The sequence below is a fragment of the Providencia sp. PROV080 genome, assembly GCF_033688105.1.
Classification (GTDB): domain Bacteria; phylum Pseudomonadota; class Gammaproteobacteria; order Enterobacterales; family Enterobacteriaceae; genus Providencia; species Providencia zhejiangensis.
In genome coordinates, this window is sequence record NZ_CP096346.1 from 3,517,963 (window position 1) to 3,575,633 (window position 57,671).

The window sequence follows — 57,671 nt, forward strand, 5'->3', positions numbered from 1 at the left end:
GTAATGTGTTCGCCGCGCTGATAAATCACAGACTCATTATAAGTCCCCTGTTCATCTTCAATATTCACGTCAAACATATGAATTTTGTCATAACGCGCCTGAATTTTTCCTTGGGAGTCGATTAAAATACTGCTGCTCGTAATCCGCTCAGGATCTTCACGGCTAATCAATGGCATTGAACCAATGAGGATCCATACCTTATAGCGTTTTGCCATCGTCGCGATAGCTTCTTGCAGAGGACCTTGTCCTTCTATTTCAGCTTGCTTACGGTAAGTCGCCGCATCCGCAAACAACAATGCATTTTCAGGTGTCAATACTAGCTCAACAGTCTCTGGCAACTGCTTAATTTGCTGCTCAATCTGTGCCAAATTATGTTTAGTATTTTTACCGCTGCATAACTGCAAAAGTGCAACATTGCCATTTTTCATTACTCTTGAGTCTCCTTTAGCTGACGCAATACTTCATCAATTTTTGGTTCATCCAAGCTTCCTGTTACACGATAACGTATTACAGAAATTTTGCTCCATAACGGACCAAGGACTTTTGATGCAGCAAATACTGCTGCTCCTGCAAATGGGTTAACTGCAAATGCTGTTGCTACTCCTACTGTAGCAGATATTTCGGGAGTCACTACTGCTTCACCATTAATTTGGCGTTTCACCAAATCAATTTCCCCACTTAACGCAATATCTGCCACTAACCCATCAATGTATACATCTTTTGTTGATAGGATACCATTATGGATCTTGGCGCTGCCTTTAATTGAATCAAAGTCGAAGTCATTACTGAAGGTATCGCGAAAATCAAATTGAAGCTTGCGCAATAGTGCATCAAAGCTCACAAGGCGTAACAACTGCCCAGCTCTTCCCCCGCCCATTTTAGCAATCGCACCTTTACCTAGCTTGGTCGACAATTTGCCATCAAGGGTGGCAATATCTGGAGACCATGGAACATCTTGCCAGTTTAATTGAAAGTCAATGGTATAAGGTGCATCAATAATTGGCACTAAAACACCATAGTAGGCTGCCGTATTATCAAATTGCTCGCCGCTTAGTGAGCCTGCAATCTGTGTCCGATTTTGTTGGCCACTTTGCCAAACTGCATCTAATTTTAATTGATTGACGCTATTGGTTAATGTTCCACCACTCAGTTGCAAGGTATTACCTTGAGGCAGCAAGTGAGCGTTGATCTTGCCTAACTTTTGTCCACCTGCCCAACAATCTTGGCAATGAATCGTCATTTCAGGCCAATAGCTAAAATCAAATGAAGCGCTATCATTACTGCTCGTGGTTTGTTGTCCCGGAAATGCGGTTGGATTGTAATACAGATAATCGATATTTAGTGCCCATGGTTGATTAGCAAAGATCTGGAGTTCACCTTTCAGGTTTTCGCTTGAAACCTTTATCAGTTGCTCTTCAGCTAACAAGCTAAATGAAAGATCTATGTTTTTCCATGCCTGACCACCTAAAGACAGGGAAGGTGTTTTCACCGTCACCGTCTCAGGTAAGCGAATATCGAATGGCTGACTTTTTTGTTTTGGTGAAAATAGGGTATCAAGGGTTTTAAACCAATTTGGGTTAGTGATAGGCGGTAAATCTGCCAATAACGTCGATGACTTAGGTAATTCGGGGGCTTTTCCCTGCCATTGAGCAACTGTCGCTTTATCTAACCCTAATTTCGTTCCACTCAAATCCCATTGGCTATTAAAACCAACACGTTGACCAATATCACCGCCAATCACAAGGTGGTCCGTTGAGCCTTGAGCCGTCGCATTCATTGAACCTAACTCTTTTAATAAATGGTCATCCAAAGCAGGTAAACGACTTTTTAATTTATCTAGCCCTGCCTTGAAAGCGACTTTCAGTGCCATTTTTTCGCTTGCCGCATTCGGTAATAATATTTCAATTTGGCTGCTCCAATCACTGCTGCCAGCAAGCTTTTGTTTTATGGAGTCAGGTAATTGCGTAATCTTTGCGAGATCCCAATTTCCTTTCAAATCCACATTTACTTGATAATTTTTGGGGTTATCCTGAGTGGAAAAGTCTATTGCTACCGGTTGACCAAACCAATGCCCTGCTAACCTGTTGCCAACTAAGTTGCCATTATTGAATTGGAAACTTCCACTTAGGGCCGTCAGTTTGCTCGCAATTGGCTTAATAAATAGGTCATTTTTATCTAAATAAACCTGCCCTTTGGCAACCACCTTTTTACCTGCCGATAGTGGAATGGATAATCCAAGCTCCCCTTTCACACTACCGCCAATTTGTAATTCGTCTAGTGTGTCACCAATCGAGTGTTTCATTGGTGTTGTGGTGAAATATTGTTGAATTTGAGAACCTGTTCCCGCGAGATCCGCATTAATAAACAGCATCTCATCTTGATATTCAGGAATGTCTGCCGTTAAATTTGTCGCAATCGCATCGCCCAATTTAACTTTTTCGGCACGCATCGCCAAACTGGAACGTTGGAAATCAAGATTAATATCAAGGTCAAATAGCGCAGGCCAGCCTTCATCATATTCAAACGTGGCATTATGTAATGGTACGAATACCTGAAACTGTCCATCGTTACCATAAAATGGAAAATGTGCAGGATCCCCTTTAAACACCAGAGTAGCTTCATCGACTTTCCCTGCAATGATGGCTTTGGATAAGTAATCCGCTAGCTCTTGCCCCATCAGTTTTTGAGGGAAATAGCGCCATGCATCACCAGCATCAGTCACACTAATGCCAGCTAATATGCTCAGGTCACTCTCATCACGCTTTTTCGAGGTTAAAAAGTTAAATTGGCCGTTAGCCCAGACTGAGATAGCTTGGACATCAATGCTATCGCTCCATAGTCTGAACTGGCTGTCATCATTTTGCCAATAAAAACGCCCAACCGCCTTGCTCACTTTAAACGGCGCTTTAAATTCTGGCTCATAGTCAACTTCACTATTTTCTAGTGAGGCATCCAAAACACCTCGTTGCATATTGCCCACTAAAACCCCGGTAAAGTGGTCAACTGAAGGCAATTGCTTCCATTTTTTCCAGCTAACATTCTGCCAGTCCATATCGATTTGTGTATGGTCGAGTTGTTCTGGCGTGATATCCAAAGAAAAAGCAGATAATACCCCTTTAGGTTGGCGGTGCTGCCAATCTTGTACCGTTTCAGGAGTTACAAATGAGAACGTGGGTAATACTTCACTTAAGCGTTCTAGCTCAATATTTTTAGCTCGGATACGCCAATGGTCTTGTTGGTTATATTTCATCGATGAGGGAAGATACAGCACCGAAACACTGCCATTTGGCCAAATATATTCGTTTGTTTTTAATGTATTTAGCTCAGGAATGTTAAATAACCATCCTTCACCCTGTCTTCTCATTCGAATCAATAAATCATTAACTTGTAGGTTCTGGGCTAAAGGCGCCTCTCCCCAGTTGGCTTCACCTTGGCGTAACTGTAGTAACCCGCTATCAATACGATTATTTTTAATACTCACCCAAGAAGATAAGCTGAAATTAGCGTCGCGTAGTCCTGTATTTTCGCGTAACCACCGGCTAAGCCATGGTTGCATATCAATGTTATCGGCTTGCAGATAGACAGTGCCGTCACTCAAGATGCCATTTTTATCTTTCACATCCAGTTTGACCTGCAAAAAACCATGCTGCTTATTAATCGTCTCTAGGCTAACAAAGCCTTGAGCACGATGACGCTCTTGTTCATTAAGCCATGTTAACTCAGGTAAAATAAGCGTCGTTTTTTGTTCTGAAGGAGTGAGAAATGTGAGTTGGCTATTTTTCAGCGTAAAATGATTAAACTGTTTTAAAAATAGCCCTTCAATGCCGTCGCTATCGATCGGTTCAGCGCTGCCTTCGAAACTAAAAGGCACCTTATAATCCACATCAAGTTGATAAAAGGTAATATCTCGAAAACGCCATGTTAAAGAAAGAATAGAGCGCCAAATATCCAGTTCAATCGCAATTTTGCTGGCTGTTGCATCAACCTCAGGGTTATGAACAACCACATCCCTCAAGGTAAAAACAGGTCCAAAAGATTGCCAAGCACCTTCTATCTCACCAATTTGTAGTGAGATATCCGTATTTTTTTCAATATAAGCAATAATGCCTTGCTGATAATGATTAACATTCGGTAAGAAGAAACGTAGCCCTGTTAACAGCAATGCACAAAGCAGCAGCACGATAGCCGTGGTCATCCATACTACTCTTGGCAGTCGTTTCACCCGTTTCTCCTTCAAGTAAACACTACATCATGATGACGTCAAATTGTTCCTGACTGTATAAAGACTCAGTCTGAACTTTAACCTGCTTACCAACAAAGATTTCAACTTCGGCTAAAGCATGAGATTCATCACCCATCAGTGCATCAACCACCGCTTGAGAAGCATAAACTAAGAACCTATCTGCATCGATAGTACGATGAACACGCACAATTTCTCGCAGAATCTCATAACACACGGTCTCAACAGATTTAACCGTTCCTCTACCTTGACAGGTCGGACACACATCACATAACACATGCTCAAGGCTCTCACGTGTACGCTTGCGTGTCATTTCAACAAGCCCCAATTGAGAAAAACCATTAATCGTGGTTTTCACCTTATCCTTACTCAATGCTTGTTCCAAAGAGGCCAGAACGCGGCGGCGATGTTCCAAATCACCCATATCGATGAAATCAATGATAATGATCCCACCCAAATTTCTGAGTCGTAACTGACGAGCGATAGCTTGAGTGGCTTCTATATTGGTATTAAATATAGTCTCTTCGAGATTACGATGGCCAACAAATGCCCCGGTATTAATATCGATAGTGGTCATCGCTTCTGTTTGATCGATAATCAGATAACCACCCGATTTCAGCTCAACTTTACGATCCATTGCGCGCTGAATTTCATTCTCAACATCGAACAAATCAAAGATAGGCTGATTGCCTTGATACAATTCAAGCTTAGCCGTCATTTCAGGAACATATTCATCAATAAATTCTTGTAACTGCTTATAGGTTAGACGAGAATCTACGCGAATTCTATCCAATGAAGCGCCAGCGAAATCACGAATTATCCGGTAAGCGAGTGACAATTCACCATAAATTTTAGTGCGAGTGATATTACGTTTCTTACGTTCAATCACTTTTGCCCATAAACGTTTGAGGAAAGCGGCATCTTGCTTCACTTCATCTTCGCCCACCCCTTCCGCGGCGGTACGTATAATAAAGCCACCGTTTTCATCACAATATTGAGACACACACTCTTTTAAACGTTCGCGTTCACTTTCACTCTCGATACGCTGTGATACCCCGACATGGGATGCGCCGGGCATGAAGACCAAGTAACGCGACGGTAAGGTAATATCCGTGGTGAGTCTTGCACCTTTGGTTCCTAGCGGATCTTTCACCACTTGGACAATGAGGTCTTGTCCTTGCTTAACCAGTTCCGCAATATCTCTAACATGAAAGTTTTTCTGCTCTTCACCCGCAATACATTCAGTGTGTGGCATGATATCAGACGCATGCAAAAAAGCGGCTTTATCGAGACCAATATCAACAAAGGCCGCCTGCATACCGGGCAACACACGGCTCACACGACCTTTGTAAATATTCCCTACAATTCCTCTTTTTGCCTCTCGCTCTACATGTATTTCTTGCAAAACACCGCCATCTATATAAGCTACGCGCGTTTCAGATGGTGTAACATTTACTAATAACTCAGCAGTCATGACATCCCCTTACCATCACTTAGCGCTAAAAATCGTTGTATTAATTCATCTGTTTCTACTAAAGGTAAACCGACAACCGCATGGTAACTGCCATTAATTCGCCTAACATAGCATCCCCCCTTTCCTTGTATTCCATATGCACCGGCTTTATCCATTGGCTCCCCTGATTTGATATAATCCTTTATTTCCGCTACAGATAATTCGCGGAACGTCACATCTGTCACAACGAGATGCGTCAATGTGTGATCCTTGTTTGAGATTGCGACAGCGGTCATCACTTGGTGCGTATTGCCAGAAAGGGATAACAACATTTCTTGTGCATGTTGCTCGTTACGGGGCTTCTCTAAAATTTGATTATTAAGAACAACAATTGTATCAGCGCCAATGACAGGATAATCGTTGGCGGCTATTTTGACGCCAGCCTGTGATTTTTCTCGAGCCAAACGTTGCACATAAGCTTCTGGGGTTTCACCCTCTTGCCATTGTTCCTCAACGACAGGGCTCAATATATCAAAGTGATAACCCAGTAATTGCACTAATTCTCTTCTTCGTGGTGAACCAGAAGCTAAATAGATATAACTCATAAACGATATCCTAGAGATAATTGCCCGCCGCTAAAATCTTAACACACTGAAAACTGACGGCGAATTTTCCGTAATAGCAAAAACAACCATGGCCACAGGATACCATTCACAAGACTATTCCAGAATACTTGTGGGTGGAATAATACTTGTGAAGAAACAAATTCTGCCCAAAATACCGTCATATCCAATATCACGGTCAGTAAGACAATCATTAAGGCTTGCTGCCACAGCGCCATATTTCTCAGTAACTGGTATTTGTAAGAGACAAGATAGCAGATAATGCTGTAAGAAAGGGCATGAACCCCTAGCGCTGAACCTTGAATAGAATCAACGATGATACCAAGAATAAAGCTTGTGCCAACACTGACACGATGTGGCAACGCCATCACCCAATAAATCAAGATCAACAATAGCCACGATGGCCTGTAAAACGTAAATTGTTCAGGCCATGGTATCACTTGTAAAATCAATGCGATGAAAAAAGAGATCCAGATAATACTGCGACCATTACCACGATATTCATCCATTTAGCTTACCCTCTTTTACCCATAGCCATTGCACCTTCCTTTATGGTTGGGCTTCCTGAGACAGTGATGGAGGTAATGGTGGTCCCTGAATTTCACTAGGATTTGGTAATACCTGTGGGAGCACCTTCATCAGACGCTCATTCGCAGCACGATATACCTCAGAAGGCTGTAATGGTGTAACGGTATCATTGTCATTACCCCATAATAGCAACAAATAACGTAAGCGTTGTAACTCAGCACTCGGGCGCGCACTAATGATCGTATAAGCTCGCTGAGTATCATGCTTCACGTTTGAGACAACAGCGACTGGGTATCCTTCAGGGAAACGCCCACCAAGCCCTGACGTCACCAGTACATCACCAACACGAATATCGGTATTTTCAGGTAGTGGCTCTAACTGTAAATCATCTGCACAGCCAGAACCGGCGGCTATCACACGAATATCATTACGTAACACTTGAACCGGCAGGGCATGCGTAGTATCGCAAATCAATAAAACACGGCTACTAAACTGGCTGACGCCAACAACTTGCCCCACAACACCTTTATCACTGATAACGGGCTGCCCTTCATAGACGTTATCATTCTCACCTTTGTCGATAACGACTTGATCACGATAAGGGGTATTGGCACCAGAAATGACCTGAGTCACCATCATATGTTCGTCTTGGCGCAGGGGCGACCCGAGAAGCTCTCGAAGACGTGAGTTTTCTTGCTTGAGTTGCTCTAACAAAAGACTATCGGCTTTTTTTAATAGCAACTCTTGACGTAATGCCTTGTTTTCAAATTGAAGTTGCTCTCGTAAGGCGAAATTTTCCGACACATTATCAAGAAACTGACGCGGGCCATTCGCCAAAAAGTAAAATGGGCTGACCGCCGTGTCTAAATAGTTACGGATTTTATTGAAAGGCTCAAAACGATGGTCAATCACTACCAGTGCTATTGCGGCAATGACAGCAATAAAAATACGCAACTGGAGCGATGGCCCTCGCCTAAAAATCGGCTTCATGTATGGCTGAGTTTCACTAAATTCAGAGGAACAAAAATAGGCAAAGCAGCAGCTGGGGTAACAACCCCAGCTTGCCTATGGCGTTATTTAGTCTTCGCTAAACAGATCACCGCCGTGCATATCGATCATCTCTAATGCCTTGCCACCACCTCGAGCAACGCAAGTTAAAGGATCTTCTGCAACAATAACAGGGATACCTGTCTCTTCCATGAGTAAGCGATCAAGGTTGCGAAGCAGTGCTCCACCCCCCGTCAATACCATACCACGCTCTGAAATATCAGAGGCTAATTCAGGAGGACATTGCTCTAATGCTAACATCACAGCGCTAACAATCCCCGTTAGTGGCTCTTGTAATGCCTCTAAAATCTCATTTGAGTTCATTTTGAAGCCGCGAGGAACACCTTCAGCAAGGTTACGTCCACGCACTTCAATTTCATAGACTTCATCAGTTGGATAAGCTGAACCAATGCCGTGTTTAATACGCTCAGCCGTTGCTTCACCGATTAAAGAACCATAATTGCGACGCACATAGTTAATGATTGCTTCATCAAAGCGGTCACCACCAATGCGAACAGAAGAAGAATACACAACACCGTTCAATGAGATAACAGCAACTTCAGTCGTGCCACCACCAATATCAACCACCATTGAACCCGTTGCTTCAGAAACTGGTAAGCCAGCACCAATTGCGGCTGCCATCGGCTCTTCAATCAAAAAGACTTCACGTGCGCCTGCGCTCAACGCGGATTCACGAATCGCTTTACGCTCAACTTGCGTTGCACCAACAGGTACGCAAACCAACACTCGTGGGCTTGGACGAAGAAAACTATTGCTATGCACCTGTTTGATAAAATGCTGCAACATTTTTTCAGTTAAGAAAAAGTCAGCAATAACACCATCTTTCATCGGTCTTATTGCGGAAATATTGCCTGGTGTACGCCCCAGCATTTGCTTAGCTTCACCACCTACGGCTGCGACGCTCTTTGGCGTGCCAGAACGATCTTGGCGAATAGCGACAACAGAAGGTTCATTTAATTTTACGCCTTGTCCTTTGACATAAATGAGGGTATTGGCCGTACCCAAGTCAATTGACAGGTCATTAGAAAACATGCCACGAAATTTTTTAAACATAACGAAAGGGTTATCCTGCAAGCTGGGGACGAATAAAAACCCGTCTACTCTACCAACCACTTGAAGCTGTCTCAAGGCGTTAATGAGCCGCTTCAAAAAATATGGTTAATCCATCTGTTGTTACAGTATAAATTACTGTACATGCCTCTTTTGAAAACGAAGCAGATAACAACCTTTAAAAATAGCCATTAATTGGTGAGTAAATTTAACTTATTTATGAATGAATAAATCTATCAACAGCTAATCGCTCTTTGGTTGTTATATACGCCGTCTTCTGTTCCACCCTGTGTTGACAAGTTTTTATAGCTACAAGTTCAAATAAATTTCTTGTTATTTTTTTATTGTTGCACATCGACCAACTTCACAGCTAAATATGTGCATTTTCTGTATGTTAGTTACATAAACCACCAAATGACCTATGTAATATTACCTATGCACAAACAGAAACCTTCTTAACGTGATATTCTGCACGATAAAACAGTATTTATGCCAGAAAAAATTACATTTTTACAAATTAATTACAATAACAACAATACTACCATCACAACTTAATTAACATCGATGAAAGTACTAAAGTTGATATCATCAATTATACTCAATTTTACTCGGAAAATTCCCATATAAAATTAGGAGCGAAGTATGAAAGCCCTCGTCCTACAGAAAGAAAATGACCAGCTAACAACCAAAATACAGACCATTCCTACCGAGCAACTCCCCGCAGGTGATGTTATCGTTGATATTCATTGGTCTACATTAAATTATAAAGATGCCTTAGCCATCAATGGCAAAGCCGGTATTGTCCGCCAATATCCCATGGTGCCTGGTATTGATTTTTCGGGTGTGGTACATCATAGCGAGGATCCTCGTTTTAGCGTTGGGCAACATGTTTTACTCACCGGTTGGGGCGTAGGCGAAACACATTGGGGTGGACTCGCAACTCGGGCTCGAGTGCCTGCTAATTTCCTCACCCCGCTTCCTGAACATCTGTCATTACGCCAAGCCATGATCATTGGCACTGCCGGTTTTACAGCCATGCTGTGCGTTAACGCATTAGAGGATGCGGGGATAACGCCAGATAAAGGGGAAGTGATCGTCAGTGGAGCCAGTGGAGGAGTTGGTTCCACCGCAATCCAACTATTATCATCCCTTGGCTACGATGTGGTCGCGATTTCTGGTCGCCAAGAAAATAGTGATTACTTGCAGCAAATCGGTGCCAAAAGCGTGTTACCTCGCAGTGAATTTACGTCGCCCGCGAAACCCTTAGACAAACAACATTGGGCGGGGGCTATCGATACCGTTGGCGGAGATGTACTGGCAAATATACTGGCACAAACGCACTACAACGGTGCCGTTGCTGCTTGTGGCCTGGCGGGCGGTTTTTCACTTCCTACCACCGTCATGCCATTTATATTGCGTAATATTCGTCTACAAGGTATCGATTCTGTTTATTACCCTGCCGCAAAACGCCCAGCAGTGTGGCAGCGCCTTTCTCAATTACTTCCTGAGTCATTTTATACGCATATCACATGCGAAATCACTTTGGAACAATCCATCGAGTATGCACAAAAGTTCTTAAAAAATCAGATTACAGGGCGTACACTTGTTAATGTTTTAAGTGCATAAAATACAACGTGTGCGGATAAATTCAAAAATTTGGATTGCCGCACAATTCAAAAAATAAGTTCGGGTAATTTCTCTGATAAGACCAGTATTTTGCTGTCATATGCCACGAAATAATTATAATAGTGTTTTTTATCCGTAAAGATTTCATTTATTTTTATGATAAAAGATGACAAACCATCAACATCAGGTTATGTTGTCAGGTTATTGACATATCGTCGGAGTTAGCAACACAATGACAGAAGATACTCACATTTTACTCCTCAATGGACCGAATCTAAATCTACTTGGTACTAGAGAGCCTGACAAATACGGCAATCTCACGCTAGTAGACATAGTTTCCAAACTAACGGCGGAAGCGGAACATCTAGGCGTAAAATTGAGTCATTTTCAGTCGAATGCAGAGCACGAATTGATAGATAAAATTCATGCAGCAAGGGATAACGTCGATTTTATCCTGATTAATCCAGCTGCATTCACGCATACAAGTGTTGCCCTGCGTGATGCATTGTTAGCAGTTGCACTCCCGTTTATCGAGATTCACCTGTCTAATGTGCACGCCAGAGAACCATTTCGCCATCACTCCTATCTCTCCGATAAAGCTGTCGGCGTAATTTGTGGTCTTGGCGCTGATGGTTACAGTTTCGCGTTACAGGCAGCGGTTAACCGTCTGTCATCAATTAATTAAATCCAAATATAAGAGTACGGAATCATATCCATGGATATTCGTAAAATTAAAAAGCTGATCGAGCTGGTTGAAGAGTCTGGCATTTCTGAACTGGAGATTTCTGAAGGTGAAGAATCAGTACGTATCAGCCGTGTTTCAGCGACTTCTCAGGTTATGTCGGCACCTCAACAATTTTATTCAGCTCCAGCTGCACAACCTGCATTAGCAGCGGCTGTTGCACCGGCTCAAGAAGCACCTGCTGCAACGCCATCCACCGCACCTGCGGCTGTATCGGGTCATCAAGTACGCTCTCCAATGGTTGGTACTTTCTACCGCTCACCAAGTCCAGAAGCAAAACCATTTATTGAAGTTGGACAAACTGTCAATGTTGGCGATCCACTTTTCATCATTGAAGCGATGAAAATGATGAACCAAATTGAAGCAGAAAAAGCAGGTGTTGTGAAAGCAATCCTGGCACAGAACGGTGAGCCAATTGAATATGACCAGCCGTTGGTTGTTATCGAATAACGAGGCGTTTCCATGCTGGAAAAAATTGTCATTGCTAACCGTGGCGAAATCGCACTACGTATTCTTCGAGCCTGTAAAGAATTAGGTATCAAGACCGTAGCTGTTCACTCCGCGGCAGATAGTGATCTAAAACATGTGTTGTTGGCTGACGAAACTATTTGTATCGGTCCAGCCGCATCCACAAAAAGCTACCTGAACATTCCCGCTATCATTTCAGCGGCAGAAATTTCAGGTGCTCAAGCTATTCACCCAGGATATGGTTTCCTGTCTGAGAATGCTGATTTTGCAGAACAAGTTGAGCGTTCAGGGTTTATTTTTATCGGACCTAAAGCTGAAACCATCCGCCTAATGGGCGACAAAGTTTCCGCTATCGAGGCGATGAAACTTGCAGGTGTACCTTGCGTCCCCGGTTCCGATGGCCCTCTTGGCAGCGATACAGACAAAAACCGAGCTATCGCACAGCGTATCGGTTACCCAGTGATCATTAAAGCATCGGGTGGCGGTGGTGGTCGTGGTATGCGTGTCGTACGCCATGAAAAAGACTTAGATTCATCAATCAGCCTAACCCGTGCCGAAGCTAAAGCGGCTTTCAACAACGATATGGTTTATATGGAAAAATTCCTTGAAAACCCTCGTCACGTTGAAATCCAAGTTATGGCTGATGGCCAAGGTAATGCTATCTATTTAGCAGAACGCGATTGTTCAATGCAACGTCGCCACCAGAAAGTCGTTGAAGAGGCACCTGCGCCGGGTATCACGCCTGAAGTTCGCCGTAGTATCGGTGAGCGTTGTGCAAATGCCTGTATCGAAATCGGCTACCGCGGTGCGGGAACATTCGAATTCCTGTATGAAAACGGTGAGTTCTACTTTATTGAGATGAACACCCGTATTCAAGTTGAGCATCCTGTAACAGAAATGATTACGGGTGTTGACTTAATTAAAGAACAGCTACGTGTTGCTTCAGGCTTACCGTTGTCTGTCAAACAGGAAGATATCGTTGTTCACGGTCATGCGATTGAATGCCGTATCAACGCAGAAGATCCAAACACCTTTATGCCTAGCCCAGGTAAGATCACTCGTTTCCATTCTCCGGGTGGCTTTGGTGTGCGTTGGGAGTCCCATATTTATGCAGGCTATACCGTGCCTCCATATTATGACTCAATGATTGGTAAGCTGATCACCTATGGTGAAACTCGTGAAATTGCGATTGTGCGTATGAAAAACGCACTGAATGAGCTTATCATCGATGGTATCAAAACCAACATTGAACTACACCAAATGATCATGAATGATGAAAACTTCCAAAAAGGTGGTACTAACATCCACTATTTGGAGAAAAAATTAGGTATTCAAGAATAATATTCTGAATCACTAAAATAATTCTTTCATTCATCAAATACCGGAAAACACCCTTTCCGGTATTTTTTTGCATCATGAGCAAGAGCTATTTAATATAGTCATTCATTACAATCAATCCAACCAACACAGTGAATAATCGCCATGGCCTTCAAACATCATGATTGGAAAAATATTGGCAAAACACCGGACTACCGCTTTTCCCTAGCAAATGAAAGAACCTTCCTTGCGTGGATACGAACCGCATTGGCCTTGTTAGCAGGGGCAATCGCTATCGAACAGCTACTGCAAGACTCTTGGTTAAAAACCTTATTAGCGCTTTTTCTGTCATCGGCTGGCGGCATTACCGCAATCATGGCACTGTATCGTTGGCGACAAAACGAGATTGCAATGCGTAAAGAGGAACCTTTGAAATATACCTCTTTTCTCACCATGATGAGCCTGTTTATTGTCTCTATCGCCTTAATTTCCTTACTTTACATCTTACTATAGGTATAGTGATGCGTGACCCTGGCTTACAACCAGAAAGAACACAACAAGCTTGGAGCCGAACTTTACTGCTATTGGCGATCAATGGATTGCTTTTTTTTCGCTTGGGATTATTAGCGTCGTCATGGCTTATGTTTTCTGCTGCACTGATTGCTATCACGCTACTGGGTATCATTAGCTGCAAAAGACATATTTCACGCTCTTATCAAAACAATGGACTAAAAATTGATAGTGCACTTTTTCTCTACATCACTGCGTTCGCTATCTTCGCGATGTCGATTCTATTTATCCTCTCTCTATTCGTAGACAAATAATCCCTATTACCCTACATACACGCCATATTATTCGATGACAAATCGAACATATTCAATAGCCTTTATCGGTTTTTTTACACACATCCCTAGGTTTGTCGTACAATCGCTGATTATTTTTATTTCTATGAGGGGGAAATACGTATGGATAAACGTTTTCTTCAATCAAATAAGGAAGCCCGCTGGTCATTCTATCTGACCATCGCCTATTTAATTGGGTGGGTAATCTGTGCCTATCTTCCAAGCAATACCATTGGAATTACAGGCTTACCTGTATGGTTTGAATGGTCCTGTCTCATTCTACCCATCATTTTCATTTTACTGTGTATTATGATGGTCAACATTATTTTTAAAGATATTCCATTGGAGGACAAGGATGCAGACTGAAGTCCTACTCCCTCTAATAGGCTATCTCGCTTTGGTATTTCTGCTATCTGTGTACGCTTATCGCAAACGCACACAGGGAGCTTTCCTCAATGAGTACTTCCTCGGTAATCGTTCGATGGGTGGCTTTGTACTTGCAATGACCATCACCGCGACCTATGTGAGCGCCAGTTCCTTTATTGGTGGACCAGGAGCTGCCTATAAATACGGTTTAGGCTGGGTGCTACTGGCGATGATCCAATTACCCGCGATCTGGTTATCGTTAGGCGTACTTGGTAAAAAATTTGCTATTTTAGCTCGCCGATATAATGCCGTAACATTGAATGATATGTTGTACGCACGTTATCAAAGCCGCTTTTTAGTCTGGTTTGCAAGCCTCAGCCTGCTGGTGGCTTTTTTCGGTGCGATGACCGTGCAATTTATTGGGGGAGCCAGATTGCTCGAAACCGCAGCCGGTATCCCTTATACCTATGGCTTAATCATTTTTGGTGTCTCAATCGCGCTCTATACCGCGATTGGTGGTTTCCGTGCTAGTGTGCTCAATGATGCCTTACAAGGCCTTGTTATGCTGCTAGGAACAGTGATTTTACTCGTCGCCATTATCTACCATGCTGGTGGACTCAGTGCAGCAGTCGGAAAAATACAGACCATTGACCCTAAATTGGTATCAGTAGAAGGCGCCGATGATATTTTGAGCGCACCTTTCCTTGCGTCTTTCTGGATTTTAGTTTGCTTTGGCGTTATTGGGCTACCACACACCGCAGTGCGCTGTATCTCCTATAAAGACAGTAAAGCTGTTCATCGTGGTATTATTTTAGGCACGATAGTCATGGCAATGTTGATGTTTGGTATGCACTTTGCCGGAGCATTAGGCCGTGCAATTCTGCCAGACCTCACTATCCCTGATCAGGTTATCCCAACATTGATGGTACAAGTATTGCCCCCATTTGCGGCCGGTATTTTTTTAGCGGCGCCAATGGCAGCGATCATGTCCACCATCAACGCACAACTACTGCAATCATCAGCAACCATAGTTAAAGATATCTATTTAAGTGCGGCGCCAGCACAAATTCGAAATGAGAAAAAGCTGGCTCGTATTTCCAGTTTTTCAACCTTGATACTGGGGGCTTTGCTGCTCTTTGCCGCATGGGATCCGCCAAAAATGATTATTTGGCTTAACTTATTGGCGTTTGGTGGACTGGAAGCCGTCTTTTTATGGCCACTTGTGCTAGGCCTCTATTGGGAAAAAGCCAATAGTAAAGGTGCTATCAGCGGTATGGTCGTTGGTGGTGTCTCTTATGCACTACTGGCATCATTGAAAATCGAGCTGTTAGGCTTTCATGCCATTGTACCTTCATTGGTATTTAGCCTTATTGCTTTTATTATTGGTAATCTTTTCGGTAAAAATCCAGTACAATCGGCAGCCAATCAATTGGCTACGCCCGCAAAAAATTAAGTAAAAAGAGAATCACTATGCCTTGGATACAACTAAGACTTAACTCAACTGGACAACACGCCGAAGCACTTGGCGATGAACTCATTGAGAGCGGTGCCGTTTCGGTTACCTTTCAAGATAGCCATGACACCCCAGTATTCGAACCGCTCCCTGGAGAAACGCGTTTATGGGGGGATACTGATGTTATTGGCCTCTATGATGCAGAAACGGATATGAAAAGGGTTGTTGCACAATTAGAGAACAGCCCTCTTCTCGAAAAAGGTTTCATTCATAAAATCGAACAACTTGAAGATAAAGATTGGGAAAGAGAATGGATGGACAATTTTCATCCAATGCGCTTTGGGCAACGTCTTTGGATCTGTCCAAGCTGGCGAGATGTTCCTGATCCCAACGCCGTCAATGTGATGTTAGATCCCGGCCTTGCTTTTGGCACGGGAACTCACCCAACCACTTCATTATGCTTAGAGTGGCTAGACGGACTCGATCTTGAAGGTAAAACCGTTATCGACTTTGGTTGTGGATCCGGCATTCTTGCCATCGCAGCCTTGAAACTCGGTGCAGCGCAAGCCATTGGGATCGATATCGATCCTCAAGCCATAATCGCCAGTCGTGATAATGCTGAACGCAATGGTGTTTCAGAACGCTTATCACTCTACTTACCTAAGGATCAACCAAAAGAGCTACAAGCTGACGTGGTCGTCGCGAATATTTTAGCCGGCCCATTACGTGAGTTAGCACCTATGATCAGCGTACTGCCACGTTCAGGCGGTTTATTAGGGCTTTCAGGTGTTCTGGCTACACAAGCAGAAGGCGTTGCCGACGCATATCGTGAGCTATTTGCAATAGACCCCATCGCAGAAAAAGAGGAGTGGTGTCGTATCACTGGTGTCAAGCGTTTTTGATAAATTTATAATAAAAATCAGTGAATAATTTCTTTGAAATTGAAGCGGGAATAGATTATCTTATAGCTCAAATATTGTTCAACTGCTGGTGATTTTCTATCCTGCTTGAGATTTGAACAGGTCAACAATGATTTTTGTGGATTTGCTATAAATTCACTTAACCAGTTGTTATATAAGACTAATAATTGTTTCTTGAAAAAATCAAGATAAAAAAATTAGTAATAAATAACGGTTTGCTCAAAGTTTGTCCTTTCATATCTCGAAAAAAATGCGTAATATACGCGCCCTTGCAGTCACAGTATGGCCCCCTTTAGTTATGCGAATCGGACAATATCAGTTGCGAAACTGTCTTATTGCTGCCCCCATGGCAGGCATAACAGATAGACCATTCCGGTCCCTCTGTTATGACATGGGTGCGGGTATGACAGTCTCAGAAATGCTTTCTTCTAATCCACAGGTTTGGAAGACAGACAAATCGAGACTTAGAATGGTTCATCGCGATGAACCGGGGGTACGTTCCGTTCAAATAGCTGGCAATGATCCCGATGAAATGGCCGCAGCAGCTCAGATTAATGTTGAGAGTGGTGCCCAAATCATCGATATCAATATGGGCTGTCCAGCTAAAAAAGTGAATCGTAAGCTTGCGGGTTCAGCACTCTTACGTTATCCCGACTTGGTAGAGTCTATCCTGTCGGCGGTAGTGAAAGCAGTTGATGTTCCTGTCACACTGAAGATCCGCACAGGTTGGTCACCTGAAGAACGAAACTGCATAGAAATTGCCAAATTGGCCGAAGATTGTGGTATTCAAGCATTAACTATTCACGGCAGGACGCGTGCCTGTTTGTTCAATGGTGAAGCGGAGTACGACAATATACGGGCAGTTAAGCAGACTGTTGCCATTCCGGTTATTGCCAATGGCGACATTACTGACCCGCTTAAAGCCAGAGCTGTCTTGGATTACACAGGGGCGGATGCCCTGATGGTAGGACGAGCGGCTCAGGGAAGACCCTGGATCTTTCGGGAAATCCAGCATTATCTGGACACAGGTGAAATGTTGCCCCCCATGCCAATGGCAGAGGTGAAGCGCATTATGATAGCGCATGTACAGGAGTTGCACGACTTTTATGGTCAAGGCAAAGGAGCCCGTATAGCGCGCAAACATGTCTCTTGGTATTTGCAGGAGCATGCACCTGATGACCAGTTCCGGCGCTCATTCAACGCCATTGAGGACGCCAGCGAACAGCTGGAGGTGTTGGAAGCATTTTTTGAATACTTTGCGTAAATAAAGATAAGAGCTGACAGAACTATGTTCGAACAACGCGTAAATTCTGACGTACTAACCGTTGCTACTGTAAATTCACAAGATCAAGTAACTCAAAAACCATTGCGTGATTCAGTTAAGCAAGCACTGAAGAACTATTTTGCTCAATTAAACAATCAAGATGTTAACGATTTATATGAGCTGGTATTGGCTGAGGTAGAGCAGCCTTTGTTGGACATGGTTATGCAATATACCCGTGGAAACCAGACCCGTGCAGCCCTGATGATGGGTATCAACCGCGGTACGCTGCGTAAGAAACTGAAAAAATACGGCATGAACTAATCCTAGTCGGTTAATGCCGTGTTTTTAGAAGCACTTCTTGTTTTCAGGAAGTGCTTTTTTATGACCTAAATAAGTCATCTCACTATTGATAACCTCTCCCCACCTGAATATCGATTGATGCTATTTATTGTGCTCACGTTGCGCCCTTCAGCAATTTGAAAATACCTCGCATGTTCCGCTGCATACTAGAGACTATTTTGTAAAACCACGCGATATCTACCATGATAGGAAAAATGAAGCCACACATGACTCTATCAAGGTAAAAGGGCTGTCGTTAAACCTTTCGGCATCAACTACCTTCAAAAGGGGTTAAGCCATCTATGCTTATCCGCAAATTGTTTTCTATTGGTATGCGATAACTTGATCCTGCTGACAATAAGCCCTCTCAAGAAGCCACTTGAAGATCATCACGATCATATCGTTTCCCATCACACTCTCATCGTTCGCTCACTGACTTATCACATTTCGATCTCGCTTTGAGCATATCGCATATAGATTGCAGCGAAAAATCAAATCAACCACAGCACAGATAGTAGATAAATCAGCGTATATTGTTAGCGTTAGCCGATAAATTCGTTTATCCCCCGCATAATCGACAGACCTCAAACCCTGGTACTATACATTTAGATGTCATAAAAACTGCCACTCATATGCTCAGGTGATAATTTAATGATGATTCGAATTAATTAATCGCCCCTAAAAAGATCACCTTATTCACTTTGAATAATGGTGAGATTAAAAATATATATGACATCTATTAATTTGGATATTAACTTATTAAAATAATTTAAATTACAACTAATTATAAATCATAAAGCATGATACCGCTCACAATTACCTTGTTATAAAAAATAAAAACTTGTTTTGTAAAAATATTATTTATAGATTCATAAAAATAATTTATTCCTATTATGACCGAGAAATATCCCCATAATGATTCAACTTAAAATAATTAGGAATAAAACTATATATGAAACTCATTGACCTTCGAAGTGATACATTGACAAAATTAAAACCTGAAGATTTACTGGATATAAATTATGATTACATCGGTGATGATTGTTATAATGAAGACCGTTATGTCAAAATGCTGGAATTTAAAATTGCCGACCTTTTTGGTAAAGAAAGCGCGCTATTTATGCCTTCCGGAACCATGAGTAATCAAGTTGCTTTGCGAGTGCTATCAAAACCAGGGGAAGAGCTGATAACTGAAGTGGGTTATCATGTTTGTTTTTTTGAGTCCTCACAAACTGCGGCATTAAATGGCCTAGTGATTAATAATGTGCACACTAAAAGTGGCATATTAACAACGTCCGACGTATTAAATGCGTTCAATAATAAAGCTCGTTGGTCAAATTTATATGCTACACCTAAAATTATATCAATAGAAAGTAGTATTAGCACTTATGGAGGAATGATTTTTCCGCTTGATGAAATATCCCAATTAAGAATGTTATGTGATGAAAGAAAAATGTCTCTTTTTTTAGATGGTGCCCGCGTATTAAATGCATGTGTATCGCTCGGTATTTCACCTAAAAAATATACTGAACACATTGATATGCTAAATCTTTGCCTATCTAAAGGCGTTGGTTCGCCGTTTGGTTCTATGCTTATTGGAAGACAAGATGAGATTGATAAAGCCAAAAAAATAAGAAAATGGTATGGTGGAGCACTACACCAATCAGGGCTGATGGCTGCCATCGCATTAAACAAATTAAAAAATTACTCTTCCCGTCTAGAACGTGATCATATAAATGCTAAAAGTCTAGAATTAATATGCACTAAATATTTTCAACTCGCTTATCCAGTTGAAACAAATATTGTCATGATAAAAAGTCATAATGCGGATGCTCTAGTCAACAAATTGAAAGAATACGGTGTATTAGCGACGGCATGGACTGCAAATACTGTTCGTTTTGTCACTAGCTCTAATATTAATCATGAAATGATTAATCAAATAAAATCCATCTTTGAAACGATAGATAAGCATAAAGGTTTTCTATGATAAATAAAATAATTACGTCGCGTTTTCTTTCTGGCCTATCTTTTTATAGTTTTTTACCTTTCTATTCAATTTACCTTATAAATTATAAAGGTATTAGTGAAGAAAACGTGGCTGTTATTTTATTTATATTTCTATTTATTAGTCGAGCATGTTCATTATTCACGCACTATATTATTGATGCTATCGGTTATAAACTGACATTAATATTTAGTTATCTTGTTGCGGCTATATCCCTTCTATCTATCTATGCGATGACTGACGTCATGGCCATTATGTTTATTTCCGCCATCATTGGCGCCGGTTTTTCTATTGCGAATGTTTGCACGAGTCTTTTTATTGCTGAAAATAATAATCACGCCGAACGTGTTAAAAATTTTTCGATTCTAAATGTTGCCGTCAATATTTCATCTGCAATTGGCGGAGTGATAGGTGAATGGTTTTATCATGGCTTTTATTCGGGAATTATTATCCTGCCAGCTGTCGTCATGCTGTCATCATCGCTCTATTCTTGCACATTAAACAATGTGAAACACAGTCATAGTAATCAGCAAAATAACGATAAAGTGGTGGCAACCTTTTCTGAGTGGGTGCTATTTGTTTGCTATAGCTCAATCTCTTTTTTTATGATTGGTTTAATACTCAGGAATCTCGCCTTTCACTTTGAAGCGAATCATAACGAGACTATTCGCTATGTCTCCGTTTCTTCACTATTTGCATTAAACGCGATACTCATCATATTGTTACAAGTGAAATCAACCTCTTTACTGTCAAAGCAAAGTACTAAAAGACAGATTATTACTTATAAGTTAAGCCTAGTATTCGTGTCTATCTTGCTATTGCTATTTGATTTCCAGTCAGCTTTAAGCCTGTATTTATTAATCATACTATTTACGCTAAGTGAGTTAATTTGGAGCCCCTACAACAACAGCCTATCTATAGAAAAATGCCCTTTTAAAAATAAAAAATTATCACTCTCTCTATGCATCTTTTTCTGGGGATTAGCCGAGTCTGGTGGTGCCTATATGGGAATTATGGCAGATCGCTATCAGTTGCACGTCCTTATTCCATTTAGCTCATGCCTAATGCTGATTTCTTTATTCTCTATCGAAGGTTTACTCACTAAAAGGAAAAGTCATGAAAGCGATTATATTTCTAGAGTGTAATCTCTCAGGAACTGGCGTAAGGGCGATTCAGATAGCAAAAAATGCAGGTTACCAGACAATATTATTGACCAAACAGCGCTCGTTCTATGAGCATATTGCAGACAATCCATTAAATGTTGTCGATCATGTCGCTGAGGTAAATACAGATAGCCTTACAGCGGTCATTAATCATGCCATGAATTATCCAACTTATGGTATTGTCGCGTTCGATGACTATCGATTAATTACTGCCGCAGCGGCTTCCCATGCATTAGGTTTACCTTCACCGCCAATTAAACCTTTAGTGTTATGCCGATATAAGCAAAAGACTCGTGAACGATTGAGCCAATACCATCAAGGTTTTCAATATCATGTTATCAATATTAAGGACACTATCGATACCTCAAATCTATCATTTCCATTGGTCGTAAAACCTTGCGACGATAGTGGTAGCAGTAAAGTCACGATTTGTCATACGCCTATAGAACTGACCAACGCAATCCAAGAGATCTGTCACTTTAGGGTTAATCAACGTGGCTACGAATTATCTTCAGATTATCTTATTGAAGAATTTATTCATGGTGATGAATATAGTGCCGAGGCCTACTGGGATACCTCCTCAAATCAATGGGAAATACTGGGAATAACCAAAAAATATACAACGACAGGGCAATATTCCGTCGAGGTAGGTCATGACTTCCCTTGTGAATTACCCTCCTACCCTGAGATTAAAACCACCTTAATTAGTTGGCTTAAACACATTGGGTTATCTCATACCGTCGTACACGTCGAGTTTAAATTACAGAATGATTCCATCACACTGATTGAAATCAATCCACGGGTTGCAGGAGGAATGATCGATAAACTGTGTCAAATCGCGACAGGGTTCGACCTTGTTCATTGCTATTTATCCCAGTTCGTAAAAGATATGGAATATACCCCTCAGTTAACGCCAGAAAAATGTTATGCTTCGATTCGATTTTTAACAGCGGATAAAGCCGGAATAATTAACCGTATTAAACCCACATTTCTATCATCCCAGCCATTATTATCTAATTTTGTTCCTACGCCTTTAAAAGTTGGTTCGCTGAAAGATAGTTATAGTCGTTTAGGTTACGTTATTACACATGCAACAACCCAAGAAAAAGCCATTGCCGATGCCGAAACTTATATAAAACAGATCAAAATAACTTACGCATAACCTGGTGACTTTGTTCCAAGAAAGCTAAGTCATGGTCATAATACGCAGCCTTCTTGGAATAAAAGAATGATGACTATAAGGGTATCGAGAGATTCACCGCTGGCTGTATAGTCTCTTTTGTTAAGTGAAATTTTTTCACCGATTGCTGTAGGTCTTCTGTCTGTTGTTCCAGTAAACTTGCAGCCGTTGCGACTTGCTCAACTAAAGCTGAATTCTGTTGGGTTACACCATCCATTTGATGGATCGCCACACTCACCTGAGAGATACCTTTACTTTGTTCATCACAAGCGTCAGCTATTTGCTTCATCAGGGTTGTGACTTGATTAATACTTTCCAGAACATTTTCCATTGTTCTTCCCATTTCATTCACTAGCTGTGTGCCTTTTACAACACAAGAAGTTGAGTTATCAATCAAACGTTCAATTTCTTTAGCGGCATCGGCACTGTCGCTCGCTAATTTACGAACTTCATCGGCAACCACCATAAAGCCCCGTCCGTGCACTCCCGCACGAGCTGCTTCGATGGACGCATTGAGTGCCAGTATATTAGTTTGAAAGCTTATGTTATTAATAATACTAATAATATCAGCAATTCTTTTTGAGCTATCATCAATTTCATCCATCGTGGAAACAACCGATTTGATCATGGAATCGCCTTGATTTGCCATTGTTGATGCAACATCTGCTAATTCACTCGCTTGATGGGCATTTTCCATATTAAGTTTTACCGCAGCGGTTATTTGTTCCATGCTCGCTGCCGTTTCTTCCAATGCTGCGGCCTGCTCTTCAGTGCGTGATGAAAGGTCATGATTTTCTTTAGAGATATCAGCAGCACTACGATAAATATTATCACTCCCCGCACGGATTGTTGTTACCGCCTCACGTAAGCTATTTTGCATCTCATCAAGTAAAGGAAACAGTTTACCAACACAATTTCGCCCAAATGGCTTAATAGGCTCACTTAAATTACCCTTTGCTATTTGTGCAAAATATTGGCGAAGTAAATCGAGTGGTTTTTGGAGCATGTTGACAAGATAGCGATCGGTAAAAATAACAATCAATATTCCCAATAATGCCGCTGTAATAATGACGATTAACGTGGTTTGCATTAATTCATCCACCACATCACGCGTATGTTCAATCATTTGTTCTGCCGCTTGGTTAAACAGAGTAATCGCTTCACCAAATGAACGACTCAAAGCAGGAGTGATATTATGGGAATGTTGAGTATATGCAGCCATATCATTTGAGATTGCTAGCGCTAATTGTGGCGTTACCCCCTCATTTAATAACGCTTGCCATGTTTTAATCACTTGATCAGAAATTTGCTTATCCATTGGGCCTGGCGATATGGATTTCATTTCATTCAGATAGTGTTCCATATTGTCCATCGCTTCTTTCACCGATGAATAATCAGACTTCTCTCCTGATTTTTTGGTTTCCATAACTCGACTCAGCCGAGTGACAACGCGAAAATATTGGTCGTTCCCCTGACTCAACACCGTCATTTGTTTAACTAATTGTCTATCAAGTGTATTTCCATCTGACATTCGAGATAATGACCATACACTATATAAGCTTACACCGACTAATATCATGCCTAGAATACCTAACAATATTAGCATCACAGCACGAATAGAATAATTTCGAAGTTTCTGCATATTATTTCTCTTTTGGTAAGATAAAATGACAATATTTCACTTTATCGGCACCATCAGAGAAAATTTTAGTTCTTTACAAAAGTACCCACATTATATTTAAGCCTTTCCACATTCCTGTATTTATTTATTAATCAAACGTTTTACATCGATAAGTTATTTTTAATTTATCGCCTCCATCCCATAAAAAAGGCACAGCAAAACTTGCCGTGCCTTTGACAGTGAGTGAAAAGTATAATTAAAAATTAACGGTATATTGGTAATAAATTAAATTGTGCGAGTAATTGACAAATAATGCCCACAATTCCAAAAGTAATCACTGCATATATTAATCCTTTACCTCCCCATACTTTAAATCTTGAATTCGGGAAACGTTCTCGCGCTTTCAAAGCCATTACCGCAGGACAAATAATGGCCCAAATACAGGCTGCCATTCCGGCATAAGCAATAGCAATTAAGAACCCATTAGGGAATAACATGCAGAGTATCAATGGGGGTAAAAAGCATAATAATGCCGATTTCATACGCCCTGAACTATTATCTTGGAAATTTAAAGAGGCCAATATATAGTCAAATAAACCTATCGCAACACCTAAGAATGAACAGAATACAGCACTAATCGAAAACCATAATAAGAAAGTGGCAATATGTTGGCTGTTAAGTACGGAATACAGCGATTCAATAAAGGCATCAAGGTTACCGCCTTTATTGATAATGGTTAAAAACTCCGTTCTTGGCAGATTCCCCATCGTACCCAATACCCATAAAAAATACAGGACCAATGCCAGCAAACACCCAATAATACAGCTCTTGACCACCTTACGTTCATTTTCATGATACAGCTTATATAGGCTACATACATTACCATGATAACCAAATGAAGTGATTGCATAGGGAATAATGATAAAAATAAAGGGAAGTAATGTTAACTGACTTTCTTTAGAAGGAATGGTTAATAATAAATCAGTTTTAACAATTAAAAAGAGCCCTGAGAATGCTAATATAAATAATATGATTTTAATTAATAAAAATATTGATGTTAAACGGCTAGCACCAATACCGCTCCACCAAATACTTGCACCTAATATAAAAGTAAAGATAACAAATATTAGCCTTAAATTAACATCAAATCCATATATCGATGCAGCCTCTTTAATGACTGATCCCGCGGCAGAGATATAAGCATAAATTAAAATATATAATACAAATATTAAGGCTGCATTGGCAATATAACAAGCCCATTTAGGTAACAGCTCTTTGGAGATATAAAAATAATTAGTCCCTGAACCATATTTTGATATACATTCAAGAATATAGATTCCCGAATGAAACATAAAAAAACAAACAACTAATAGAATAACAACTGAATTAATAAACCATGCTCCTGCCATAATCGTGGGCAAACTAAACATACCTGCCCCTATCATAGCGCCACCGAGCACAAAGCCCCCTACCAATATGGAGGGTTCTTTCTTCGCTGTAGAATTATTCATGGTATTTACCTTAGAGAAATAAGGGGGGAGACTCCCGCGTTGCACGGGAATCTCCAAATTATTACCTATTATTTGATTGGTTTTAATCTCGCTGTAAAATGCCTTAATACTGGAGGTTCATATTCAAAATCCAGTCCTTTTAATGTTGGAAACTTATCTTTAAGACCAATTAATGCATCCGCAATATAATCCATATGATCATTGGTATAGACGCGCCTTGCTATTGTTAAACGCATAAACTCCATATCCGCATGTTTTTGTTTACCTGTTTCAGGATCTCGACCTAATAAAAATGAGCCAATTTCAACGGCACGAACCCCCGATTCAAGATACAGTGCATTGATAACTGCTTGTGCAGGGAATTGATCCCCTGGGATTTGCGGAACCAATTTTTTACAGTCAACAAATACTGCATGTCCACCTGTAGGATATTGAATCGGGATCCCTCCTTCACGCAGCCGATCCCCTAGGTATTTGACTTGACCGATACGATAATGAAGGTATTCTTCGTTAGCACCTTCTTCAAGCCCTTGTACCATGGCAGCCATATCACGGCCCGCTAAGCCACCATAAGTGACAAACCCTTCCATTGGTACGCAACGTTGCCTTGCTAAAGTAAATATATTTTCATCATTCTTAATCGCCACTAAACCACCGATATTTAATAGCGGGTCTTTCTTCGCTGACATTGTTAACGCATCGGCGTATTTGTACATATCAAATATAATTTCTTTTATCGTTGCATTTTTATATTTTGGGTCACGCTCTTTAATAAAATAGGCATTTTCACAGAAACGTGCCGAATCCATCACGACAAAAATATTGTGTTGTTTTGCAATCTCATACACTTCTTTAAGATTTGACATTGCAACTGGTTGACCACCCGCACTATTACAGGTTACGGTTGAAACAATAGCAACTACGTTTTCAGCCCCATACTGAGCTATATTATCTTTCAACTTCTGAATATCAAAATTGCCTTTCCAGTCATCATAGGTTTCAGAGTCATAGGCTTTTTCCGTAACAATATTAATCGCTTTACAACCGTTTAACTCCACATGCGCTGCGGTTGTATCAAAATGGAAGTTCGAAATAAATACAGGCTTTTTGGCTCCTCCTTGTTGCCTTTTAACATTCAACAATACAGGAAATAACATATTTTCAGCGCCACGTCCTTGGTGTGCAGGAATGGCATAATCATAGCCAAACATCTCTTTAACTTTATTTTTTAAATCGTAATAGTTACGCGATCCTGCATATGCTTCATCACCCGTGATCATTGCTGCCCACTGGTGGTCACTCATTGCGTTAGTGCCTGAGTCAGTTAATAAATCGATATAAACAGCGCTACTGGGTAATAAGAACGGGTTGTAACCTGCCTCTTTTAATGCAGCTTCCCGCTCTTCTCGAGATGGAATACGAATATTTTCAACCATTTTAATACGGAACGGTTCTACGATTCTTTTAGCCATGATAATACCTTTAATTTTTAATTAAATAACAAAATAGCGGTTCGTGCCTATTATGAATAAGCTAACGATAATTGAGAGAAAAGAAGAAAGGACTATTTATGAGGAAAAAAGAAAGCTAAAGAAACATCCATATTGAACCATTTCTTCATATAGAAGAAACACCTTGATATTAGCAGTTCATTTAACAAAGACATACTATTCTCCTTTAATTAAGGATTAGTACAACATTTGACATTATATATATAACAACCGAGCTGATATTTTAATCACAAGTGTCATGATATTGTACATACATCACACTCTTTTTCATTTACCCAACAACATTATGAACTATATCACAATCCTATTGAGATTATTGAAACTTACTCAATAAAAACAAAAAAAATACATAACCACTTGTTTTGTAATGAAAAACAAAATAAAAACCTCAGATTAATAACAGCTTTTTAAATATAAAAATTTAGATGAAAGACTATTTCATATAAAAAATACAACTTAAGTTAAATAAAAATAGCCATTATACTAAGTGAGATTTTTAACTATATTCATTAACTCAAAAACCCTGCTAGATTTTTATTAGTGGCTTAATTTACGGGTAAATTTATATTTAAACAAAACATCTACATTAATAACTTATTCGTTACGTTTGCTGGAATGAGTCGTATTAACGCAACATAAATACTGATAAGAGATAACGAAATAATCGCTTTACATCCCTAAACACTTCGGTCACCAGTAGAGAATTTTGTTGCTCATAGCTTACAATTCATTAGAAGCCATATTTGAGGGATCCCATGAGCCACTTCGTATACGATAGCATGCTGTGGCTTATTCCGTCTTAAAAAGACAATCAGTTTATTGGTGGTTTTGTTTTCTACATTCATTTGATAAGTCAAAACGGGCTAGATTGCCCGTTTTTATTGGCTATCTGGCCACACTGTATTTCACTAATCCGCCATTGTTTATTTCAATATCATTAGAATAACTATTCGCTAATTTAATAAAAGTATTATCGACATTATTGAAGAGTCTATTGAAATCACTAAGCTCAGCTCGATGAGTTATATTACCGTCTGTTACGTTCATCAGTAAATATCCCCACTGACCTCGCCAATCTTCATTTAACAACACCGTTTGATTACTCACATGTAAACTATGCAAATGGTTGTATCCATTTTCAGTGATCACGGAAAATTCACCATTATCATTAAATTGTAACAATGAAAATAGCTTACGTGATGGCTCTTGTGCAATCGCATAAATATTGCCATTTGGTGATTGTTCAACTTCATTGATCCGTAACGGCAACCATTTATGTCCAACGACCTTTCCTTTATCAGTATCAAGGGTAATCTCAAGTGACCCCATGTCGTTACCATAGCTATACCAGATAATAAGTTCATTGTTTTGGGTTGCAAATGAGAAGTTAGAATTATCCGCAATTTCTTCTGGATAATAAGACTTAACTAAGTCACGTACATTAGCCAAATATTGCCATGTGCTACCTTTATCAAGCGTTTTAAAAATAGCTTCATTACTCACGGATAAATAGGTTTGATCATTTTGTGTATGCAGTATTTTCCCCATAATTAACGTAGAAAATTGTTCTCCATATTTATCCTGCCAAGGCTGCATCTTCGTGATGGAATAATCAGATAAATTTAAAACTCGACGACCATCGTCAAAAAACAGTACACATTCCGTTTTATCACAGGCCGCATTATAAAAACTGTTATCCCCTTTATCTATATAATGTATTCCTGTCTCATCAGCAAAAAGCACCTGATAATTATAGTCATGGTAAGGTAGATTATAGGAAGAGTAATAGGCTGTATTGCGGCTACTTTGCGCAATAACCAACATTCCTGTTTCTGTAGGGTACGATTTTAACCAATCAAAGTCTGCAATTTCCATCGCATTCGCTTGGGGGTTATCCTGCCATGTCCACCCTTGTGCATTACCTCGGAAATGAAAAGCGATGGTTAAAATTACACAGATAATGAATGCTAACGTAATAATAATAAAATTCTTACTGAGAAATGGGTTCATACACGTACCTCAGTAACATAACCTGACTTTCCACGTTTTAAGCGTAAATAACGTAAATAGTATTGAGTTTGAAAATGTATTCGGCCACGTTGCGACACCGAAAAATAAATTGTTATGCATAAAGCGCTCAAAAAGCCAATGCCTAATGAGATAGAGGATGCCATGCCAATAAACTCAATGCCATTATCCATCATATATTGCCAATCCCAACGATCCCAGTATCCCCCTCTTTCCAAGATATCAGCGATATTCATCGACAAAACCATAAGGGTAAAAAATGCGATCATTCCCACCATGAATATCCACAATAAATAATAAAAACTACGTTCTGGTGGCCAGCCCCCTCTACTTATTGAGTAAGCAAGCTGATCTTGCCGATTAAAAATACCAAAAACGATTTCTTCATTCTCAGCCTGACGTAATTTTTTATGGTAGACTTCAATGTCATCGCCTTGAGCCATAAATAAGCTATGGTTATTAAATACAGGTTCATTTACTGGTGTTATTACCGTAAATTGTTTTCTATCAATCTGTATTATTGTTATATTGCAAATTTCCTGAGGGCCTCGATATCTCATAATCGCACTCTGAAATGATTCCACTAAATTAACTTTGCCGCGAGTCAAATTAAGCTCATCCTCCTGTGACATTTTAGGTTCACGGACAGCCTTAACTTTCATTGGTTTTATCTTAGGATTACGTGTACCTAATATATTAATTTGTGGTGTGTTTTCAGGTGTAATTTGATATTGTCCAGCAATAACCTTATCTAACGCTTTTAATATCCATTTTCTACGTGGGCTAATAATATAGCAGATCTCTTTTATAACCAGAGCCCCCATAACCACACCGCTAAATACGGCAAGACATGCCAATGACCCCAACAGAATGAGCCAAAAACTCTCTTCATCATAAGCAAAGCAAAAATAAGCTAATATTGAGAATGAGGATAATCCAAGCGCCCATAAAAGTGATTTTAGCATTCCTCGATGAAAGCCAACCTCTCTATCAGGCTCCAACCGCCCCTTTGTTTGATGAAACACCCAATTAATCCAATAACTCCCATCATTTAATCTTTCAGCACAGATCACCAGTTCATCACCTTGTTCGAGTTTTTTTAAAAAAACCTCACCGTGTTTAAAATCTGCAAGATTAAAAAAGAAGACGAGGTCAGACGCTATCAATCGAACCATTCCTGTCGGAATAACTTTTTGATAATCACACTGAGATAAAGTGACATTAAAATATTGAACACCCATTTGCTGTGCCTATCTTGTTTATTAGAATTTAACTATCTTAGTCAAAAAAGATTATGCTCCCAATAAGAATTAGGCTTTAATATTAGAATTCAGATAATTACAGGCTAACATCCGTGACACGCCAAAAAATCACAATCAATGATATTTTTCGACATAACCGGCAAGGGTGGCTAGCAAAGAAAGTTTTTACTGTTAAACTTGAACAAACCGTCGATTTGGTGCGGTAAAACGGAAAATGAGCGGACTCTCCCAAAACTCTATGATCGATTAAATAATCACGATGACTTCACAACCAGCATACAAGCAAATTCAATCTTATATTCTGCGTAGTATTGATTTAGGTATTTTTAAGCCTGAAACACAGATACCCACAGAACTAGAACTGTGCGCACAATTTAATGTGAGCCGCATGACAGTGAATAAGGCCATTTCGGAACTGAGCCAAAAAGGCATACTGAATCGCATTGCTGGTAAGGGAACCTTTGTCGCCTCACAGAAACACGAGCTGCCTGTCACAAAAGCATTTGATATTTTCGATGAAATTTCATTAAGCGGTAATAAATATAGTGGTCATCAATTGCAACTCAAAGTCATTGCCGCTTCGGCTGAAATTGCTTTACAGCTCGGCGTGATGGAAGGCAGTGATATAAGCTATTGTAAGGTATTACATTTTGAAAATGATATTCCACTGATGCTTGAAGAACGCTATGTAAATCATGCCCTCGCACCTGATTTTGTGAAACAACACTTTGGTGATACTGAAACGCCGAGCGGCTACTTACAACGAAATTTTCCTGTCAGTGAGATGGAACATACCATTGAGGCCGCATTAGCGACTAAAGCGATTGCACAATCTTTATCAATTAAAGAAGGCTCACCGTGCTTACAGCTTAGCCGCCGTACGTGGACGGGTTCCACATTAATCAGCTATGTCCATATGATAACTGCCGGCTCGCGTTATAAATTAAAGCTACATTCACGTATTGATACTCCTTAATTTGATCGAAAAAAATGGGGCAAATCTATATGCCCCAAAGCGACTGATAAAACAAGCACAACTAACACCTGTTACTTATTGAACAGGAACACATCACAACAAATTTAAATTACATACCTTGGTAAATTGGCCCTTCTCCCCCTTGTGGAGCTGTCCAACAAATATTTTGTGTTGGGTCTTTAATGTCGCAAGCCTTACAATGTAGGCAGTTCTGCGCATTAATCTGCAACTTAGGCTGGTCTTCAATACTCACAATTTCATACACTCCAGCGGGACAATAACGCGTCTCAGGAGCTGCATATTTAGGTAAATTCATCTTTGTCGGTACATGATTGTCTTTTAATTTCAGATGACAAGGCTGGTCTTCCTCATGATTTGTATTCGACAAAAAGACCGACGATGGCTTATCAAAGGTCAGAACACCATCCGGCTTTGGATAATCTATTGGCTGAAAATTATGAGCTTCCTGTAAACATTCATGGTCGGCCTGTTTTAATTTAAGAGTCCAAGGAGTTCGCCCCTTTAGTAAAAGCTGTTCAGCACCAAATAATAAGGAGCCTAAATACAAGCCTTTTTTCATATAAGGTTTGAAATTACGTGTCAGATGTAATTCTCGATACAACCAGCTACGCTCGAATTTTTGACGATACTCTGTTTTAAACCTTGCATAATCAATCACATCATCATTCATTGATTCAAACAATGCTTCCGCAGCAAGCGCACCACTTTTCACTGCACAATGGCTTCCCTTGATCCGTGCTGCATTTAAAAAACCGGCATCATCCCCTATTAATGCTCCACCTGGAAAACTCAATTCTGGTAATGCTGCCAATCCTCCAGCCACTAACGTGCGCGCACCGTAGCTAATTCGTTTACCACCTTTTAAAAAAGCACTGAGTGATGGATGCGTTTTAAGTCGTTGAAATTCATCAAAAGGTGATAAATAAGGATTTTCATAATTAAGGCCTACAACTAAGCCAATAGCAACGAGGTTTTCACCATAATGGTAAGCAAAGCCACCACCGTACGTACGGCTATCTAAAGGCCAACCAATTGAGTGAACAACCAAGCCTGCTTGATGTTGTGGTTTAGGAATTTGCCAAATTTCTTTTAATCCTAACCCATAAGTTTGCTTTCCACGTCCACTGTCTAAATCAAAACGTTCTATAAGTTGCTTACCTAATTGGCCTCGACAACCTTCGGCAAAAAAGGTCATTTTAGCCAATAAGTTCATACCGGGCTGATACAGTGAAGTGGGGTTGCCTGATTTATCAAGCCCCATATCCCCGGTTGTTATACCAATAACGGTGCCTTCATCATCGTAGAGTATTTCCGTTGCCGCAAAGCCTGCAAATACGTCGACGCCAAGCTGCTCTGCTTGTGAGGCTAATGCCGCACACACTTGGCCAAGGCTACCAATTAAATTCCCACTATTTTTTAAGCTAGCGGGCAATAAAGCCAGTGGTAACCGGCTTGCTTTCTGTTCTTTTAATAACAAAAAGCGGTCTTCTGTTACGGTTGTCAGCTCACTTGGCAGCATCTGCTGCCAATTCGGTAATAATTCATTCAAAGCTCGTGGATCAATAACCGCACCTGATAAGATATGAGCCCCTATTTCAGCACCTTTATCAATTAAACAAACAGATAACTCTTTGTTTTTCTCTGCCGCAAGTTGCTTTAGACGAATTGCAGCGGATAATCCTGCTGGCCCACCACCGACAATCAGGACATCAAACTCCATCGATTCCCGCTCGGGAGCCTCACTTACATTGACACTATTGTCGATAGCCATGATCCCCCCTTTAAGCCAACGCTTTATCAAATTCAGGTAAGATCTCGAATAGATCACCCACAATGCCATAATCAGCAAATTGGAAAATTGGTGCTTCTGGATCGCGATTTATCGCCACGATCACTTTGCTCTCCTTCATACCTGCTATGTGCTGGATCGCACCTGATATTCCTACCGCAATATAGAGATCGGGCGCAACGATCTTACCGGTTTGCCCAACTTGATAATCATTCGGTACATAACCTGCATCAACGGCAGCTCTCGATGCACCAACCGCGGCCCCAAGCTTATCAGCGATAGTTTCAAGCAGCGCAAAGTTTTCACTCGAATTTAAGCCTCTACCGCCTGATATCACGACCTTAGCTGAGCTCAATTCAGCTCGGCTCATTTGCGTTAATGATTGGCTTTTTAATTGAGATAACGGACTAAAATGATTAACAGTGCATTCTTCAATGGCAGCTGGACTTTGCGTTTCAGTCGTACCAGAAAAAGCGGAACTACGGATTGTTAATACAACTTGCTGACCATTATTTTGTACCGTTGCTAATGCGTTACCTGCATAAATAGGACGCACAAAAGTCTGTGCATTAATCACTTCAGTAATGTCAGAGATTTGTGCAACGCCTAACGTTGCTGCAACACGTGGAGCGATATTTTTACCGTAGGTTGTGGCAGGAAATACTAAATGGCTATAGTTTTCAGCAACCGCAATCACGGCATCAGTCACAGTTTCAGCAAGCGGGTGAGCGAGCTCACTGTTATCTATGAGGATCACGTTTTCAACACCCGCGATCGTTGCCGCTTGCTCTGCCACCTGCTTACATTGATGTCCTGCAACAAGCAGATGCAGCAGTCCTTGCCCTGATAACATCTGTTTTGCGGCAGTCACACTATGGTACGTTGAAGATTTAATTGTTTGGTTATCGTGTTCAACCATAACTAATATGGATAATTGGCTCATGATGATTCCCCCGATTAAATGACTTCTTTTGCTTGTAATTCACTGATTAATGCATTGACATCATTAAACAATGTGCACTGGCCTGATCGCTTTTTCGGTTCAGTCACGGTCAATATTTTTACCTGCCCTAATGGGGTAAAATTCATTTCAGAGATGTCTTGTATTTCAAGCGGCTTTTTCTTCGCTTTCATAATATTAGGCAGTGTTGCATAGCGAGGTTCATTCAAACGTAAATCGGTTGTTACGACCGCAGGTAGCGGTAAAGACAGCGTCTCTAAACCACCATCAATTTCACGTGTGACCTGTAATGATGAGCCTTCAACTTCAATGGAAGACGCAAAGGTTGCTTGCGCGCATTTAAGTAATGCCGCTAGCATTTGCCCTGTTTGATTACAATCATTATCAATCGCCTGTTTACCGAGCAGAATTAAATCAGGCTGTTCAGCGATGACCACTTGCTGCAATAAACGAGCAATATCGAGAGGTTCTAGCACTAAATCATAAGGTCTTTGAATTAAAATTGCGCGATCAGCTCCGATTGCCATCGCACTACGCAACGTTTCTTGGGCGCTGTTATCCCCTATTGATACCACAACAATTTCATTCGCTTTACCAGCTTCTTTCAGGCGGACAGCTTCTTCAACTGCAATTTCATCGAAAGGATTAATCGCCATTTTGACATTCGCTAATTCCACACCGGAGCCATCCGCTTTCACACGAACTTTAACGTTGTGATCAATAACTCTTTTAACAGCCACTAAAATTTTCATAAAGACTCCTAATTACTCTCTGCCAGAAGATGTTTTTCAGGCTGAGCGGATCCTTAGCAGTGATTATTTCACTGCTAATATTCCCGCTTATTTTTGTTTTAACGTTATTTGTTACTTATATTTATTTGCTATGGGTTATGCATTTGATGATGGCAGTATCAATCTGTCCGCTACTGACATTGGCCATATTTTAATTGCTGCATAGTAAATAATACTGGTAGCCACTAAGCCAACAATCCATGAGATATCAACGCCCCCCAGTTGCTCAACCAAAGGCCCTGTATAGAAACCGGTTGCAATAAAAGGCAGTTGAATGAGGACGCCAATCACATAGGTAATAATGCCCACTTTATTCCAACGCCCATAACGACCATTAGGATTTGATAATTCAGGGACGTCATAACGTCCTTTCGTTACCCAGTAGTAATCCACAAGATTGATTGCACTCCATGGTGTAAAGAATGCGAGTAAAAACAGTAAGAAGGCTGAAAATAGTTTTAAGAACGAGTGTTGTCCAGCCAGACCGAGAACCGTCGAAAAACTCACCATCAAGATGATGAAAAACAACCTTTGACCACGAGAAATTTGCTGCTTACCACGGAAGCCACAGAAAATAGCCGCCATTGACATAAAACTGCCATACGCATTAAGTGCAGTGATCGTCACCTTACCAAAGAAAATACTGATATAGAGTAATGCTGCGATCAGTCCAGTACTACCAAGACCAACAATATAGGCAACTTCATGACCCGCAAATGCATTACCTGCTAGGGCCGCCGCAAAGACCCCTAAGATCATTGATGCTTGAGTTCCAATAACCGTTCCCGAACCTACCGCTAAAAATGCTTTAATGGTTGGTGTTTTTGTCGGTAGATAACGAGAGTAGTCCGCAACATAAGGACCAAAGGCAATTTGCCATGATGCCGACAAAGACATCGCGAGTAAGAAGTTAGTCCAACTGAAATGGCGATTTTCCAATAAAACCGACACATCATTCATATAGAATAAGCGGAAAAATAGGTAGAAGAAGGCGATCACACCAATCACACTCGCCGCTTTACCTAACATGTGAATGATTCGATAACCACAGATCGTGATTGCGATGATCACGGCACCAAAGATCAAAATTCCTACCCAATCACTGACATTCAGTAATTGCCCAACAGCTTGCCCTGCCAATACGGTACCACTAGCAGAGAAACCGACGTACATCATGCACACTAACAGTATTGGGATCACCGCACCATATACACCAAACTGAACACGACTTGAGATCATTTGTGGCAGTCCGAGTTTTGGCCCTTGCACGGCATGCAATGCCATAACAGCTCCCCCCAACAATTGGCCAATAAATAAACCAATTAATGACCAAAATACATCACCTCCTAACACGACAGCCAATGCCCCTGTCACGATAGCCGTAATTTGTAAGTTGGCACCGAACCAAAGGGTAAATTGGCTCGATAATGTCCCGTGGCGTTCCGACTCAGGAATATAGTCTATTGATCGTGCTTCGATTAAAGGAACATTATCCTGCCGATGTTTTTTGTCTGCGGTTATGTCGTTTGAAACTGTCATGGTAACTCCTCTTTAAGCAAGGCTGGCTTAAAGAATGAACCAATTTGTCATAATGGTTGTTGTAGGGTACAGCCATTAGACGCTAAGTCGGACGTTATTATGTTTTTATAAACAGCCCGCCATTAAAAATTGAAATACATTCTTAAACCTGGTTGTTGTTGTGTTTTTAATTCCATGATCCTGTTATCAGGTCGTTCATCCTATTGCAGTTTTTATTCATTACTGGTTGATCCTGTCCATCCACCAGCGTATTCATCTTTCACGATTAAACCGAATCTAAAACCGCTCGCGAAATAATGATCTTTTGAATTTCTGAAGTGCCTTCAAAAATTCGTAAAATGCGTGCATCACGTACATAACGTTCTAAAGGTAAATCACGAATATAACCGTAGCCACCATGCAGCTGTAATGCCGCATCGGTCACAAAGCCAGCGCACTCCGCGGCAAATAATTTTGCTGTTGCGGATTGCAAACTAAAACGCTCTCCTGAGTCACGGCACTCTGCCGCATGCCAAGTCAGCATACGCGCTGCTTCTAACTGTGTGTGCATATCTGCAAGACGCCACTGGGTGCCTTGATAAGCCGCTAATGGCTTTTTACCGATTTGACGCTCTTTAACCCAATTTAAAGCACATTCCATCGCTGCACGAGCGATCCCTAATGACGTGGCTGCCACTTCAACACGCCCTTTATCTAAGACTTCCATGGCTGTATGGAAGCCTTTATTTTCTTCGCCTAATAGGGCCGACTCAGGCAACCAGCAGTTCAATGCAAGCTCATAGATTGTACTCCCACGTAGCCCCATGGTTTTTTCTGGGGAAGAAAACTCAACACCCTCAGTACCTTTAGGGATCATAAATGCACTGATACCACGGGCACCGGCTTCTGGGTTTGTTTTGGCATATAAGACAATAAAATCAGCTTCTTTAGCATTGGTAATATAATGTTTATTTCCGCGAATTCGCCAGCCTCCATTTTCTCGGGTAGCGACAGTGCGCATATCTGCTGGATTTGATCCTGCTGCGGGTTCTGTCAGACCAAAAGCGCCTAACATCTCACCACTTGCCGCTTTAGGTAACCAATACTGTTTTTGCTCCTCGGTACCCCCTATTAGGATCGAATCTGTTGCAAGGAAATGAGCCGTTAACGCGGATGAAGTTGATGCGCAAGCGGCCGCTACGGCTTCGACGATCATACTCATCGCAATACTACCAATGCCGAACCCACCATATTGCTCAGGTAAATTGATCCCCCAACATCCCATCTCCCCTAGAGCAGCCAAACTTTCCGCACAAAAAGTTTCTGTCTCATCATAACGTTGTGCATTCACTTGCAGAATGTCACGACAAACCTTTTCAACAGCATCGACAATTGCTTGTTCTGTCTCATCTATTTGAAAGCTCATTGTATTGCCTCCGCATTTTTAATTGTTATATTGGCTGATTTATAAGCATGATTGGCTTCGCCCAAGCGAGGTGCTCTTTGCATGGCTCGCGGCTTGCTACCATTAAAGAAAACAGGTTGAGATACTAACGGGGTTCCACCATCATCAAGGTAAGTGAGAACTTGACGAGCCTTTGCATGTTCGCTTTGTGTCGCTTGCTGCAAATTTTGGATCGGTGAAGCAGGCACCCCTGCGTTTAGCAGTTGCTCACACACTTCTTCAACCGTTTTTTGTGATGTCCAATGTTCGATTTCTTTTCTAAGATCCGCGTGGTAAAGGGTTCGCGTTGGATCATCTTTATAGCGAGGATCATTGCGTAGTTCAGGCCGCCCCATACACTCACAGAAACGTTGGAAAAGCTTTTCACTGGCAATAGCAATAACAACTTGCCCATCTCGTGCTTGATAGGTATCAAAAGGTGTTGAAACAGGATGACGATTTCCCACTAAGCCCGGCGCTTGACCGTGTGCAAATAGATTTGATAGTCCTGTCAGCTGCATACTCAACAGCACATCGACCATCGCAACATCAATATATTGAGCATGTTCTTGGTGAGCTTCTCGCGCAAACAAGGCGCTGCTGATCGCCCAAGCAGCAAAGATGCCAGCACAGACATCCCCTATCGACTCCCCACTACGTGTTGGGCCTGTTTCAGGAAACCCCGTTACACTCATTAATCCTGACATTGCTTGTGCAACAATGTCATAAGCAGGATAGTTGGCAAGTGGACTATCTTGCCCAAAGCCAGATATGCTGGCATAGATAAGTCTAGGGTTATGCTGTTTCAAACTGTCAAAATCAATTCCCAATCTTGCCGTAACACCCGGTCGAAAATTTTCGACGACCACATCACTCTCTTTCACGAGTTGATATAAGATCTCTAGGTCGTTCTCGGATTTAAGATCAAGCTCAATACTGCGCTTTCCTCGATTGATCAGCCCGTAATAAACACTTTCACCCTCAATAAAGGGACCTAAATGACGACTGTCATCACCATGGTCAGGCACTTCTATTTTGATCACTTCAGCACCTAGATCAGCCATCATGCCTGTACAATAAGGCCCTGCAAGCACACGACTGAGATCGATCACTTTGATCCCTGATAATGGCCCTGCTCTTTTTTGTGTTGACACCATTTTCATACTGATATCCTTATAAAACGAGCCAGCCTCAAATAAGGCTGGCCAAAAGCGCTACTTGACCATCGGTAAGTTCAGCCCTTGCTGTTTTGCGCAGTTAATGGCAATGTCATAACCCGCATCAGCATGACGCATCACCCCAGTCGCAGGGTCGTTATGTAAAACACGAGCCAGACGTTTGTCTGCGGCATCTGTCCCATCACAAACAATGACCACACCAGCATGTTGGGAAAAGCCCATTCCTACACCACCACCATGATGCAGGCTGACCCATGTTGCGCCTCCCGCGGTATTCAATAACGCATTTAATAGAGGCCAATCAGAGACCGCATCCGAGCCATCTTTCATTGATTCTGTTTCGCGGTGTGGACTTGCCACAGAGCCTGAATCCAAGTGATCACGGCCAATAACAATAGGCCCTTTCAACTCACCATTTTTTACCATTTCATTAAACGCACGACCGAGTCTTTCACGATCTTTTAAACCAACCCAACAAATACGTGCTGGCAAACCTTGAAATGCAATGCGTTCACGAGCCATATCCAGCCAATTATGCAGATGCTTATCGTCAGGAATTAACTCTTTTACTTTTTGATCTGTTTTATAGATATCTTCAGGATCGCCAGATAAAGCAACCCAGCGGAATGGCCCGATGCCTTCACAGAATAGAGGGCGAATATAGGCCGGAACAAAGCCCGGAAAATCAAAGGCATTACTAATACCTTCATCTTTAGCCATTTGACGAATGTTATTCCCATAGTCAAATGCCGCGGAGCCGCGTTTTTGCATGGTTAACATCGCATCAACCTGTACCGCCATACTTTTCTTAGCCGCTTTCGTGACTTCAGCCGGTGCTGTTTTTTGCTTTTCACGCCATTGTGTTAATGTCCAGCCTTGAGGTAAATAACCATGAACAGGGTCATGTGCACTCGTTTGGTCGGTAACAGAGTCAGGAATAATGTTACGTTTAACTAATTCGCTATAGACATCGGCTGCATTTCCTAATAAACCGACAGAAACAGGCTTGCCGTCATTTTTGGCTTGTTCAATATATTGCAATGCCTCATCCAGTGATGTGGCTTTTTTATCGACATATCGAGTTCTTAGGCGAAAATCGATACGACTTTCATCACATTCAACGGCAATCATGCTAAAACCGGCCATTGTCGCTGCTAAAGGTTGAGCGCCCCCCATTCCCCCGAGACCACCGGTCAGGATCCAACGACCCGCAGGGTTACCCTTAAAATGCTGTTTAGCTAAAGAAACAAAGGTTTCATAGGTACCTTGAACAATGCCTTGTGAACCTATATAGATCCAAGAACCCGCGGTCATTTGACCGTACATCATCAAACCTTTTTTATCTAACTCATTGAAATATTCCCAATTTGCCCAATGAGGGACAATATTTGAGTTAGCAATTAATACACGAGGTGCATCCGGATGAGTTGGAAAAACACCAACAGGTTTGCCAGATTGCACAAGTAAAGTTTGATCATCTTCGAGTGTTTTTAATACCTCTAAAATTTTGTCATAACATTCCCAATCACGAGCTGCACGACCAATTCCACCGTACACGACTAAGCTTTGTGGATGTTCAGCCACATCAGGATCTAAGTTGTTTTGGATCATGCGGTACACGGCTTCAGTGAGCCAGCTTTTACAAGTTTTCTCGCTGCCACGTGGAGCGCGGATAACACGTGTAGAGTCAGTACGGTTTAGCATTGCTGTATCCTCTATTTCTTTATTTTACTTAACATTTTTACAACAATAAATGATGTTTATAATGAGTCATTACTTATCACGTAAAAATCCCTTTTGGATAAAAAACGCATATAATCAAATTGTTAGTGGTATTTTCAGTGCTGGTTTTTATCCTCTCCGGAGGATTCGTCTTCGACTTGCCTTTAAATATATATACATTTAATTCACAAAGTATATACATTTAAATTTGAATTTTTGTATAAAGATTAGATAGAAAGAGGATGAGCAACTATACAACAAAGGTTAACTCGCTATTTATTCACAACAAAATGTATAGACAATTGAGCACTTCGCTAGACATAAACAAATAGCTGAAATGCGAAGTGCTTCACATTACTGGCTCACAACAAGCTGTCACTAGCATGGCAACTCTATTTCTAAACACGAGCATTCTCTCAATCAATGGAAAATTGATTGAGTTTCATTATTTTTTGCAATATCAGTTTATTCAAAAAGATTACAATTATTTCTAATTTAATAAATAGTAAATAATATAAAACCCAAACTCTGAAAAATAAATTAAGGCCATTAATCATTCAATAAAAAGTCATCAATAACACCTTTTAATAAAATAGCATTAATCATAAAGGAATAGCCTCAGTGAGAGTTTCAAATAAAGCAGTCATGGATATTACAACGTTAAACAATAGAGCTGTTGAGCCTAGAAAAATATCTAAGATCACTGCACAAAATTTATTTAGCTTCCCTTTTTTTAAAAAGAAGCCACAGCAACATATCCCCCATCTCAATGAAATATTTTATCCACCAGCAAGCTATTTTAGCCATATCACTCAGGCGGTAGAAACACAACAACACCGAACCCTCTCTAGCCAATCTATTTCTGCATTGTGTCGGTCTGAAAACTATCGATACACCATAAAACCAGAAAACTACTCATTTAAAATAATATCTTTTAAAATCAATGAAAAACCCCCCATTTCATTCGTAAGCGATATTCAGCGATTTCGCTTAAATTATATTACTGATAAAAATCAAACAATTAGAATCACAACATCACAAGATGTTGCCAATCGTTTTTCCAGCAACACATTACCTATTATGAAATTTATTGAGCAAACTTATCAAGACGATCTGCGAAAGACACTGGATAAACTCATTATTGATAAATCTCAATATAAACTACTCTGCCTAGATGGAGTGAATAATCATGAGATAAACATAGGGAAAGTCGCCTCATCTAACGCTATCGATAGTGAGTTTGGTTTTCAAGGATTAAGAAATCTCTCTTCAATATTAGACATGGATGTAGAGAATATTATCCAAACATACCGTGTGCTTGAAGACCAAAATAAATTACAAGAAATGCCCGTTAAGGTGCTAGTCGATCATCTCTTATTAAGGGATCTTAATAATGGTTCTGTTTTATTACTCAAACAAAAGTTAGCGGATATTTATGAAACGACCTATCAAGTGACCAGTAATAAATGCTTTGAACTCATCAATATTAAAAATAAGCAATCGTATTCAAATATCAAAATAAAAACGTCAACAGCGAGTGTTATTACTCTGTATAAAAAGAAAAATCAATTTATCATGAAGTATGTTAATGACCCATTAACGGTCAACATTAAACGTTAATTAAAAATAAGACTCATCAACTGTATCTTATCAATTATTGTGCCTCGCTGGGGAAGACGTCGGTTATCTCAATCACACCGACGTCTCATTGTCGTTATCCGCCTAAATAGGCATTACGTACGGCTTCATTAGCAAGTAAAGCTTTGCCGCTATCTTCCAGCACAATACGTCCATTCTCAAGCACATACCCGCGATCTGCTAGCTTTAGTGCCTGATTTGCATTTTGCTCGACAAGAAAGATAGTCATGCCCTCTTCACGTAACTGCAAAATAGTATCAAAAATTTGCATAATAATAATTGGGGCTAAGCCAAGGGAAGGCTCATCAAGAAGCAATAATTCCGGTTGGCTCATCAAAGCACGACCGATGGCTAACATTTGCTGTTCACCACCAGACATTGTGCCAGAACGTTGACTACGCCGCTCATGCAAGCGAGGAAACAACGTATAAACACGTTCAATACGCTCTTGGTATTGCTGCCTATTCGCAAAAAAGCCGCCCATAGCCAAATTTTCTTCGACAGTCATTCGTGAAAATACACGACGCCCTTCAGGCACTAATGCGATATCCTCGCGCATAATTTTAGCGGTCGGTAGTTGAGTAATATCCACGTCTCGGTAAAGAATTTTCCCTTCAGAAGCCCGCGGATCACCACATAACGTACTTAACAATGTGGTTTTACCAGCCCCATTTGCTCCAATGAGTGTGACAATTTCCCCTTTTTGAATATTCAAGCTGACTTGATGTAATGCTTGTATTTTTCCATAGTGGGCAGAAACTTGTTTAAATTCTAACATTAGTAAGCCTCCCCCAGATAAGCTTTAATCACATCAGGGTGCTGACGAATTTGATCAGGCGTGCCGTCGGCCAAAGGTGTACCTTGATTGACAACATAAATGCGATCTGAAATCCCCATCACTAACTTCATATCATGTTCAATCAACAAAATAGACACTTGATAATGAGAACGTAATTCAGCGATCAGCTCATCAAGGTCATTCGTTTCTTTTGGGTTTAAGCCCGCGGCAGGCTCATCCAACATTAAAATTTCAGGTCGCGTCACCATACAACGTGCTATTTCTAACCGGCGTTGCTGCCCATAAGCTAAGTTCCCCGCTTGACGATTTGCAAATGGCAATAGGTCGACTCGTTCCAACCATTTGACTGCATTATCAATCGCTTCTGATTCAGCTCGGCGAAATGCAGGGGTTTTCAGCAAGCCAGAAAAAATACCGCTTTTTAAATGTTGATGTTGAGCCACCAAAAGGTTCTCAATCACCGTCATCTCTTTAAATAAACGCACATGTTGGAACGTTCGAATGACGCCTAGACGCGCAATAGCCTGACCCGATAAGCCTTCTAAATGCTTTTCACGATATAAAATTGCCCCACTGGTCGGTTTATAAAAACCCGTTAAACAATTAAAAATCGTTGTTTTACCCGCTCCATTAGGACCAATTAAAGAGACTATTTCGCCTTGGTTTAAAGTCAACTCAACGTTGTTGACGGCTAAAAGTCCACCAAAACGCATAGTAAGCCCATTAACTTGCAACAGAGGGGTCATAGATGCACTCATGCTTTCTCCCCCTCATTCGCTAATTGCTCTGCATTTTTTAACTTCATTTGGCGACGTTTCATGGGTAGCAGCCCTTGTGGACGCCAAATCATCATTAGCACCATTAATGCCCCCAACAGCAGCATGCTGTAAGCATTCAAATCTCGCATCATCTCACGAGAAACAACCAGTATAATTGCTGCTAATATCACCGATGTTTGCGATCCCATGCCACCAAGTACGACAATCGCTAATACGAAGGCTGACTCCACAAAGGTAAAGGATTCCGGACTAATAAAGCCTTGTCGTGCAGCAAATAATGTTCCCGCAAATCCCGCAAAAGCCGCACTAATTGTAAATGCAGTTAACTTAATTTTCGTTGGTGATAAACCGAGAGAACGACAAGCAATTTCATCTTCTCTTAAAGCTTCCCAAGCACGTCCTAATGGCATACGTAATAATCGATTAATGACAAATAACGTCAATACCACTAAAAGTAACGCAACAAAATAGAGGAAAATAATCCTATCGCCGGCGCTATAGTCAATACCAAAGAAGTTATGGAAGGTATCCCAACCTTCTTTTGCTGAACGGCTAAACTCTAGACCAAAAAAGGTGGGTTTCGGTAGCTGGCTAATACCATTTGGCCCCCCTGTAATTTCCGTGTTATTGAGCAATAAAATACGCACAATTTCACCAAACCCTAAGGTCACAATCGCTAAATAGTCTCCTCGTAACCTTAATACAGGAAAACCCAATAAAAAACCGGCTAAAGCCGCCGTAAGACCAGCAATTGGCAAACTTTCCCAAAAACCAAAACCATAGTAATGATTAAGCAATGCAAAAGTATAAGCTCCAATAGCATAGAAGCCTGCATAGCCTAAAACCAATAGCCCAGATAGCCCTACAACGACGTTCAAACCCAGCCCTAACATCACATAAATTAATGTCAGTGTGGCGATGTCCACGCTCCCCCGAGACACAATAAAAGGCCAAATAATTGCGGCAATAATAATCACCACCGCAAGGATTTTTTGCCTCGTTGTTGAACCATCAAAGTCAGGAATTGACCACGATTTTTTAGGAACGCCCTGCCACACTCTCGTTAATGATGGGCGTATTAGTTGAAAAACAAAGATCACCGCTATTCCCGCAAAGATCCAATTCCAACGAACAGAATCCCCACTGGATACGACTAATTTTGTACCATCAAGGGTTAATTGTAGCCCCATCATAAAGACGGCCAGAATAAAGAACATCACCGAAGCAACAATGGCGTTAATCCAATTTTCTTTTCTCATACTTTTTCGACCTCCGGGCGTCCCAGAATGCCGGTTGGCATGATCAACAACACACCAATCAATAAACCAAATGACACAACATCTTTATATTCGGTGCTTAAATAAGCCGAGGTCATTGCTTCAGCAACACCTAAAATTAACCCACCAAGCATAGCGCCAGGAATACTACCAATCCCACCTAATACTGCGGCAGTAAAGGCTTTCATTCCCGCCATAAAACCAATATAAGGATTAATAACCCCATAAAATTGACCGAGTAATACGCCTGCCACCGCGGCCATCGTGGCACCAATGACAAAGGTTAATGAGATAACACGATCTGTGTTAATACCTAACAAACTGGCCATTTTTAAATCTTCAGCGCAAGCACGACAAGCTCTTCCCATACGTGAATAGCGAATAAATAAAGTCAGTGCCAACATCGCTAATAGCGTCACCACCCAAATGGTCAGTTGCATTTTTGTAATGGTGGCTTCAAAGCCATCACTTTCACCTAAAACCCACTGTCCCGTAATCAGACTCGGTAGTGCCAGATCACGTGAGCCTTGTGATAGGCTGACATAGTTTTGGAGAAAAATTGACATACCGATCGCAGAGATCAGTGCAATCAATCGTTTAGAATGGCGAACAGGTCGGTATGCAACGCGCTCAATACTCCAACCATAGGAACTTGACACCACAATGGCGGCGACAAAAGCAGCGGCAATCAGGATCCAACCGACATCAATACCTAACATCATCAAGCCCGCGATCACAATGAAAGACACGTAGCTGCCAATCATATAGACTTCACCATGTGCAAAGTTGATCATACCGATGATGCCATACACCATCGTGTAGCCAATCGCGATCAAGGCATAAGTGCTGCCTAACGTTAAGCCATTCAGGAACTGTTGGATAAAATAAAGAATTTGATCTGACATAGGACTATCCTTTCATACTACCTTCCCTAAACAGAATAGAATCCGGAAGTGAGTAAACTAACCTCCGGTTCATAGTCTGAATAGTGGAACTACTTCACTGCAGTGGATGTACCATCCGCATGCCACTCAAATACACCGAATTCAAAGCCTTTCAGGTCCCCATTTGGCTGCCAAGTTAATGACCCCATAACAGTATCGACTGGATTGGCTTTTAGATCTTTCACGAGATCTTCGGGTTCACGGCTTCCCGTACGTTCCATTGCTGTGGTTAGGCCTTGAATGGCGGCATAAGTTGTCCAAACAAAGGGACCGGTAGGATCTTCTTTTTTCGCTTTAATAGCATCAACAATAGGCTGGTTAGTCGGCACTTGGTCATAACGTTTAGGCAGTGTAACTAACATGCCTTCGGAAGCCTCTCCTGCAATGTTTGACAGTGATGAGTTACCGACGCCTTCTGGCCCCATAAAGCGGATATTTAAACCTGACTGTTTCGCTTGACGCAAAATTTGTCCCATTTCAGGGTAATAGCCACCAAAGTAGACAAAATCGACATTCTCTTTTTTCAGTTTTGCCACAAGTGCGGAGAAATCTTTATCACCTGCGGTGATACCTTCAAACATAACCTCTTTAACACCGGCTTTGTTCAGGTTTTCACGCACAGAACGTGCTAAACCTTCCCCGTACTGCTGCTTATCATGAACAACCGCAATACGTTTTGGTTTGATATCATCGATAATATATTTTGCAGCTGTTGGTCCTTGGTCTGAATCAAGGCCAGTGGTACGCATAATCATTTGATAACCGCGTGTGGTTAAATCCGCATTGGTTGCTGCTGGGGTGATCATGATAACGCCTTCATCTTCATAAATATCAGAAGCAGGCTGTGTTGAAGAAGAGCAAAGGTGACCAATCACATAACGGATACCGTCATTAATCACTTTGTTCGCAACCGCAACAGCTTGTTTTGGGTCACATGCATCATCATATTCAACGGCAACTAAGGTGTCGCCATTGATGCCGCCTTTTGCATTAATATCTGCAACAGCTTGACGTGCGCCCGTAAATTCCATATCGCCATATTGAGCAACAGGACCAGACATAGCACCAACGACGGCAATTTTCACTTCTTTAGCCCATACTGATTGGCTAAATGCCATCGCAATAGATCCTGCCAGTAATACTTTATTAATATTTTTCATTCTGTCGTCCCCATCTCTATGGTTCTGAGTGTTTGTGTTTGATTTATAGTAGATTATTATAGTCAGCACCATCGAGTGCTATGAATTTTAATAACATAGCTAATAAGGCTATATATTTCATGATATTAAACAAGATAAATATGCTAAATAGCAAATGGATATGGTAGGTAATTACGTTATAAGCAGAATAAAAATCTATCGTTAATGAGTGGGTTTTAGATAAATGCCAGTGTTATATTCTAGTTAAATTTAAATTAATCCGAGCTAAACTCGGAAGATCTACAAAGACGAAATCTTTATCCCTAAAATCAAAAAATCGGCTACAGATCACTCTGTCTATAGGAGTGACTGAAAAATAAGCAAGGAAATAGATAGAAGTATTATGAAACTAACAATTATTCCCGTGGTTGATCCTACTGACCAACAATATCTTGACCTGTACAAAATCTGGCCAGACCAGAATCAACATCAGATCCAGACTTTACTTCAATCTGGCGAAAAAATTTATGCCGCGCGTTTTAATGATCGCTTATTAGCCGCCGCAAAAATTAAAGTCGATCATCAACAAAGCACCATTTATCATTTCCTCGTGCGTGAGGTGACTCGCCGACGTGGCGTTGGGCTTTATTTACTTAATGAAATTTGTCGTCAAGAGGCTCAGGTGACGCATTGGGGATTTAGTTTAAAAGAGATAGATGAAGAACAGAAAGCAGTCATGACGTCCTTTTTATTCGCCTGTGGTTTTACACCGACACCAGAAAATGACCTATGGGAAAAACGGATGTAATACAATGAAATTAAAACGGCTCCACCACGTTGCGATCATCGCTTCTAATTACTCTGTCAGTAAGCATTTTTACTGCCAAATTCTTGGCTTAACCTTATTAGAAGAACATTATCGGTCAGACTCGAATTCATGGAAGGCCGATTTAGCGTTAAATGATCAATACCAAATTGAGTTATTTAGCTTTCCTAACCCACCAGCCAGACTGAGCTATCCTGAGGCCTGTGGTTTAAGGCATTTAGCTTTTAGCGTAGACGACCTTGATAAATGGATAGACTATTTGAAACAACATGATGTGATTTGTGAAGCGCCAAGACGAGATCCTTACACACAAAAAAGATTCACTTTTTTTGCTGATCCTGATGGGCTTCCTCTTGAATTGTATAGCGAATGATATTGTATTTTCTGCATTTATTGCGTCATCATCATGACAGCAATAAATGCAGTAACAAGAAAAAAGGAAGGTAAAATCTAATCGCTTTCTTCGTCGTCTTCCATTGCAGCGCGCAACTTTTTCATTGCATTTTTTTCAAGCTGACGTACTCGTTCGGCAGAAACACCATACTTATCAGCCAACTCTTGCAATGTGGTTTTATTGTCGTCATCAAGCCAACGCGCACGAATAATATCTTGGCTACGTTCATCTAACGATTCTAATGCTTCCGTTAAACGATCGGTTGCATGACTTTCCCAGTTATCTTCTTCGATAGAACCAGCAAAATCCGATGATTTATCTTGTAAGAATAAGACAGGTGCAACCGGTTGACCTAAGTCACCACTGTCATCGTCGTCAGACATATCAAAAGCCATATCCTGTGCAGCCATACGTGATTCCATTTCACGTACATCTTTGGTGCTAACCCCTAACTCTTTAGCAACCATATCAACTTCATCTTGGTTAAACCAACCAAGGCGTTTTTTATTTTTTCTCAAATTAAAAAATAACTTACGCTGAGATTTAGTTGTGGCAATCTTAACAATACGCCAATTGCGCAACACATATTCATGAATTTCAGCTTTGATCCAATGGACTGCAAAGGAGACTAGGCGAACACCGATTTCAGGGTTAAAACGACGAACGGCTTTCATTAAGCCGATATTCCCTTCCTGAATTAAATCTGCTTGCGGTAGGCCATAACCTGCGTAGCTACGAGCAACATGGATCACAAAACGTAAGTGCGATAAGATCAGCTGCTTTGCCGCATCCAGATCACCATGGTAATGCAGCCGTTCAGCAAGTTCCTTTTCTTCCTCAGCGGTTAGCATAGGATAAGCATTGGCAGCCCGCATATAAGCTTCAATACTCCCTTGCGGAACAAGTGCTAATGATTGCATGTCTTTGGTCATTCAGATCCTCTTTGAAAAATAATAAAAAAAGGGATTACTTCGATGCGAAATACAAGATTAAGTAAACCGTAGTCTACCAGTTTTATTGAGTTAAATAAATTACACTTATGTGATTACTACAGTCTATGTCAGACACGTTAGGAAGAGAAAAGTTCCCTGCAATATTGGTTTTTTATCGGCACAGTGGGAAACCATGCCGATAGAATAGACGATTATTCAGGTGTGAAATGGCGCAAATGCTGTACCGTTGCTAACCACGCTGCGACCCACCCAATCATGGCTGACATCAATATCACCAGCAATGATTCTTCCCATAGCAATCCTTCGATATGAAATTGCGTACCAAAAACGCTGGCGACTTGAGTGACGACAGCCGACAATTTCCAAACGAGCAGTGCTGACATAATCAATGAGATTACCGCGCCTAATGCCCCCATCAATAGACCGCCATGTAAAAACGGTCGCATGATAAAGCCATCAGTTGCACCAATAAGTTTCATCACATTGATAGTATCTCGACGGGCAAAAATATTGAGTCGAACGCTATTACCAATGACTAGGAATAGTGAAACAATCATTAAAATACCAATGACTGAAGCAACTTGCCCTACCAGCTGAGTCAAGGCTGCAAGGCGAGAAAACCAACTATCGTCCATGCGCACTTCTTCAATACCATGGACTTGGCTGACGCGGTCACGCAATGTGGTCAACACATCCGACCCCTGAAAATCAATTTTTGGGGTAATGATCGCAACAGCAGGTAATGGATTTTCCTCAAGCATATCAAGCGCAGTACTAAATCCAGACCAGCTACGGAATTCACTCATTGCTTGGTCACGTGATAAATAGTTTACATGGTCTACACCATCAAGCGCTTGTAATTGTGTTACCACGTTTTGACCGCCTTGTTCATCTAATGACTTATCTAGATAAACCGTCAACTGAGGCGTTGGATACCATTGTTCAGCGGCTTGAGACACATTCTTCCAGACGATGTAACACAGGCTTGGCAAAGTGAGCGAAATTGCAATAACCATCACGGTGAGAAACGTTGCCAAAGGTTGCCTTAACATGTCTGCCAAGGTATTCAACCAAGCGTAACGCCACTGCTCTCGCCATCCCCCTTTTAGTGCTTTACTCTTTGACTGCATAGGACGTTCAGACTTAGCTTTACGAACGTTTTTAGCCATGTTGACCTCCTATCATTCTTCCTTCACTTAGGGTAAGCACACGGTAGTTACGACGCTCAATCAAAGCAATATCATGAGTGGCCATTAACACCGTTACGCCAACTCGGTTAAACTCTTCGAATAAGCGCATAATGCCTTCAGATAGTTCACCGTCGAGATTTCCCGTCGGCTCATCCGCAAGTAACATCGTCGGTTTATTCACAACCGCTCGCGCGATACCTACACGTTGTTGTTCACCGCCTGATAGCTGAATAGGAAAATTTTTCGCTTTATCGAGTAGACCCACTTTGTCCAATGCAGCTGATACTCGTCTACGAATATCTTCTGAGCTCGCACCCGAAATAATCAGTGGCATCGCAACATTGTCATAAACGGTTCTATCAAATAGCAGGTGATGATCTTGAAAAATCATTCCAATTTGCCTACGCAAAAATGGGATCTCCCGATTTTTTAGACGGCTGATATCGTGACCATTAAACAATATATGCCCTGCACTTGGGCGCTCAATACCACAAATGAGTTTCAGTAAGGTACTTTTACCTGCACCTGAGTGACCAGTTAAAAACGCCATTTCCCCAGGTTGTAAATGAAAATCTACCCCTTGGAGAGCCTGTCGGCCACCGCGATAAGCTTTACTGACATGTTCAAAGCGAATCATCGAAAATTATTCCTCTCGGGCAAATAGAGCCTCGATAAAGTCATCGGCTTTAAATGGACGTAAGTCCTCAATACCCTCACCAATACCGATATAACGAATAGGAATACCGAATTGATCAGCAATAGAGAAGATCACCCCACCTTTTGCTGTGCCATCGAGCTTAGTCAATGTGATACCTGTCAGACCTACAGCATCATTAAAAAGTTTTGTCTGACTGACAGCATTTTGTCCAGTACTGGCATCCAGTGTTAACATAATTTCATGTGGCGCTTCCTCATCCAATTTTTTCATCACTCGGACGATTTTTTTCAGCTCTTCCATTAGATGCGCTTTATTTTGTAAGCGACCAGCGGTATCGGCGATGAGAACATCGACACCTTTCGCTTTAGCGGATTGAATCGCATCGAAAATAACCGATGCAGGATCCGCTCCGGTATGTTGTGCAACCACAGAGATATGGTTTCTTTCTCCCCAAACTTGTAATTGCTCAACCGCAGCAGCACGGAAAGTGTCTCCAGCCGCTAACATGACTGTTTTACCTTCAGATTGATACTGGCGGGCCAATTTACCAATCGTCGTTGTTTTACCAACACCATTGACCCCAACCATAAGAATAACATAGGGTTTCTTGTCTTCAATGACTAGCGGTTTATCTACACCAACTAAAATATCAGACATTTCTTCACGTAATCTACTGTATAACGCATCAGCGTCTTTTAGTTCTTTACGGCTAGCATGTGTCGTTAAGTTATCAATGATTTTGCGTGTTGTTTCAACCCCAACATCAGCGATCAGTAACTGTTCTTCTAACTCATCAAAAAGATCATCATCAATTTTCTTACCTGTAAACAGTCCAAGAAAACCAGAACCTAAATTTTGACGGGTTTTTAATAAGCCTTTCTTTAAACGGCTAAAGAAACCTTCTTTCTTCGGTTTTTCTTGTTCCGTTGGCTCAGGCTCACTCTCTTGCGAATTAAGCACTTCATCACGTAACGCAACAATATCTTGAGCCTCTAGATTCGCCTGTTCTTCCTTTTGGCGTTGTTGCTCCGCTTCTTCCTCTGCTAGGCGCGCTGCCTCTTGGCGCTGACGCTCCGCTTCCTCTTCCGCTGCTTTGATCGCCGCTAGCTCAGCTTGACGTTGGCGCTCCGCTTCTTCCTCTGCTAGGCGCGCTGCCTCTTGGCGCTGACGCTCCGCTTCCTCTTCCGCTGCTTTGATCGCCGCTAGCTCAGCTTGACGTTGGCGCTCCGCCTCTTCCTCTGCTAGGCGCGCTGCCTCTTGGCGCTGACGCTCTGCTTCCTCTTCCGCTGCTTTGATCGCCGCTAGCTCAGCTTGACGTTGGCGCTCCGCCTCTTCCTCCGCTAAGCGCGCTGCCTCTTGGCGCTGACGCTCTGCTTCCTCTTCCGCTGCTTTAATCGCCGCCAGCTCAGCTTGACGTTGGCGTTCCGCCTCTTCCTCCGCTAAGCGCACAGCCTCTTGGCGCTGACGCTCCGCTTCCTCTTCCGCTGCTTTAATTGCGGCTAGCTCAGCTTGACGTTGGCGTTCCGCCTCTTCCTCTGCTAAGCGCACAGCCTCTTGGCGCTGACGCTCTGCTTCCTCTTCCGCTGCTTTAATCGCCGCCAGCTCAGCTTGACGTTGGCGTTCCGCTTCTTCCTCTGCTAGGCGCACAGCCTCTTGGCGCTGACGCTCTGCTTCCTCTTCCGCTGCTTTGATTGCGGCTAACTCAGCTTGACGTTGGCGCTCCGCCTCTTCCTCCGCTAAGCGCACAGCCTCTTGGCGCTGACGCTCTGCTTCCTCTTCCGCTGCTTTAATTGCCGCTAGCTCAGTTTGACGTTGGCGCTCCGCTTCTTCTTGCGCCGCTTTGAGCGCGGCTTGCTGTAACTCATGCTGACGCTCTGCTTCTTCTTCCGCCGCTTTAATTGCCGCTAGCTCTTCTGCTTTCTTAGCCTGATACTGACGTTCAGCCTCTTTTTCTGCTGCTTGAACAGCAGCATCATCTGCATGTTTTGGTTGCTCACTCTCTTTCGCAGCATCTACTTTTTGTTGTTCTGCTTCTTGTTGTTGAGTTTCTTTTTCATCTTTACGACCAAAACCCAACCATGAGAAAAAGCCTTTTTTCTTGTCTTTAGCCATCAGCCACTACACTCCTCGCGGTAAAAACATGGCGCTTAATAATTAAATCGCAATAAAATTACATGCAGTCTATCATTTCATCACGCCACAACACATATCTGAAAGAAAAATCATGACAATTTAATCTGATTTTTTAAGTTAAAACTGTGAAAATGGCGCGCTACAATAGAGACAACTCGTTTTTCAAAGCTCAACCAAACTGAGCAGCAATGGATATTATGGCAAAAAAACCACAAAGCGCCTCTTTAGGTCAGATACGCATCATTGGTGGCAAATGGCGAGGGAGAAAGCTCCCCGTTCGTGATAGTGAAGGCTTACGTCCTACAACAGATCGTATTAAAGAAACTTTATTTAACTGGCTAATGCCTATCGTACGCGAAGCCCGCTGTCTTGATTGTTTTGCTGGCAGTGGTGCATTAGGATTCGAAGCATTATCGCGGTTCGCCGATAGCGTTACATTTATCGAACTAGATAAAAAAAACGTACAATTACTGTCTGAAAATAAAGTTCGTTTACAAGCCAATAACGCAAACATTATCAATGGTAATAGCCTTGAAGTACTCAATAAACTAGGCACTCCCTTTGATGTTGTGTTTATTGACCCGCCTTTTCGTAAAGGCCTACTAAACGAAACAATTCGATTATTAGAAAAAAACCAATGGCTAGCAAATGAAAGCTGGATATATGTTGAATCAGAAGCGGAGTCACCACTCACTGACATTCCTGCTAACTGGCAACTTCATCGAGAAAAAATTGCGGGTCAAGTGGCATACCGTTTATTTATTCGTCATTCAATTGAGGAAACAAGCCATGCTAATTAATGCAGGCCGAGTGCTAATGATTTGTGTTTGGGGTTTTATGGTATTTAATTTAATTCATCCATTTCCCAAACCTTTGAAATATTTTATGGATATCGCCATGGTGTTTATGATTTTTATGCATGCACTGCAAACGATCTTCTTAAAAGCAACCATCGCCAAAGGCGAAAAACTCTCAGGATGGCTGCAAACACGCATTTTTTTCTTTGGTGTCTTTGAGATGCTGGCAATGCAGAAAAAACAAAAACATGCCTTAGAAGAAGCAAAGAAAAAACAGTAATCCTATTCGTCGGGGTCAAAACTGAGAAAGCGAGTTCCTTTCAAGCGCAAAGTGCCCCGACGACCTTTCTCAATGCTTTGATACTGGGCCTCATTCACAATAACTTTAATTACTTCTGTATTATTTAGTGGCTTAAAATACACTTCATAGCGAAACGTTTCTGGTGATACCACATCCCTTTCTCGAGAACGCATATTTGGGTAAGGGTAATCTTTTTTGCTATCAACAATGACCAAATAACTGACAGGTAAGGCGTTATCATTGATCTCATTTTGCTTTCGTTGGTCGAAAAAACGCTTTGTTGCTAAGACAGCAATAATTGCTAATACAATAAATAACAGAATAGGTTTATTCATAAATTTAACATTGTGCTTAAAGTGTTCGTCAGTATAGTTTATCTTAATCACACAGAAGGAACACCACCATAGTTACTTCACTAATTTGAATTTATAAGGATGTGTTTATGATTAGTTGGCCATTCCTTGCCGTACTTTTTTCTGGTTGGCTGTACGTGGATGCAGCATATCGAGGCCCTGAGTGGCAACGTTGGTTATTTCGCCCTATCACCCTGATATTATTGTTACTTTGGGGTTGGAATGCTGATTTTCTTACGACTCAAGGGTACTTAATCCTCGCTGCACTCGCTGTCTCATTACTTGCGGATATCATGCGAATGGTATCAAGTGAGCGCTTACTAATTTCAGTAGCACTACTGTTTATTAGCTATCTTCTTTACACGGTAAGCTTTGGTATGCAGCTAGATTTTAGCCTTTATCTTCCTTGGCTACCCGTACCGCTTATCATTGCTGCTATTACGCTAATATTGATTTGGTCAAAATTAGCAGAATTACAAGCGCTGGTCTTTGCATTATTAATCATGAGTATGATTATGGCTTGGGTTGCTGGTGACCAATTCTTTGGGCTTGGCCGCGACTATAATTTCTCGATTATGGTTGGTGCGTTTTTACTGTTTATTTCTAACTGTATCTGGCTCATTGCACGTTTCCGTTTCCCGTTTAAAGCCTCCAAAGCCATTGTTGCAGCGCTTTATTTCCTTGGCCAATTCTTCATTATCCGTGCAATTTATCTATAGCCCGTCACGTTTGCCAATTGATAAAATTCTCAAATAGCACTTTTTATCAATTGGCCCCCTCTTATTTGTTTGACTCTGGAGTAGACTCCAAAGTATAGACTTATCAATATTGATTAAGTGTCATTATTTGATAAGGGGGCGTATATGCACTCACATAACCATAAAGAAACACATCAACACACGAGTTCTTGCTGTTCAAGCAGCAGTACTTGCACTTCAACCGCAGTACAGAACAGCCAAAATGTAAGTAAAGACTCACATACACATGAACAGAGCCGTGTAGAGAAACACCCTGACGACGACGAAGAGGATCACCAGCACCAACATTGTAGCTCGTCCTCTCATCAGACACATGACCACAAAAAACATGATCACCTGCATACCGACCATGATCATAAAGAACATGATCACTCGCACGCTTCATGTTGTCATTCTTCTGCTGAATCGCAGAATGATGTCGCCCCCGCACAAGCCGCTGGACAACGTTTTAACTGGATAATCCGTGGAATGGACTGCCCAAGCTGTGCGCAAAAAATTGAAAATGCCGTAAAGCAAATCACTGAAGTTAAGCAAGCTAAAGTGCTGTTTGCCACCGAAAAGCTCGTCGTTGATGCGGATAAAGATATCAGTGCCTCTGTTCGTTCCACAGTAGAGGCCGCTGGCTATGAATTGCTGGAAGTGGGTAACAACAATGCGGCCACTATTGCGCCACCACCCAGCTTACTGAGCGAATCCAAGCCTGTCATTATATTGGCGATTTTGATGGCTATCAGTTGGGGAATAGAACGGTTTAACCCTCAAATCGGTATCATTGCTTTTACCTTAACTACGCTATTTGGGCTCTATCCTATCGCACGTAAGTCATTACGTTTGATCCGCACAGGCACCCCTTTTGCCATTGAAACACTCATGACAGTCGCAGCTATCGGTGCCATCTTTATTCAAGCAACAGAAGAAGCAGCAATGGTTATCTTGTTGTTTATGTTGGGTGAAATGTTGGAATCATATTCCGCGGGTCGAGCACGACGCGGAGTGAGTGCCCTCATGGCGCTTGTTCCAGAAGAAGCGATACTCGTTAAAGATGGCAAAAAAACCACCGTTCCTGTCTCTCAATTGCGTCCTGGCGATATTATTGAGATTGCACCTGGTGGTCGGTTACCAACCGATGCTGAACTGGTCTCTGGTTTTGCGAGTTTCGATGAAAGTTCATTAACCGGAGAATCAGTTCCTGTCGAACGCAATGTGGGCGAAAAAGTTGCGGCAGGCTGCCTATCCGTCGACCGTACAGTGCAAATGAAAGTCGTTTCAGAACAGGGGCAAAATGCTATCGACCGCATTTTACAACTTATTGAAGAAGCTGAAGAGCGTCGAGCTCCCATTGAACGTTTTATTGACCGCTTCAGCCGTATTTATACACCGTTGATCATGCTGTTCTCTGCATTAGTGGTTGTTGTTCCACCGATGTTCTTTGGTGCACCTTGGGAAACTTGGATCTACCGTGGCTTAACCCTACTGCTTATTGGTTGTCCATGTGCCTTGGTTATCTCTACACCCGCAGCAATTACTTCCGCCTTAGCCACCGCAACTCGTCGTGGAGCGCTAATTAAAGGAGGAGCTGCTCTTGAACAGCTAGGCTCAGTAACCACTATCGCGCTGGATAAAACGGGCACTTTAACTGAAGGTAAACCTCATGTTACTGATTTAGTGCCTGTTGATGGCGTGTCTGAAAATGAGTTGATACAAATGACTGCTGCTGTAGAAGCGGGTTCACACCATCCTCTTGCAAAAGCC

At 41.5% G+C, this 57,671-nt stretch carries 51 protein-coding genes (2 of these 51 only partly in view); 22 read left to right on the forward strand and 29 right to left on the reverse strand.

All coding sequences use genetic code 11. The features are described from left to right. From nit1 to M1F03_RS15865, 7 genes are all read right to left on the reverse strand, one after another. Nucleotides 1-428, reverse strand: partial view of a deaminated glutathione amidase gene (nit1, locus tag M1F03_RS15835; RefSeq protein ID WP_154624886.1) — the 5' portion only. It extends 427 nt beyond the left edge of the window; only the first 428 of its 855 coding nucleotides appear in the window; its start codon is at nt 426-428; its stop codon lies beyond the left edge, outside the window. Then, nucleotides 428-4,222: an AsmA2 domain-containing protein YhdP gene (gene yhdP, locus M1F03_RS15840; protein WP_251464678.1), complete on the reverse strand. Its 3,795-nt coding sequence runs from the start codon at nt 4,220-4,222 to the stop codon at nt 428-430. Before yhdP ends, nit1 begins: the two co-directional genes overlap by 1 nt. Before the next feature lie 22 nt (nt 4,223-4,244). Next, complete coding sequence (rng, locus tag M1F03_RS15845) at nt 4,245-5,714, reverse strand: ribonuclease G (RefSeq protein ID WP_154624884.1); 1,470 nt, start codon at nt 5,712-5,714, stop codon at nt 4,245-4,247. Beyond that, nucleotides 5,711-6,298, reverse strand: coding sequence for a Maf family protein (locus M1F03_RS15850; protein ID WP_154624883.1), 588 nt, complete (start codon nt 6,296-6,298; stop codon nt 5,711-5,713). Before M1F03_RS15850 ends, rng begins: the two co-directional genes overlap by 4 nt. A 38-nt stretch (nt 6,299-6,336) precedes the next feature. After that, a complete protein-coding gene (gene mreD, locus M1F03_RS15855; RefSeq protein WP_154624882.1) occupies nt 6,337-6,825 on the reverse strand; it encodes a rod shape-determining protein MreD in 489 nt (162 codons plus the stop codon). Nucleotides 6,826-6,865: 40 nt separating this feature from the next. After that, nucleotides 6,866-7,834 carry a rod shape-determining protein MreC gene (gene mreC / locus M1F03_RS15860; RefSeq protein WP_154624881.1) on the reverse strand — a complete coding sequence of 323 codons (969 nt, stop codon included), beginning with the start codon at nt 7,832-7,834 and terminating at the stop codon, nt 6,866-6,868. Nucleotides 7,835-7,921: 87 nt separating this feature from the next. Further along, nucleotides 7,922-8,965: a rod shape-determining protein gene (locus M1F03_RS15865; RefSeq protein ID WP_154635575.1), complete on the reverse strand. Its 1,044-nt coding sequence runs from the start codon at nt 8,963-8,965 to the stop codon at nt 7,922-7,924. 639 nt (nt 8,966-9,604) lie between these two features. On the opposite strand from M1F03_RS15865, the gene M1F03_RS15870 reads away from it, so the two are divergent. From M1F03_RS15870 to M1F03_RS15935, 14 genes are all read left to right on the forward strand, one after another. Then, complete coding sequence (locus M1F03_RS15870; protein WP_196713630.1) at nt 9,605-10,588, forward strand: oxidoreductase; 984 nt, start codon at nt 9,605-9,607, stop codon at nt 10,586-10,588. A 232-nt stretch (nt 10,589-10,820) separates the two neighbouring features. After that, nucleotides 10,821-11,273: a type II 3-dehydroquinate dehydratase gene (gene aroQ / locus M1F03_RS15875; protein WP_154624878.1), complete on the forward strand. Its 453-nt coding sequence runs from the start codon at nt 10,821-10,823 to the stop codon at nt 11,271-11,273. A 30-nt stretch (nt 11,274-11,303) separates the two neighbouring features. After that, complete coding sequence (accB, locus tag M1F03_RS15880) at nt 11,304-11,780, forward strand: acetyl-CoA carboxylase biotin carboxyl carrier protein (RefSeq protein ID WP_154624877.1); 477 nt, start codon at nt 11,304-11,306, stop codon at nt 11,778-11,780. Between the two features lie 12 nt (nt 11,781-11,792). Continuing rightward, the gene (gene accC, locus M1F03_RS15885) at nt 11,793-13,139 is read left to right on the forward strand and encodes an acetyl-CoA carboxylase biotin carboxylase subunit (protein WP_154624876.1); all 1,347 of its coding nucleotides are present in this window, start codon (nt 11,793-11,795) and stop codon (nt 13,137-13,139) included. Between the two features lie 141 nt (nt 13,140-13,280). Continuing rightward, nucleotides 13,281-13,628: a YidH family protein gene (locus M1F03_RS15890; RefSeq protein WP_154624875.1), complete on the forward strand. Its 348-nt coding sequence runs from the start codon at nt 13,281-13,283 to the stop codon at nt 13,626-13,628. A gap of 8 nt (nt 13,629-13,636) precedes the next feature. Beyond that, nucleotides 13,637-13,939 (forward strand): DUF202 domain-containing protein, encoded by a 303-nt coding sequence (locus M1F03_RS15895; protein ID WP_154624874.1) that lies wholly within the window; start codon nt 13,637-13,639, stop codon nt 13,937-13,939. 141 nt (nt 13,940-14,080) lie between these two features. Beyond that, on the forward strand, nt 14,081-14,323 hold the full coding sequence (locus M1F03_RS15900) for a YhdT family protein (protein ID WP_154624873.1): 243 nt from the start codon (nt 14,081-14,083) through the stop codon (nt 14,321-14,323). Further along, nucleotides 14,313-15,776 (forward strand): sodium/pantothenate symporter, encoded by a 1,464-nt coding sequence (panF, locus tag M1F03_RS15905; RefSeq protein ID WP_247047542.1) that lies wholly within the window; start codon nt 14,313-14,315, stop codon nt 15,774-15,776. Before M1F03_RS15900 ends, panF begins: the two co-directional genes overlap by 11 nt. Nucleotides 15,777-15,793: 17 nt before the next feature. Beyond that, nucleotides 15,794-16,678 (forward strand): 50S ribosomal protein L11 methyltransferase, encoded by an 885-nt coding sequence (gene prmA, locus M1F03_RS15910; protein WP_154624871.1) that lies wholly within the window; start codon nt 15,794-15,796, stop codon nt 16,676-16,678. A 316-nt stretch (nt 16,679-16,994) separates the two neighbouring features. Continuing rightward, nucleotides 16,995-17,960 carry a tRNA dihydrouridine synthase DusB gene (dusB, locus tag M1F03_RS15915; protein ID WP_154624870.1) on the forward strand — a complete coding sequence of 322 codons (966 nt, stop codon included), beginning with the start codon at nt 16,995-16,997 and terminating at the stop codon, nt 17,958-17,960. Between the two features lie 24 nt (nt 17,961-17,984). Continuing rightward, nucleotides 17,985-18,281, forward strand: a complete 297-nt coding sequence (fis, locus tag M1F03_RS15920; protein WP_004258438.1) for a DNA-binding transcriptional regulator Fis — start codon at nt 17,985-17,987, stop codon at nt 18,279-18,281. A gap of 970 nt (nt 18,282-19,251) precedes the next feature. Further along, entirely contained in the window at nt 19,252-20,286 is a 1,035-nt protein-coding gene (locus M1F03_RS15925; protein ID WP_318840002.1) for a GntG family PLP-dependent aldolase, read from the forward strand. Further along, entirely contained in the window at nt 20,283-21,449 is a 1,167-nt protein-coding gene (locus tag M1F03_RS15930) for an MFS transporter (protein WP_251464681.1), read from the forward strand. The genes M1F03_RS15925 and M1F03_RS15930 overlap by 4 nt, the downstream gene beginning before the upstream one ends. After that, entirely contained in the window at nt 21,421-22,629 is a 1,209-nt protein-coding gene (locus M1F03_RS15935; RefSeq protein WP_318840003.1) for an ATP-grasp domain-containing protein, read from the forward strand. The genes M1F03_RS15930 and M1F03_RS15935 overlap by 29 nt, the downstream gene beginning before the upstream one ends. Before the next feature lie 73 nt (nt 22,630-22,702). On the opposite strand, the gene M1F03_RS15940 is transcribed toward M1F03_RS15935, so the two are convergent. From M1F03_RS15940 to M1F03_RS15960, 5 genes are all read right to left on the reverse strand, one after another. Further along, nucleotides 22,703-24,289 carry a methyl-accepting chemotaxis protein gene (locus M1F03_RS15940; RefSeq protein WP_318840004.1) on the reverse strand — a complete coding sequence of 529 codons (1,587 nt, stop codon included), beginning with the start codon at nt 24,287-24,289 and terminating at the stop codon, nt 22,703-22,705. Between the two features lie 242 nt (nt 24,290-24,531). Next, nucleotides 24,532-25,779, reverse strand: a complete 1,248-nt coding sequence (locus M1F03_RS15945) for an aromatic amino acid transporter (protein WP_196713637.1) — start codon at nt 25,777-25,779, stop codon at nt 24,532-24,534. Between the two features lie 68 nt (nt 25,780-25,847). Then, on the reverse strand, nt 25,848-27,251 hold the full coding sequence (locus M1F03_RS15950; RefSeq protein ID WP_154622102.1) for a tryptophanase: 1,404 nt from the start codon (nt 27,249-27,251) through the stop codon (nt 25,848-25,850). A 924-nt stretch (nt 27,252-28,175) separates the two neighbouring features. Continuing rightward, nucleotides 28,176-29,300: a hypothetical protein gene (locus tag M1F03_RS15955; RefSeq protein ID WP_251464684.1), complete on the reverse strand. Its 1,125-nt coding sequence runs from the start codon at nt 29,298-29,300 to the stop codon at nt 28,176-28,178. Further along, on the reverse strand, nt 29,297-30,559 hold the full coding sequence (locus M1F03_RS15960; RefSeq protein WP_318840005.1) for a hypothetical protein: 1,263 nt from the start codon (nt 30,557-30,559) through the stop codon (nt 29,297-29,299). Before M1F03_RS15960 ends, M1F03_RS15955 begins: the two co-directional genes overlap by 4 nt. Nucleotides 30,560-30,839: 280 nt before the next feature. Between M1F03_RS15960 and M1F03_RS15965 the strand changes: the two genes are divergently transcribed. After that, the gene (locus M1F03_RS15965) at nt 30,840-31,556 is read left to right on the forward strand and encodes a UTRA domain-containing protein (RefSeq protein ID WP_154623630.1); all 717 of its coding nucleotides are present in this window, start codon (nt 30,840-30,842) and stop codon (nt 31,554-31,556) included. 109 nt (nt 31,557-31,665) lie between these two features. Here the strand turns inward: M1F03_RS15965 and M1F03_RS15970 are convergent, their stop codons facing one another. The 7 genes from M1F03_RS15970 to hutU all read right to left on the reverse strand — a co-directional run bounded on the left by M1F03_RS15970 (nt 31,666) and on the right by hutU (nt 40,962). After that, on the reverse strand, nt 31,666-33,348 hold the full coding sequence (locus M1F03_RS15970) for an electron transfer flavoprotein-ubiquinone oxidoreductase (protein WP_251464686.1): 1,683 nt from the start codon (nt 33,346-33,348) through the stop codon (nt 31,666-31,668). Nucleotides 33,349-33,358: 10 nt separating this feature from the next. Next, the gene (locus M1F03_RS15975) at nt 33,359-34,309 is read right to left on the reverse strand and encodes an electron transfer flavoprotein subunit alpha/FixB family protein (RefSeq protein WP_251464687.1); all 951 of its coding nucleotides are present in this window, start codon (nt 34,307-34,309) and stop codon (nt 33,359-33,361) included. A gap of 14 nt (nt 34,310-34,323) precedes the next feature. Further along, a complete protein-coding gene (locus tag M1F03_RS15980; RefSeq protein WP_251464688.1) occupies nt 34,324-35,079 on the reverse strand; it encodes an electron transfer flavoprotein subunit beta/FixA family protein in 756 nt (251 codons plus the stop codon). A 135-nt stretch (nt 35,080-35,214) separates the two neighbouring features. Beyond that, nucleotides 35,215-36,657, reverse strand: a complete 1,443-nt coding sequence (locus M1F03_RS15985; RefSeq protein ID WP_154623626.1) for a purine-cytosine permease family protein — start codon at nt 36,655-36,657, stop codon at nt 35,215-35,217. Nucleotides 36,658-36,922: 265 nt separating this feature from the next. Further along, on the reverse strand, nt 36,923-38,062 hold the full coding sequence (locus M1F03_RS15990; protein ID WP_196713639.1) for an acyl-CoA dehydrogenase family protein: 1,140 nt from the start codon (nt 38,060-38,062) through the stop codon (nt 36,923-36,925). Then, nucleotides 38,059-39,243: a CaiB/BaiF CoA transferase family protein gene (locus tag M1F03_RS15995; RefSeq protein WP_154623624.1), complete on the reverse strand. Its 1,185-nt coding sequence runs from the start codon at nt 39,241-39,243 to the stop codon at nt 38,059-38,061. The genes M1F03_RS15990 and M1F03_RS15995 overlap by 4 nt, the downstream gene beginning before the upstream one ends. 51 nt (nt 39,244-39,294) lie before the next feature. After that, nucleotides 39,295-40,962, reverse strand: coding sequence for a urocanate hydratase (gene hutU / locus M1F03_RS16000; protein ID WP_163863035.1), 1,668 nt, complete (start codon nt 40,960-40,962; stop codon nt 39,295-39,297). 639 nt (nt 40,963-41,601) lie between these two features. Between hutU and M1F03_RS16005 the strand changes: the two genes are divergently transcribed. After that, complete coding sequence (locus M1F03_RS16005; RefSeq protein ID WP_251464689.1) at nt 41,602-42,600, forward strand: hypothetical protein; 999 nt, start codon at nt 41,602-41,604, stop codon at nt 42,598-42,600. 94 nt (nt 42,601-42,694) lie between these two features. Here the strand turns inward: M1F03_RS16005 and livF are convergent, their stop codons facing one another. The 5 genes from livF to M1F03_RS16030 form a co-directional block, all read right to left on the reverse strand. Further along, nucleotides 42,695-43,396 (reverse strand): high-affinity branched-chain amino acid ABC transporter ATP-binding protein LivF, encoded by a 702-nt coding sequence (livF, locus tag M1F03_RS16010; protein WP_154624092.1) that lies wholly within the window; start codon nt 43,394-43,396, stop codon nt 42,695-42,697. Continuing rightward, on the reverse strand, nt 43,396-44,175 hold the full coding sequence (gene livG, locus M1F03_RS16015) for a high-affinity branched-chain amino acid ABC transporter ATP-binding protein LivG (RefSeq protein WP_269204881.1): 780 nt from the start codon (nt 44,173-44,175) through the stop codon (nt 43,396-43,398). Before livG ends, livF begins: the two co-directional genes overlap by 1 nt. Beyond that, the gene (locus M1F03_RS16020) at nt 44,172-45,455 is read right to left on the reverse strand and encodes a high-affinity branched-chain amino acid ABC transporter permease LivM (protein ID WP_154624093.1); all 1,284 of its coding nucleotides are present in this window, start codon (nt 45,453-45,455) and stop codon (nt 44,172-44,174) included. Before M1F03_RS16020 ends, livG begins: the two co-directional genes overlap by 4 nt. Beyond that, complete coding sequence (gene livH / locus M1F03_RS16025) at nt 45,452-46,378, reverse strand: high-affinity branched-chain amino acid ABC transporter permease LivH (protein WP_154624094.1); 927 nt, start codon at nt 46,376-46,378, stop codon at nt 45,452-45,454. Before livH ends, M1F03_RS16020 begins: the two co-directional genes overlap by 4 nt. Before the next feature lie 89 nt (nt 46,379-46,467). Beyond that, nucleotides 46,468-47,577 carry a branched-chain amino acid ABC transporter substrate-binding protein gene (locus M1F03_RS16030; protein ID WP_154624095.1) on the reverse strand — a complete coding sequence of 370 codons (1,110 nt, stop codon included), beginning with the start codon at nt 47,575-47,577 and terminating at the stop codon, nt 46,468-46,470. Between the two features lie 382 nt (nt 47,578-47,959). Here M1F03_RS16030 and panM point away from each other — a divergent pair, with 382 nt between their 5' ends. Both panM and M1F03_RS16040 read left to right on the forward strand, forming a co-directional pair. Next, nucleotides 47,960-48,364 carry an aspartate 1-decarboxylase autocleavage activator PanM gene (gene panM, locus M1F03_RS16035; RefSeq protein WP_251464690.1) on the forward strand — a complete coding sequence of 135 codons (405 nt, stop codon included), beginning with the start codon at nt 47,960-47,962 and terminating at the stop codon, nt 48,362-48,364. Between the two features lie 4 nt (nt 48,365-48,368). Beyond that, a complete protein-coding gene (locus M1F03_RS16040) occupies nt 48,369-48,755 on the forward strand; it encodes a VOC family protein (protein ID WP_154624097.1) in 387 nt (128 codons plus the stop codon). A gap of 77 nt (nt 48,756-48,832) precedes the next feature. On the opposite strand, the gene rpoH is transcribed toward M1F03_RS16040, so the two are convergent. The 4 genes from rpoH to ftsY form a co-directional block, all read right to left on the reverse strand. After that, a complete protein-coding gene (gene rpoH / locus M1F03_RS16045) occupies nt 48,833-49,708 on the reverse strand; it encodes an RNA polymerase sigma factor RpoH (RefSeq protein WP_154624098.1) in 876 nt (291 codons plus the stop codon). A 212-nt stretch (nt 49,709-49,920) separates the two neighbouring features. Next, nucleotides 49,921-50,898, reverse strand: a complete 978-nt coding sequence (gene ftsX, locus M1F03_RS16050; protein ID WP_154624099.1) for a permease-like cell division protein FtsX — start codon at nt 50,896-50,898, stop codon at nt 49,921-49,923. After that, nucleotides 50,891-51,556, reverse strand: coding sequence for a cell division ATP-binding protein FtsE (gene ftsE / locus M1F03_RS16055; RefSeq protein ID WP_154624100.1), 666 nt, complete (start codon nt 51,554-51,556; stop codon nt 50,891-50,893). The genes ftsX and ftsE overlap by 8 nt, the downstream gene beginning before the upstream one ends. 6 nt (nt 51,557-51,562) lie before the next feature. Continuing rightward, nucleotides 51,563-53,689: a signal recognition particle-docking protein FtsY gene (gene ftsY / locus M1F03_RS16060; RefSeq protein ID WP_251464691.1), complete on the reverse strand. Its 2,127-nt coding sequence runs from the start codon at nt 53,687-53,689 to the stop codon at nt 51,563-51,565. A 218-nt stretch (nt 53,690-53,907) separates the two neighbouring features. On the opposite strand from ftsY, the gene rsmD reads away from it, so the two are divergent. Together rsmD and M1F03_RS16070 are read left to right on the forward strand one after the other, a co-directional pair. Next, on the forward strand, nt 53,908-54,510 hold the full coding sequence (rsmD, locus tag M1F03_RS16065) for a 16S rRNA (guanine(966)-N(2))-methyltransferase (RefSeq protein ID WP_195848179.1): 603 nt from the start codon (nt 53,908-53,910) through the stop codon (nt 54,508-54,510). Continuing rightward, nucleotides 54,500-54,787 (forward strand): DUF1145 family protein, encoded by a 288-nt coding sequence (locus M1F03_RS16070; RefSeq protein ID WP_154624047.1) that lies wholly within the window; start codon nt 54,500-54,502, stop codon nt 54,785-54,787. The genes rsmD and M1F03_RS16070 overlap by 11 nt, the downstream gene beginning before the upstream one ends. Nucleotides 54,788-54,789: 2 nt before the next feature. Here the strand turns inward: M1F03_RS16070 and M1F03_RS16075 are convergent, their stop codons facing one another. Next, nucleotides 54,790-55,143, reverse strand: coding sequence for a DUF2500 domain-containing protein (locus M1F03_RS16075; RefSeq protein WP_196713644.1), 354 nt, complete (start codon nt 55,141-55,143; stop codon nt 54,790-54,792). A 107-nt stretch (nt 55,144-55,250) separates the two neighbouring features. Here M1F03_RS16075 and M1F03_RS16080 point away from each other — a divergent pair, with 107 nt between their 5' ends. Together M1F03_RS16080 and M1F03_RS16085 are read left to right on the forward strand one after the other, a co-directional pair. Further along, nucleotides 55,251-55,880, forward strand: coding sequence for a lysoplasmalogenase (locus M1F03_RS16080; RefSeq protein ID WP_247046925.1), 630 nt, complete (start codon nt 55,251-55,253; stop codon nt 55,878-55,880). 144 nt (nt 55,881-56,024) lie between these two features. After that, nucleotides 56,025-57,671, forward strand: partial view of a zinc/cadmium/mercury/lead-transporting ATPase gene (locus M1F03_RS16085; RefSeq protein ID WP_251464692.1) — the 5' portion only. Its footprint extends 786 nt past the window's final position; the window shows 1,647 of its 2,433 coding nt (coding positions 1-1,647); the start codon lies at nt 56,025-56,027; its stop codon lies beyond the right edge, outside the window.

Excerpts from the sequence above, each read along its gene's own strand:
- rng (WP_154624884.1), bottom strand. The coding sequence starts at position 5,714 with ATGACTGCTGAGTTATTAGTAAATGTTACACCATCTGAAACGCGCGTA.
- M1F03_RS15850 (WP_154624883.1), bottom strand. The coding sequence starts at position 6,298 with ATGAGTTATATCTATTTAGCTTCTGGTTCACCACGAAGAAGAGAATTA.
- mreD (WP_154624882.1), bottom strand. The coding sequence starts at position 6,825 with ATGGATGAATATCGTGGTAATGGTCGCAGTATTATCTGGATCTCTTTT.
- mreC (WP_154624881.1), bottom strand. The coding sequence starts at position 7,834 with ATGAAGCCGATTTTTAGGCGAGGGCCATCGCTCCAGTTGCGTATTTTT.
- M1F03_RS15865 (WP_154635575.1), bottom strand. The coding sequence starts at position 8,965 with ATGTTTAAAAAATTTCGTGGCATGTTTTCTAATGACCTGTCAATTGAC.
- M1F03_RS15870 (WP_196713630.1), top strand. The coding sequence starts at position 9,605 with ATGAAAGCCCTCGTCCTACAGAAAGAAAATGACCAGCTAACAACCAAA.
- aroQ (WP_154624878.1), top strand. The coding sequence starts at position 10,821 with ATGACAGAAGATACTCACATTTTACTCCTCAATGGACCGAATCTAAAT.
- accB (WP_154624877.1), top strand. The coding sequence starts at position 11,304 with ATGGATATTCGTAAAATTAAAAAGCTGATCGAGCTGGTTGAAGAGTCT.
- accC (WP_154624876.1), top strand. The coding sequence starts at position 11,793 with ATGCTGGAAAAAATTGTCATTGCTAACCGTGGCGAAATCGCACTACGT.
- M1F03_RS15890 (WP_154624875.1), top strand. The coding sequence starts at position 13,281 with ATGGCCTTCAAACATCATGATTGGAAAAATATTGGCAAAACACCGGAC.
- M1F03_RS15895 (WP_154624874.1), top strand. The coding sequence starts at position 13,637 with ATGCGTGACCCTGGCTTACAACCAGAAAGAACACAACAAGCTTGGAGC.
- M1F03_RS15900 (WP_154624873.1), top strand. The coding sequence starts at position 14,081 with ATGGATAAACGTTTTCTTCAATCAAATAAGGAAGCCCGCTGGTCATTC.
- panF (WP_247047542.1), top strand. The coding sequence starts at position 14,313 with ATGCAGACTGAAGTCCTACTCCCTCTAATAGGCTATCTCGCTTTGGTA.
- prmA (WP_154624871.1), top strand. The coding sequence starts at position 15,794 with ATGCCTTGGATACAACTAAGACTTAACTCAACTGGACAACACGCCGAA.
- dusB (WP_154624870.1), top strand. The coding sequence starts at position 16,995 with ATGCGAATCGGACAATATCAGTTGCGAAACTGTCTTATTGCTGCCCCC.
- fis (WP_004258438.1), top strand. The coding sequence starts at position 17,985 with ATGTTCGAACAACGCGTAAATTCTGACGTACTAACCGTTGCTACTGTA.
- M1F03_RS15925 (WP_318840002.1), top strand. The coding sequence starts at position 19,252 with ATGAAACTCATTGACCTTCGAAGTGATACATTGACAAAATTAAAACCT.
- M1F03_RS15930 (WP_251464681.1), top strand. The coding sequence starts at position 20,283 with ATGATAAATAAAATAATTACGTCGCGTTTTCTTTCTGGCCTATCTTTT.
- M1F03_RS15935 (WP_318840003.1), top strand. The coding sequence starts at position 21,421 with ATGAAAGCGATTATATTTCTAGAGTGTAATCTCTCAGGAACTGGCGTA.
- M1F03_RS15940 (WP_318840004.1), bottom strand. The coding sequence starts at position 24,289 with ATGCAGAAACTTCGAAATTATTCTATTCGTGCTGTGATGCTAATATTG.
- M1F03_RS15945 (WP_196713637.1), bottom strand. The coding sequence starts at position 25,779 with ATGAATAATTCTACAGCGAAGAAAGAACCCTCCATATTGGTAGGGGGC.
- M1F03_RS15950 (WP_154622102.1), bottom strand. The coding sequence starts at position 27,251 with ATGGCTAAAAGAATCGTAGAACCGTTCCGTATTAAAATGGTTGAAAAT.
- M1F03_RS15955 (WP_251464684.1), bottom strand. The coding sequence starts at position 29,300 with ATGAACCCATTTCTCAGTAAGAATTTTATTATTATTACGTTAGCATTC.
- M1F03_RS15960 (WP_318840005.1), bottom strand. The coding sequence starts at position 30,559 with ATGGGTGTTCAATATTTTAATGTCACTTTATCTCAGTGTGATTATCAA.
- M1F03_RS15965 (WP_154623630.1), top strand. The coding sequence starts at position 30,840 with ATGACTTCACAACCAGCATACAAGCAAATTCAATCTTATATTCTGCGT.
- M1F03_RS15970 (WP_251464686.1), bottom strand. The coding sequence starts at position 33,348 with ATGGCTATCGACAATAGTGTCAATGTAAGTGAGGCTCCCGAGCGGGAA.
- M1F03_RS15975 (WP_251464687.1), bottom strand. The coding sequence starts at position 34,309 with ATGAGCCAATTATCCATATTAGTTATGGTTGAACACGATAACCAAACA.
- M1F03_RS15980 (WP_251464688.1), bottom strand. The coding sequence starts at position 35,079 with ATGAAAATTTTAGTGGCTGTTAAAAGAGTTATTGATCACAACGTTAAA.
- M1F03_RS15985 (WP_154623626.1), bottom strand. The coding sequence starts at position 36,657 with ATGACAGTTTCAAACGACATAACCGCAGACAAAAAACATCGGCAGGAT.
- M1F03_RS15990 (WP_196713639.1), bottom strand. The coding sequence starts at position 38,062 with ATGAGCTTTCAAATAGATGAGACAGAACAAGCAATTGTCGATGCTGTT.
- M1F03_RS15995 (WP_154623624.1), bottom strand. The coding sequence starts at position 39,243 with ATGAAAATGGTGTCAACACAAAAAAGAGCAGGGCCATTATCAGGGATC.
- hutU (WP_163863035.1), bottom strand. The coding sequence starts at position 40,962 with ATGCTAAACCGTACTGACTCTACACGTGTTATCCGCGCTCCACGTGGC.
- livF (WP_154624092.1), bottom strand. The coding sequence starts at position 43,396 with ATGTTAGAATTTAAACAAGTTTCTGCCCACTATGGAAAAATACAAGCA.
- livG (WP_269204881.1), bottom strand. The coding sequence starts at position 44,175 with ATGAGTGCATCTATGACCCCTCTGTTGCAAGTTAATGGGCTTACTATG.
- M1F03_RS16020 (WP_154624093.1), bottom strand. The coding sequence starts at position 45,455 with ATGAGAAAAGAAAATTGGATTAACGCCATTGTTGCTTCGGTGATGTTC.
- livH (WP_154624094.1), bottom strand. The coding sequence starts at position 46,378 with ATGTCAGATCAAATTCTTTATTTTATCCAACAGTTCCTGAATGGCTTA.
- M1F03_RS16030 (WP_154624095.1), bottom strand. The coding sequence starts at position 47,577 with ATGAAAAATATTAATAAAGTATTACTGGCAGGATCTATTGCGATGGCA.
- panM (WP_251464690.1), top strand. The coding sequence starts at position 47,960 with ATGAAACTAACAATTATTCCCGTGGTTGATCCTACTGACCAACAATAT.
- M1F03_RS16040 (WP_154624097.1), top strand. The coding sequence starts at position 48,369 with ATGAAATTAAAACGGCTCCACCACGTTGCGATCATCGCTTCTAATTAC.
- rpoH (WP_154624098.1), bottom strand. The coding sequence starts at position 49,708 with ATGACCAAAGACATGCAATCATTAGCACTTGTTCCGCAAGGGAGTATT.
- ftsX (WP_154624099.1), bottom strand. The coding sequence starts at position 50,898 with ATGGCTAAAAACGTTCGTAAAGCTAAGTCTGAACGTCCTATGCAGTCA.
- ftsE (WP_154624100.1), bottom strand. The coding sequence starts at position 51,556 with ATGATTCGCTTTGAACATGTCAGTAAAGCTTATCGCGGTGGCCGACAG.
- ftsY (WP_251464691.1), bottom strand. The coding sequence starts at position 53,689 with ATGGCTAAAGACAAGAAAAAAGGCTTTTTCTCATGGTTGGGTTTTGGT.
- rsmD (WP_195848179.1), top strand. The coding sequence starts at position 53,908 with ATGGCAAAAAAACCACAAAGCGCCTCTTTAGGTCAGATACGCATCATT.
- M1F03_RS16070 (WP_154624047.1), top strand. The coding sequence starts at position 54,500 with ATGCTAATTAATGCAGGCCGAGTGCTAATGATTTGTGTTTGGGGTTTT.
- M1F03_RS16075 (WP_196713644.1), bottom strand. The coding sequence starts at position 55,143 with ATGAATAAACCTATTCTGTTATTTATTGTATTAGCAATTATTGCTGTC.
- M1F03_RS16080 (WP_247046925.1), top strand. The coding sequence starts at position 55,251 with ATGATTAGTTGGCCATTCCTTGCCGTACTTTTTTCTGGTTGGCTGTAC.